The sequence below is a fragment of the Bacillus sp. 179-C3.3 HS genome (assembly GCF_047229225.1).
Taxonomy (GTDB): domain Bacteria; phylum Bacillota; class Bacilli; order Bacillales; family Bacillaceae; genus Bacillus.
Map to the genome: position 1 here is coordinate 1 of NZ_JBFEFT010000028.1, position 46,752 is coordinate 46,752.

Consider the following 46,752-nt stretch of genomic DNA (forward strand, 5'->3'; position numbering starts at 1 on the left):
TTCTCTATTATAAAATGAGGAGATGGGAATTTTAAGGGAAAAAATAAGGCTGTCAAGATTTTCTCGACAGCCTGAAGGTTCCTCCATGGGAGGAACCTTTCAGATTGTTGACAAAGGGCTAAATTGATTTGATTTAGCTCTTTGTCTTCCTTTCAGCGTGAATGAAAACCCTTGAAGTCCAGGAAGGACGAGCACTGGAGCGGAGCGAATTGAACATTCGTGAGCACCAGCGCGCAGGCCTGACACCGAATGCGAGGGTTTGTCTACACGCTGAAGGTTCCTCCAAAGGAGGAACCTTTTAAATTACAGAATAACTGCCGCAAGCCATCCGAACAGGACGAGCGGAATATTATAAAAGATGAATGTCGGAACACAAGTCCCCCAAATATGATGGTGCTGTCCATCCATATTCAGCCCAGCTGTTGGTCCAAGTGTACTATCACTCGCAGGAGAACCAGCATCCCCTACAGCTGCAGCAGAACCAATTAGTGCAATGGTTGCCATCGGACTAAATCCTAAATGTAAGCAAAGTGGAACAAAAATCGTTGTAATAATCGGAATGGTCGCAAACGATGATCCAATCCCCATTGTGACAAGTAAGCCGACCAATAACATTAATAGCGCCGCTAAGCTTTGATTGTTGCCAATCACATGCGAAGAGGCCTTCACAAGGGATTCAATGTCTCCTGTTTTTGTTAAGACATTGGCGAATCCAGCCGCTACCAACATGACAAAACCGATAAATGCCATCATGTTCATCCCAGAGGTAATGAGCTCATCGGCTTCATCACGTTTCATCATTCCCGTGACAAATAAAACAAGAAGTCCTGCTAGTGCACCGAAGATCATCCCTTCCACGCCAAGGCTTTGCGATAAATAAAGCTGGACGATTAATGAGACAAAAATAGCGAGAACGGCATAGAATAAACTTTTCTTCGAATAAGCTGATTTCTCAACATCAGTGATCTCACGATTCTCATATACTTTCGGCTTGCGATACACAAAAAGTGAAATGATGAGCCCGAGAATCATACCGGAGACAGGGATAAGCATCGCAATCGGAATGTTGGCTAATTCAACGGTTAGACCAGCTTCTTTCATGTTATCACGAAGCATCCCGTGGAAAATTTGCCCAAAACCGACTGGTAGCAAGATATATGGTGCAGTAAGTCCGAAAGTCATCACACATGCAATCAGTCTACGGTCAATTTGAAGTTCATTAAACACCTTTAATAATGGTGGAATCAATACCGGAATAAAGGCAATATGAACAGGTACGACGTTTTGTGAAAAACATGAAACGATCAAAATGACTAGGATGATGAGTACTTTTGATAATGTTTTCCTTCTTGAGTCACCTTCTTTGCCTAGAAGCTTCACCGCTCCTTCTACCATGGCATCTGGAAGTCCTGTTTTCGTCAGTGCAACAGCGAAAGCACCTAATAGTGCATAGCTAATTGCAACAGTCGCATTCCCTCCGAGACCGTCAGTAAAGGCTTCAATTGTACCTCCAAGACCCAATCCGCCTACAAGTCCACCTGCTAATGCGCCAAGCGCAAGGGCAATGACGACATTGACCCGTAGCAAGCTTAATATCAACATCAAAACAACCGCTATCACAACTGCGTTCATGGTGAAACCTCCAAAATCCTTTAGTTTACTAATGTAGTAGATAATTAAAGCACCAACGTATGTTACCACAGAAATAAAACATCGTCAAATGCCATATGACAAAATAAAAAAGCCCCGCCTTTGGCAGAGCTTTGGTCTTTATTCTTTTGATTCAAATCGTTCCACAAATGTGGCCAGTGACCTCACCATTACCCCTGTAGCTCCTGTTGGACCGAAACATGAGGGTTTTTCAGTTGTGGCTGTTCCTGCAATGTCTAAATGAACCCAAGGGGTGTCTTCAGCGAATTCACCAATAAACGCACCTGCCATGATCGCATGACCATCTCGACCTGGTGAATTGTTGAGATCAGCCATTTTGCTTTGACGTACTCGTTTTTTATCTTTTTCTGTAATTGGCAACTGCCAGATCATTTCACCACATTCTTCAGATGCTTCTTTAAACTGTTCATATAGTTCTTCGTTATTGGTCATAGCGCCTGTCGTCTCATTTCCAAGTGCCACAACGACGCCACCTGTTAATGTCGCCACATCAACAAGGACAGAGGCACCGTGCTGCTTTGCATACGTCACTCCATCTGCTAACACCAATCTTCCTTCTGCATCTGTGTTGAGTACTTCGATTGTTTTTCCGCTCAGTGACACAATGACATCATCTGGCTTCATCGCATCTGCGGAAATCATGTTGTCGGTTGAAGCAATGACAGCAATCACATTTTGTTCTGGCCGAAGCTCCCCAATAATCTCCATCGCACCTAAAACAGACGCTGAACCACCCATATCTGTCTTCATACCGACCATACTAGCTCTTGGTTTTAAGGAGTAGCCACCTGTATCATACGTGATCCCTTTTCCAACGAGGCCAATGACCTCTGTCCATTCTTCCTTGCCTTGATATTTCAACACAATCAGTTTCGGTGGTTCTGTCGAGCCTCGATTGACGGCTAATATCCCGCCCATCCCGAGCTCTTCCATTTGTTCTTTATCGATAATTTCGATCTCAAATTCATATTTATAAGCAAGCTCTGCCGCATAAGATGCAAGATCTGAGGAGGTAAGCATATTCGGCGGCATATTCACAAGTGTGCGAGCTGAGTTCACTGATTGCCCATAGACCTCGCCAACTTTCAGACTCGCTTGAATTTCAGCGGTATCATAATCTGTCGTTGCATACACAAATTCAATAAAACGATCCGGTTCATTTGTTTTATGTTTAAAATCCTGTAATTCATATGTAGCAAGCAAACAGCTTTCAGAAAGAGCATGGGCTGCATCTTGAACAGGCAGTCCCTTTCCGATAAACGTATCAAGCAAGACAGAAACGGCTTGCTTTTTATCTTGATGGAGCTTTTTAAACAAGTGGGCAAACACTTCTTTTGCCTCTTCAAACGTGTAATCTGATTCTTTCCCAAGCCCGATAAAATAAATCCGTTTGATGCCTGTTTCTGGGGATGGGAAAAATTTTGATAGCTGATTTCGTTTTGAAGAAATATCTCCTTCTTTTAATAAGTCAGTGATTCTTCCTTCAAGTAATTCATCCAATTCTTTTGCTTTTCCTGATAGTTGGCTTTTCTGAAAAAGTCCGATGGCCAGTGTATCTTTATGTTGCAACTCATTTGTCGAGAAAAACATATTTATCACAGCTCCTTCAATGAACTCTATTTTCACATTGTAACGTCCATTATATCAAAATTTGTATCCCTATACGATCATTCCAAGTAGGTCCTCGCTCCATAAATGTTCATATTTTTTCACACGGAAGGGTATGATGAAAAAGCGAAGACGTTCTGTTCTCCTCATTCCACAACTACTTTCTTTAATGTTATAATGAACATGGACTTGGCAATATTTCTTACTGCAATCATTTTTTATCTTACTAGGGTAAAACGTCATTTATTTCGCACGATATTTTTTCTTACAGAGAGGATGTTTCTTGTTCATGAGCGTACTGACGAATTTCCCGCTGCTTGCCAGCCTTGCAGCCATCTTTTTTGCACAATTTGTAAAAGTACCTATTCAATTTATCATTTCTAGACGACTAGATTGGTCGCTCATTACAAGCACAGGCGGAATGCCAAGTTCTCACTCCGCAGCCGTCACAGCACTCTCAACAGCAGTTGCTTTAGAGCACGGGCTAGAAACATCTATTTTTGCCATTTCCGCAATCTTTGCCATTATTACAATGTTTGATGCGACAGGAGTCCGTAGACAGGCAGGAGAACAAGCCACTGTCCTCAACAAATTAGTAACAGATTTTAACCGATTTGTTGCAGAAGCAAAGAATTTTCCAAATGCGGAAGAGAAAGAGAAGCAAAAGAAATTGAAAGAGCTTCTTGGGCATAAGCCAATCGAAGTATTCTTCGGTGGCTTAACAGGGATCTTATTGACACTCATCTTAGACTATTACTTCATGTAAGCATGAAAAAGCTTTGGACCTTAAAGGACCCAAAGCTTTTTCACTCTTTATTCGCTTGGAATTGCTGACGAAATACTTGCATTGATTCTGCTTCATTCAGCTCACTTAGATCTTTTTCCGTTAAACTTCCTTCACCCTTTTTGATCACATAGACATCAAGAACCTTTTTCCCCCATTCTCTGTATACATCATCAACTGTTTCATAATAAAGATCGAGTTTATGACCCTTGATGGCTTTACCCGTATCTGCAACCACACCGTACCCATAATTCGGAATAAACAAGACCGTACCAATTGGAAAAACAGACGGGTCTGCCGCGACGGTTGAATATAGATCGCGCTTCACTTTGACGCCTGAATATGTAATCCCATATGCATGATGTTCCTTTGTTTTACCTGTGGATTCGACACCTGCCGTATAACCCGTTGCCACAACCTTTTGCTTCGGGTACTCATTCCAATTAAAGGCGTCTTCGAGAGAAACAGCTCCCATATCATCATTTTTAATGGCCATCGTTTGTTTTCTTTGCTGATGAATAAAAGGAGATCGTTGCTTTTCAACATCCTTCATCCACGCAGCGAGATCACTTGGTTCTACTCCAGAAATGCCTGTAAAGCTTGTCATCACTGCAAGTAAGAACAAAGCCGTCATGAACAATCGTTTCATCCATGTTTTCATCTTGAATTTGTCACTCCTCTACCCATCTATTTGTTTCCAAATCGAAGGGAAACTATGCGAAGGAGAAACAAAAACTCACTTGCCGGCAAACAAGTGAGTTAAAACATTTGATATCCTCTTTTTCTTAATGCATTAATGACAAAGCCAGATGAAATCGCGCCCACTAGACCACTCAATAAAATGATGATATCAGCTGCCGCAAGTGAAACGATGCGATCGCCGATTCCTGAGAAAGCTACCCCTGGCTCTCTTACATATGTGATCATTTTTTGATTATTGATGATGAAAAGGCATACAATTGGATATAAAATAGCCATAATCCAAGACATTCTAAGCAGCATATTTAATAAAAAGCCAATGCCAAAGAATAAAACAAAAAATAAAATCACTGAAATGATGACAACTGGTAAACTGATCACTTCATCTCCACCCCCAAATATCCCAACACTAGTTTAACTTGGAAATGGAGATGAAGTCAATCAATGGAAAATCTACTAGATCAATGCTTTTTCCCTGTCCCTTTACATTCTTCACATGTTTCCGAACCGCCGAGCAATAGCTGAAAATACCCTTTTCCAGAACAATAAGGACAGGTAAATTTCTTTTCCTTTGTTGCATTCATCTTACCACACCCCCCTTATCTAAATTTTCTGATAATTTACTATAACATACATGAACAAGTGAGAAAACCTTCAATATAAAAAAACGTGCATCACGAGGATACACGTTTCGGTTTCATTTTTAGAAGAATTTGAACTTCCCTTTTTTGAGGACAAGTCCTGGACCGCCAACCATGAATAAAGAACGGTTGTCGATGATTTTCTTCATTGCTGAAGCTTTTGTTCCTTGAAGCTTTTTACCAAACGCAACACCTACAGCGTCATGTTCACCAAGAGAAGCAACTGTTCCTTTGATGTCTGGCTTGAAGCTGACAAGCGTACCATTTTTCACAAGCGCTGCAAGGTTTTTCGCAACTGTTTCACCTTGTTGCATCGCAATTTGCGCTGTTGGTGGGTATGGACGGTTGATTTCTTCATTGATGATCAATGAACAGTCACCAATGATAAATACATCATCATGCTCTGGTACACGAAGATCTGGAGATACTTTTACGCGACCGCGCATGTTTTCAAATCCAGCTTCTTCAACGATTGGGTTCCCGCGAACACCTGCAGCCCAAACAACTGTCTCAGCTTTGATTTCTTCTGTATCATCGTCTTTTCCAACAATGATTCCTTCAGGTGTACATTCTTTGATCGCTGTACCGATTTTGAACTCAATCCCTTTACCTTGAAGGTAGTTCATCGCATAGTCGATCAATTCAGGATCGAATCCTGGTAGAGCTGTTGGTGCAGCTTCTACGCAGATAATGCGAACGTCTTTTTGATCGATATCATACTCTTTACAAAGCTCTGGCACACGGTTTCCAAGCTCACCAAGGAATTCAATTCCTGTGAAACCAGCACCGCCGACAACGATTGTCAAACGCTCTGGACGCTTTTCAGCTTCCGTATTATACGTGGCAAATTGAAGTTCGATGTGCTCACGAAGCTGACGAGCAGAGTTGATGTTAGAGATAGAGAATGCGTATTCTTTTAATCCTGCAATGCCGAATGTTTCAGGAACAGCACCTAACGCCACAACGAGGTAGTCGTAGGAAAGCTCTCCATCTGATGTCACAACTTTCTTCGCTTCCTTATCAATGCTTTCAACTGTAGCTTGTACAAAATTGACACGGGAACTGTTAATGACATCTTTAATTTGGTAACGACAACGATCATGATGAAGAGTACCTGCACTTGCTTCATGTAGCCATGTCGTTTCGTAATGATAATTATGTTTATTCACAAGAGTAATGTCCGCATCATTTGTGCCTAGCTGTTTTGTTAATCTTGTTACAGTCATTAATCCGCCATAACCTGCACCTAATACAACGATTTTCGGTTTATTCACTGGAATCACATCCACCTTTTTTAAATTTGCTGAAATGCGGATAAAGAATGACCTATCGTTATTCTCAACCGCTTTCCGGCATTTTATGAAATTAAAACAAAATAATGATTATGTGAAAATCTGAACTTTCACTTACAGAAAACGAAATCATTTGACCGTTTCCGACAAAAATTCATAAAAAATTAATATTTAGTTCCCTTAACAATAATAGCGAGTTCTGTTCCTTTTTTCAAGGCTTTAAAGTGAAATTCCTAAGGATAAACAGTCTTTCTTATTTTCCTTTTCGTTTCTAAGTCACTACATCAAAAAACGACAAGTTTTTCAAAACAGGTGAAACACTAAAATGTGGTATGATATGATATAGTGATAACAATTTTCATTTGGGAGGATTAAAGGAATGCAAGAAGATTCTAAGGTATATGACATTACCATTATCGGGGGCGGCCCAGTTGGTTTATTTACTGCTTTTTACGGAGGCATGAGACAGGCGAGTGTCAAAATCATCGAGAGCCTTCCTCAACTTGGCGGTCAACTATCCGCTCTTTACCCTGAAAAATATATTTATGATGTGGCAGGTTTCCCAAAAATACGTGCCCAAGAATTAGTTGATAACCTCAAAGAACAAATGGATAAATTTGATCAAACCATTTGCTTAGAACAAGCAGTTGAAACTGTTGAAAAGCAAGCAGACGGTATCTTTAAACTGGTCACAAATAAAGAAGTACATTATTCTAAAACGATCATTATTACAGCCGGAAACGGTGCATTCCAACCGAGAAAGCTAGAGCTCGACTCAGCCGAATCATTTGAAGGAAGCAACCTTCATTACTTCATCAATGACTTGAACCAGTTTGCAGGTAGACGTGTCGCTGTTCTTGGCGGCGGAGACTCTGCGGTAGACTGGGCACTGATGCTTGAGCCAATCGCAAAAGAAGTATCGATTATTCACCGCCGTGATAAATTCCGTGCACATGAGCACAGTGTCGAAAACTTGCACAACTCAAAAGTAAACGTCTTGACACCCTATGTGCCAACTGAGCTGATTGGTGAGGATCGCATTGAACAAATTGTGCTTGAAGAGGTCAAAGGCGACAAAAAGCAAGTGCTTGATGTGGATGATGTGATTGTCAATTTCGGTTTCGTTTCCTCACTAGGACCAATCAAACAATGGGGCCTTGAAATTGAAAAGAACTCCATCGTCGTCAAATCCACAATGGAAACAAATATTGAAGGCTTCTATGCGGCAGGAGACATCTGTACGTATGAAGGAAAAGTCAAATTGATCGCAAGCGGATTTGGTGAAGCACCTACTGCTGTGAACAACGCAAAAGCATACATGGACCCGAAAGCCCGTGTACAGCCTCTGCATTCCACAAGCTTATTTGAAAACAAATAAATCGCGTAATAAAAAAAGGAGTTCCATTCACGGAGCTCCTTTTTTTATTTATTTAAAAATCCCAATATAGGCATTCGCCATTCCAATGATCATCGCAGCAAGTAATACCACAACAATGCCTGCCACAACCAAAATGATCCGATCCTTCACACGTTCCTTCTTCGGAAGCGGCTTGTCTATCCCGCAAGATGGACACGTTTTGGCACGATATGGAATCAGTTCCTGACAGCTCCTGCAATTGATTTGTTCACTCAAAATTCAGCGACCTCTTTTCTGACAACAGTTTATGTTTGGTTCTCATGATACTCTTTTCAGATGGAAATAGCCATATGTGAGGGCAAGCTGTAACAAAATTGAGCGATTTACAAATTCATTCACAGGTAATGGAAACCATCAAGGTCTCATCTGTTCGACCGATATAGAGAAAGTGAAGTAGATCATAATGAAGGTTAGGTGGAAAGATGTTAAAGCGTTTCATCATTAGTTTGAGCTTGTTACTGATGATTGGCGGCTCAGTCGAACTATTTGCAAAAGACTATAACAAACATTATGCACGATTTGCCGCAGGAATGAATATCGATTTTGATCAATTAGAACCTTTTTTACAACATGTTTCTCATTCAATTTTAGATGTTGGTTTAAGTGAACAAGAAATCAACCAGATACTTGCCAAAGTGAGAAAAATGAATAAAAACAATGAAACGAAAAAAATCGGTACGTTTGATGTAATCTATCTTGGAAAACCAGCGAATATTAAAATTGAGATTGAAGTCCATGTGGAAGATGGTAATAAAGAAGTGGTGATTTATATGTTTACCAACCAAGAGTTAGTGGATGTATTGAATGTAGAACTGTTAAAAACAGAAGAAGAAGTTGTGGAGTAAGAGATGCTGATAGAGCGTCTCTTTTTTACTTCCTTCATCACCTTTCAAATATCTTATGGCTTTCTATTGACCCTCACGTTACGTCATCCTTTATAGTGGTCATTGAAGGAGGTGCAAGTGATCACGATGAAAGTAAAAGAAGTTGCACAATTGTTTGGTATTAGTATTCGTACACTTCATCATTACGACCAGATTGGATTGTTGATCCCAACAGAGGTCACGGACGCAGGTTATCGACTCTATTCCGAAGAAAACCTTGAAACGCTACAGCAAATATTATTTTTCAGAGAACTTGGCTTTACTTTAAAGGACATAAAAGAAATAATGAACAATCCTTCTTTTGATAAACAAGAAGCATTTATTTTACAACGAAAAATGTTAATAGAGAAACGAAACAAACTCGATCAAATGATTGAAAATATGGATAGGACATTAAAACATCTCAAGGGAGACATTCACATGACAAACAAAGAGAGGTTTGAGGGAATGAACATCAAATTTAACCAATATGAAGAAGAAGCGCGTCGCCGTTGGGGAAACAAACCGATAGATGACGCAAACACAAAGCTAAATACATTGTCCAAAGAGGAACAAGTTGATTTATCAAATAGATGGGATCAAATTTTTCAGCAACTAGCAACCCTTCGCCATCACTCACCTCAATCCAAAGAAGTACAAGACGCGATCAAAGAATGGTATGACTTTTTGAACGAACACTTTACGCAGTATTCACTTGAAGCATTTCACGGATTAGGTCAACTCTATATTCAAGACGAACGATTTACAAAAAATATTGATCAATATGGCGAGGGCTTGGCGTCATTCATGAGTGATGCGATGAAGGTTTTTGCTGAACAACATTAATGAGGATACAAGAATGGAAATTACAATCTAATTTTCAAAAACCCCATCACTATAGATATCATTGAATTATATAGAGATATTTTGTAGGAATTTGACACTTTTTTAAAGCAATAAAAAAACCTCCACGAATAGATCATTCATGGAGGTTCATTATATTAGACGATCTTTCTTAACACTCTTCCGGCGTACCGGTATTTGAGGCCGTTCTAAAAGAAGAACCACAACCACATGACGCAATCGCATTTGGGTTATCGATCGTAAAACCGCCGCCCATGAGTGATTGTTTGAAATCGATGATGGTTCCGTTCATGATATCAAGGCTTTCGGAGTCGACAAGAACCTTTATGCCGTGCTGTTCAAATTGTTTATCTTTCTCCGCTACTTCATGGTCAAAGCCCATGCCGTATGAAAGACCGCTACAACCGCCGCCTTTTACGCCTACGCGAAGGAACGCATTTTCTTCTTCATGTTCTTTCATCATATCTTTAATCTGCAACGCAGCCGCTTCTGTAATGGTTACTGGTGTACTCATGATCATCCCTCCTTTTGACTGGATGTTTCTTTTTCAATTATAAACGTGATGTTGCCTTTTCTCAAATAAATGGTTTACAAGTAAAATTGGCCGTCACAAATCGTTTCTGCGGGTCCTGTCATTAGCACATGGTCATTGTCTTTCCAGCGAATGATAAGGTCACCACCTGCCAAGTGAACCGTCATGTCCGTCTCTTTTTTCGCGTGCCCATTCACAATTGTTGATACGGCCGCCGCACAAGCACCTGTCCCGCATGCTTGTGTAATCCCTGAACCTCTTTCCCACACACGGAAATGCAGCTCAGTTTCGCTCACAATTTCTACAAATTCCACATTCACACCTTCCGGGAATGTCTCGTGCTTTTCAATGACCGGACCAAGAGAATGAAGGGGTGCTTTTTCAATCTCTTCTATATAGAAAACAATATGGGGATTTCCCATTGAAACAGCTGTACCATTCAAGGTTGCCGCACCAAAATCAAGCGTTTCATTGATGGTCGTGCTGTCTGGATTACCTAGCATCGGCATCGCCCTTTTTTCAAAACGAGGTTTTCCCATATCAACCGTAACTGAGTTTACCTGACCTTGCTCTACGTGAACAGTGGCTTCCACAAGTCCTGATAATGTTTCAATCTGAAATGTTGTGTCTGTGACTATCTTATGCTCATAGACGTATTTGGCAACACAACGAAGGCCGTTGCCACAGTTTTTCCCTTCAGAGCCATCATTGTTGAAGATACGCATTTTAACAGGGGCAACCTCTGATGGACAAATGAGGATCATCCCGTCAGAACCGATTCCTGTATAGACGGAAGACACGCGTATGGCAATCTCGGAAAGCTCCTCTTCTGGTAGTTGTTCCTCGATCTGATTGACGTAAATATAATTATTCCCTAGACCGTGCATTTTCGTGAATTGAAATGATGTCATGAAAGTCCTCCAAAAAAATTGTTTCTTTATAGTATAAAAGGAGTTCATTCAGGAGACAATCTTATCATCCCCCGTTTTTCATACATAGAAGCTCTTTGCTGCCATGGCAAAGGGCTTTTATAACGAATAAACCTCTTTTTCCACTTCGTTATGATCCCTTTTGATAACATTTTATTAGCATAACATATTGAATGCGCTTTCTATTAAATCTCCTTAAAAATGGAAGGTTCAAATATAAAAAAATGCACCTCTTGACCCATGTGGTGCATTTAAAACATGTCATTTTCCTCTATGAAAGCATATATTCTTTCGACTAACTGCTCTGCATTTTCTCCTGAGACAAATTCTCCATTCACCAGTGCAAATGGCGAGTCCATGCATCGACCGCAGTAGCTTAAACAGCCGTATTCCATTACATCTAGGTTTGGATCCTTTTCTAGCTTCTCTTTCGCTTCTTGTGACCCTTGTGCAAGATTACTTACACAAAATTCGATCAGTGGAAACACTGTGCATCACCTCACATTGCCTTTACATCCTACCGAAATTCCTTCCATTAGTCAAAAATTGAGCTCCTCTTAAATCATTACGCCTATTACCCGTAAAATGTTTTACTATTTAGGACGAAATAATGAATGTGTAGGTTATTTTGAAACAATTATTGTGGTTTCACAGTAAATTCGATATAATTTTATTTGGTATTTTAACTTAAAGTTTTTTAGTATAAGTGTTTTTCAATGTCTAGGGGGAAAAGGAGAATCGTCATGAAAAATTTAGTCTTGATCGGCGGAGGTTACGGGAATATGCGGGTTCTCCACCGCTTATTGCCAAATCAATTACCTGATGATGTCACTATCACATTAATTGATCGAAATCCTTACCACTGTTTAAAAACAGAATATTATGCACTTGCTGCTGGAACGATCTCTGATCAACACATTCGAGTATCTTTTCCAGAGCATCCGAAGCTGGATATTCAATACGGGGAAGTAAAAAAAATTGATATTGAAAACAAACAGATCTTATTTAGCGACCGTGAACCCATACCATATGATGATACGGTGATTGGACTCGGCTGTGAGGACAAGTATCACAATGTCCCAGGTGCGAAAGAACATACATACAGTATTCAAACCATTGATCAGTCGAGGCATGCGTATAACAAATTAAACAATTTGAGCGCAGGCGCAACGGTTGGCATTGTCGGTGCTGGACTAAGCGGGGTAGAGCTAGCCAGTGAATTGCGTGAAAGCAGAGCTGATCTCAACATTATTCTTTTCGACCGAGGAGAACTCATCCTATCAAGCTTTCCAAATAGATTGAGCTTATATGTTCAGAAGTGGTTTGAAGAAAATGACGTGCACATTATCAACCGTGCCAATATTACGAAGGTGGAAGAAGGCATGGTTTACAATCACGATGATGGAATTGAAGCAGATGCGATTGTTTGGACGGCTGGCATTCAGCCTAGTCAAGTGGTCCGAGACATGCCGGTTGAAAAAGACGCACACGGTCGCGTCATATTGACGCCTCATCACAATCTTCCTGGGGATGAACATGTGTATGTTGTCGGTGATTGTGCAAGTCTTCCACATGCACCAAGTGCACAGCTTGCTGAAGCACAGGCAGAACAAATTGTTCAATCCTTACAAAAGCGTTGGAAAAACGAGCCCCTCCCTGAAGCTTATCCCCAGTTTAAATTAAAGGGTGTATTAGGTTCTTTAGGGAAAAAAGCTGGGTTTGGCTTAGTGGCTGACCGTCCGCTTGTAGGTCGTGTTCCTAGAATACTAAAGTCTGGACTCCTTTGGATGTACAAGCATCACAATGGCTAACAACATGATATGATTTTTTTCTCAAAGCTCCTTTCATCATAAAGGAGCTATTTTCTATGAAACGGCATGTGTAGGTGAGTTTGCCCATTTGATTGGAGCAAGGGCAAGGATGCAGTCTTTACGAAATGTTCTGATGGTCTTCTTCGATAAGCAATACGCTTGTATGAGCTGTTCAGATTGACGATGCACAATGATTTTCCGCTTCGAACATTCGCCATTTTTCTTCATATAAATCATATCAATCGGTATTTGCTGATCAAGAGATTGTTTCAGTAAATAATTCATGTTGCACACGCTCCTTTTACTCTATTATAAACGAACAAACGTTCCTATTCAAGTTATAAAGGAACGTTTGTTCGTTTTGTTTTCAAAAAAAGAACAGCTTATGCGCCGCTCTCTTTGTAACCGTATTTCTCCATTTCTTGATAAATGTCTTTTAATTTCGGGTTACCTTCTCCTACGATTTGATCCCCCACAAGGACAAGCGGATAAAAGAATTCATCTTCAAGAATTCGTTCAGCCAAATCTTTTTGACGTTCATTTTCCGGCGGATTCTCAATATCAATATATGTGATGCGAAACGGTTGATTCGGATATTTTCGTGTTAACGCAGCTTCAAGCCATTCATAAGTATCTTTTGAAGAAGGCAAATTCACACAACTGGCACACAAAACATTTCTTCCATATACAAAAAGGTCAACGGTTTGATTCATTTGACAAGCCCCCTGTTCTTTCTTTATTTTAGCTGAATTTTCTGTATGAAAAAAGTCAAAATCACTTTTTGTTTCAATATGAGAATGTGCTATAATGAGAAGGAAACTTTGAAACCAATCAATAGATTTTTATCGTCCAGATGAATATAATGGTGATATGTTGTGAAAGGAGCGATTATATCTAATGACTGAAGTCGAAATGAAAGACCAAGTACAAGAAGTGCTGGATAAACTTCGTCCATTTCTATTACGTGATGGTGGAGACTGTGAGCTTGTAGACATTGAAGATGGCATTGTGAAATTACGTCTTCTCGGTGCATGCGGTAGCTGCCCAAGTTCAACCATTACACTAAAAGCCGGTATTGAACGTGCATTATTAGAAGAAGTACCTGGCGTTGTAGAAGTTGAACAGGTTTTCTAATTCATATAGAAACAAAAACGACCCTCAAGTGGTCGTTTTTTATTTGGATAGCTTTTCTTTAAACCAATCATTGATAAAGCCCAACCTTTGAATTCTCTGCGCGGGATGTCCACTTCTGGATAAGTCATGAGATGCTTTCGGGAATTTGACTAGCCTTGTGTCTTTCCCAAGCTCCTTCAACGCCACAAAAAGCTGCTCTCCTTGGTCGACCGGACAGCGGTAATCTTCATCACTGTGCAAGATGAGAAGCGGTGTGTTCACCTGTTTCACATACTTTAACGGCGAACGATCCCATAGCTTATCAACCGAATCATAAATATCTCCATCCATCTGCCATCTTGTGAAGTAATAGCCAATATCACTGATCCCATAAAAGCTGATCCAATTCGAGATGGATCGTTGCGTAACGGCTGCCTGAAAGCGATCGGTTTGGCCGACAATCCAGTTCGTCATAAATCCGCCATAACTTCCGCCTGTCACGCCAAGTCTTGTTTCATCAAGAAAATCATAGGTTGCTAACACATGGTCAACCGCTCCCATGACATCTTCATAATCGACGTCACCATAGCTTCCTCTCACACGATCCGTAAACATTTGTCCATATCCATGACTGCCATGAGGGTTGACGTACACAACTGCGTATCCTTCAGAAGCCAGCATCTGAAATTCATGAAAATATGTATGCCCATACATCACATGCGGTCCGCCATGCACTTCTAGAATAAGGGGATACTTCTTCCCTTCTTCCATTTGCGAGGGTTTCATTAGCCAACCGTGTACACTGTCTCCCTCTTTCGACTGAAAAGAAATGGGCTCTGGTAGCGATAATGCATGTTCGTTTACATAGTCCTCATGTACAAAAGTCAGTTGCTTTAATGTTGATTCTCCTAATGTTAGCTCATACAGCTCACTTGGAGAGACTGGTGACAACCGGCTAATCAAACATTTTGATTCATTTGGGTGAAGGCTAAAGTTCGTGATATGCTCCGCCTCCATACGTACCGGATAGGCTAAACCGTCAATAGAGAAATAATAGATCCCTGTACTTCCTTGATCTGAGACAAGGGCGTAAAATCCCTGACTATCCTTTGTCCACTGTGGCTGCTGAGGTACATCCCCTATCACACTATCCCCTGCCATACAGCTACCAACATACATATCTAGCATTTCAGATAGATGAAAGATCTTTTCTTCCTTGAGATCATAAAGCCATAAAGTTGGCAAAGTGGCATTTTGGAATTCTCGCTCATGCCCAATGTAGACAAGCTTCTCTCCATTCGGAGAAAAAGAAACAGTCGAGTAAGCGCCAGTCGATTGTGTAATGGTGTTCGTTGTACCATCCTCTAATGAAAGAAGACACACGTCACTGATGTAAGGCGTCTGGGTATTTGTTTGAATGTACGCTAGCCATTTCCCGCATGGAGAAATCGTGTGATTCAGATGATTGATCTGGTCTTGTTGGTTTGTGACTAGCTCCACCTCTCCTGAAGACACATTAACCTTTACGATTTGCGTCAACCGTCCTTCTAAAAATCCTTTTCCATCTGCCTTATAGGTCAGTTCATCATAGATTGCCGGTGCAAAATCATCTCGCTCCTGCTTTTTCTCATCATGAATGGACTCTGTTTTTTTCAAAGAAACAGACGCGTAAATAAAATGGCCATCCGGAGAAAATATAGGGCTGGATACCCCATATGGAATGTTCGTTAACGTCTTGAACCCGCCTCCTTGACTCTGAATGATGGCAAGCTGAGGCACTCCCTTTGGTTTTTGTATCACAAATGCAAGCTGCTTGCTATCATTTGACCAAACTGGCTGGTGATGTTTCCCGTCATCAAATGTCCATTGATGGGTTTCCTCTGCTTCTTCATCTCGTACCCATAATTGGATATTGTAATCATCTTGTTGTTCATTCACTTTGACCTTTGTATAGACTGCCTTCTTCCCATCTGGTGAGTATACCGGATGAGTCAATGAGACAAGCTTTGATACATCTTCTGCGACAACAGGCTTCTTCATGAATGTCCCTCCCTTTTATTCATAAAAATTATTTCGATGCTCTAAATAACAATCCCTGCTTCTCTTCTTGAAAAAATCATAAAAAAAGAACGTGCGTTCATGCCACACGTTCTAAGAATGATGTTCAACGACGACACCGTCTTCTGGTACCGTCAATAGGTCTACTTCACAATGCGGGAAATTTTGAGCGAGCTGCTCTTTTAAAGCTTCTCCCTTTCCCTTTTCAATTAACGTAAGAATTGTTGGCCCTGCACCGCTTAAAGCTGTTCCATATGCTCCTTTTAATGAAGCGACATGTTCGACCTTCGACAGCTCTGGTACAAGCATGGTGCGGTAAGGCTGATGAAATAAATCTTTATTCATCATCTCACCTACAAGCGGCCAATTCTGCGTCATGATGGCAGCCACAAGAACATTGCTTACTGCGCTGGCTTTCACTGCGTGTTGGTGAGATACATGTTTCGGCAACACATCACGGGCATCTTTTGTTAATACTTCATAAAAAGGAACCACGACCACAACATCAACGTCCACTTGTTTGACTTTGACAGCATGCGTCTTGTCTTCTTCATGAAGACCGATGAGTAAGCCACCAAATAAAGAGGCACCTGCATTGTCAGGATGTCCCTCTATCTCGCTTGCATAGAACAGTTTTTGTTCGTCTGACATATTCAGACCGAGCAACTGATTGGCAAGCTCTATCGCCGCGACAATAGCAGCAGCACTACTTCCTAATCCTCGTGCTAAAGGAATATCACTCCACACTTTGACATGAACAGGCGGGAGTGTTTTTCCAAAGTCATCAGCGACCTTTTTGGCTGTTTGATAAATCAGATTGTCGGTGCCAGTCGGTGTATCTGACACGACATCTGATTCTGCTTCGAACAGCCAGCTATCATGCTGATAGACTGATAGCTTCAGATAACGGCTAAGTGCCATTCCAACTGAATCAAAGCCTGGTCCTAAGTTGGCAGTGCTTCCCGGTACTGTGATTGAAAAAAGCATGGAGGCTTTGCTCATACGCGTGCAGCCTTTTCTAAATGTGCAAGGATTTGATCTTCATCTGCATCGAGCGTGACCGGTTTGATTTGTGAAATATCGATGGCTGTATTTGGATCCTTCAATCCATTTCCTGTCAAAATCGCCACCACTTTGCTGCCTGGTTTGATTTCTCCCGTTTTCACTTGCTTCAAGACACCCGCAATAGACGCACATGAGCCTGGCTCTGCGAACACGCCTTCTTCACGCGCGATCAATTGATATGCATGAAGAATTTCTTCATCTGTGACTTCATCAATTTTCCCATTTGATTCATCTGCGGCTTGAACTGCCTGCTTCCAGCTTGCTGGATTCCCAATACGAATCGCCGTTGCCACTGTTTCTGGCTGTTCAATGACTTCATTTCGAACGATGGCTGCTGCACCTTCTGCTTCAAAACCACGCACGATAGGGAGGCCCGTTCCTTTTCGCTCATTGTATTCCTTAAAGCCTTTCCAGTATGCAGTAATATTCCCTGCATTTCCAACAGGAATCGCGAGTACATCTGGTGCAGATCCAAGTTGCTCACAAATTTCAAATGCCGCCGTCTTTTGCCCTTCAATGCGATATGGGTTCACTGAGTTTACAAGGGCAATCGGTGCTTTTTCGCAAATGCTGCGAACAATCTTCAAGGCATCATCAAAGTTCCCATCAATGGCAATGATTTCGGCTCCATACATCACTGCCTGCGCCAGCTTACCGAAGGCAATTTTTCCATCAGGAATAATGACGATACACTTCATATCCGCACGAGCCGCATAAGCAGCTGCTGCAGCTGACGTATTTCCCGTAGAAGCACACATGATGGTGTCATTGCCTTCCTCTTTTGCCTTGGCGACTGCCATGACCATGCCTCGATCTTTAAAAGAACCAGTTGGGTTCACACCTTCTGTTTTCACATGAAGCTCAATTCCTAGCTTTTCAGAAAGCTTGGCGAGATGAATAAGAGGTGTATTCCCTTCATTTAATGTTAGTTTTGGTGTATTTTCATTTACTGGTAAAAATTCTTGAAATTCCTCAATGAGTCCATTCCACTTCATCAGCTTAAACCGTTCCCTTCTACTCGATACGTACTTTTCACTTGAACCACGACGTCGAGATCGTTTAATTTTTGCAGGATATTTGAAAAATCTTCTTCAGATGTTTGATGTGTAATAATGACAATCTCCGCAAGCTCATCATGCCCTTTCACTGGAAGCTGAAGAATCTTCTCAAAGCTGATGCCTCGTTCAGAGAATATAGATGTAATGCGGGAGAATGCGCCTACCTGATCTCTCACATGAATTCTCAGGAATTGTTGCGCGAAAACTTCGGACGGTGACTTGATTTTCTTCTCAAATTGCGGTGAGATAAAGCCACTTCCATTCACGCCAAGTCGCATGTTTTTCATAACGGCCACTAAGTCAGACACAACAGCCGTTGCCGTTGGCAGACTTCCTGCTCCAGGTCCGTAAAACATCGTTTCCCCAACAGCACTGCCATAGACATAGACCGCGTTGTATTCATTGCTGACCGAGGATAGCGGGTGTTGATCAGGCAACAAGGTTGGTTGGACACTGACTTCCACTTTCTCCCCGTCTCTTTGGGCGATCCCAATCAGCTTCATTGTATAGCCAAATCGCTTACTGAAGTTGATATCCTCATCAGAAATATCAGAGATTCCCTTGACCTTTACATCTTCTAAATCAACATTCATTGAAAATCCTAGTCTCGCAAGGATCGCCATTTTCCTTGCCGCATCTAGCCCTTCTACATCAGCAGTCGGATCTGCTTCCGCAAAGCCTAGATCTTGCGCTTCCTTTAAAACATCTTCATATGCGCTTTTATCGTCATTCATTTTCGTTAAGATAAAATTGGTTGTGCCGTTTACGATGCCCATCATCTTCGTGATACGATCAGAAGCCAATCCTTCTTCTAATGTACGCAGGATTGGAATCCCCCCAGCGACACTTGCTTCATAATAAAGATCACAACCATTTTCTTTTGCGATATATAAAAGTTCCGTACCATACAGTGCCATTAAATCTTTATTTGCTGTGATGACGTGTTTCTTTTCGTTTAACGCATCAATTAAATATTGTCTTGTCTCCTCAACGCCGCCCATCACTTCAATAATGACGTCGACCTCAGGATCTTTAATCACATCGTATACTTCAGTTGTGAAGACCTCTCTTGCCACATCCACGTCTCTTTTTTTGTCGGGATTGCTCACAAGCACTTTTTGTATTAATACCGGACAGCCGATCTGGTGCATTAATTTATCCTGATGGTCTTGAATAATCTTAACGACACCGCTTCCCACTGTTCCTAATCCTAGTAGTCCAACACGAATTGCCTTCACCTGAAATTCCACCTTTCTCCATAAATGTCCTCTCTAAAAGGACATTTGTTAACCTTACACAGACATTCAATGTACACACATTATAAAGGTGTATCCTCATTTTGACAAGAGAATTAAACATAAGAATATCATCATGAAACCGCTTAACATCTATTTATATCAAGATTCTATATTTTCAAAATATTTTTATCGAGAAAGCTCCCGAATGTCGGAAGCTTTTCTTTAGACGTGAACTGGCGTTTTAGCTTGTTGACCATTTAACACAAGGGCGATATTTTCAGCGCAAAGATGCATCATCGTTTTTCTCGTTTCGACACTTGCGCTTCCGATATGAGGAAGAACAGTCACATTGCTTAATGTCGTTAACGGGTGAGACGGACTGACAGGTTCGTGACGAAAGACATCTAAACCTGCTCCCGCAATTTTCCCTGTTGTGACAGCGGTATATAAGGCATCCTCATCTACGGTTTGTCCTCTTGAGACGTTGATAAAATAAGCTGTATGTTTCATCTGATCAAATGCTTTGTCATTAAACATCTCCTTCGTCTCTTCAGTTAATGGGGTGAGACAGACAACGAAATCAGATGCTGTTAGCAATTCATCAAAGGACGCATAGGTCACACCTAACGCTGCTTCGACCTCCGGTTTTCTTGAACGGTTATGGTAAAGCACGTTCATATCAAAGCCCGTTGCACGCTTGGCAAGGGCTGTTCCAATACTCCCCATTCCAACAATACCAAGCGTTTTGTGATGAACATCAGCTCCAGCAAGAAGGAGCGGTCCCCAGCCTGTCCATTTTCCTTCCTTAATCCAGTCACTCGCTTCAACAATCCTTCTAGCCGATGCCATCAAAAGGGCAAAAGCCAAATCAGCCGTTGAATCTGTCAAAACGTCTGGTGTGTTACATACTTGCACACCGTGTTTATTAGCTGCTTGGAGATCAATATTGTCATAGCCAACTGCAAGGTTCGCCACCACTTTTAAGTTCGGTGCATTTGATAAAAGCGCCTCATCCACTTGATCTGACAACATGGTCAAAAGCCCATCAGCTTTTGCCGCTTGTTTTTCCAACTCTTCTCTTGAACATGGCATCTCTTCGTGCGGCCACATCTCAATATGAGCGACTTCTTTTAATGGTGTAAGTGATGTTTCATCTAGCTTTCGTGTGATGTATACATATGGTTTCGTCAAGAAGAACACTCCTTATATCAATTTATTTAAGCATAACGAAAAACGCCTCAATAGAAAAGAGACGTTTCATCTGATTCACAGAATCTTCAAATCACCCGTTTGTTGAATCCACCCAATGGCAGGAATTAGAGTTCCACCGCTCCGCGTAGCACTCATTTCTTGAAATACCTTCAGGAAAAATTCATAGCGGTTGGCATCATTTAAGACGTAATCTAATCGCTCTTCATAATACGTTTTGTCATTTTCACCTGACATATAGTAACCTTCCACAATTTCGAAATAGTGCAGTGGAAACAAAAGACGGCTATATAAAAGACGCTTTGAAAAGGATGAGAGTGGTGTGACTTGTTCGTATTGTTGTAAAAAAGAAAACCCTTCTTCCATTAAATCTTCTTTATGCTGTACAAAGGTTTCTCTTAAGTATTCCGCCATATCTCTTGTCGGATGGTCGAAGACCCAGTCGATGGGTAAACGAAGGGGCTGCATATGTGGCCATGTCTTTCTTGAAAAGCGTTGATGGCAAACCGTACCTGAGTCACATTCCATCGGTTCATCGTCAAGTTCTGTGTCCACTAAATATTGAATAGCGTTTTCCGTTAGCCCTAGATAATAAGGAAAAGATTCAATAAACTTCTGTTCAAATGGTTCAAGTGGCTTGTGATGCATTTGTTGCATCCAAAAACCTTCAAGCTGATCTAATCGTTTTGCCCATAGTTCCTTCCACACGCCTACCCTCTTTGTTTCAGATACCTCATAAGGAAACCCTCTTCCCCTTTTATGAAAAGCTGCTAGCTCTGACGCATGTTGAAATGATCGGCTTGTGATAGGGGGTGCTGCCTTTAAAAGAGCATATCGCTCCTTTCCATGGGTAAAGATTGGCTTTTCTTCATTCGTTAATTCAAACACTGCGACGTATGGGTCACCGTCATTCAGTAAATACTGACTGATATGATAAAGTTCCGTGATTTCTTCTTCTCGCAAGTGAGACACAGGAACAATAAGGAACAGACCGTTGGCCGTTTGGAAGCTTTGATAGTTGCCATATGACATAAACTGACGAACATCAATACCAAATGTGTGATAAATGGTTTCTTTCATTCTTTTTCACCTGCGTTCATCTAATGCATCTCTTATCATATCGTAGTCGCAGGTTGAACGAATTATGAATACTATTTACTATCCGGTGCTTTTTACACGTTGTGGACAAATTACGAGAATTGGGTGAGGAAAATGCCACATCATCATGAGATGAACGAAGTAGAACAAACAGCAAGACGCCGTTTACAAGAGCGAGGCGTAACCATTCAAGATATAGCAGACCTTGTCTACTTTTTACAGGAGAGGTATCATCCTGGGTTAGACATGACAAAATGCATCCACAATGTGGAGCGTGTTATCGCAAAACGTGAAGTGCAAAATGCAATTTTGACTGGTATTGAATTAGATGTCTTAACCGAACAAAAGAAGCTGACTGAGCCGCTCCAAACCATCCTTGCAACAGACGAAAGCCTTTATGGAGTAGATGAAATCTTATCTTTTGCCATTGTGAATATTTATGGATCGATTGGCTTTACGAATTACGGATATATCGATAAAGAAAAACCAGGAATCCTCGGAAAACTAAACGATAAATCCACAGGCGCATGTCATACCTTTTTAGATGACATTGTCGGTGCAATCGCTGCGGCAGCTTCAAGTAGGCTGGCACACAGTGCGAGAAATGTGGAATAAAACAAAAAGAAGACGTGTGCGTGATGCACGTCTTCTTTTTTTATGATAATCGCTTGGTCCAATCTGATAGCGAGTCAATCACATACGTTGGCTGTCGATCATATTTCTGAAGCAACTCTTTTGTGGTTACACCTGTATGAACAAGCAATGTATCCATTCCTGCATTCATGCCTGCCATGATATCTGTATCGTAGTTGTCACCCACCATGAGCGTTTCAGATACATCTGTCCCAAGCACACGCATCGCTTGTTCCATGATGATAGACTCTGGCTTTCCAATAAAAGTCGGCTGTACTGTCGTCGTCACGGTCAACACTGACGTTAACGAGCCGTTCCCTGGTAACAGCCCTCTTTCTGTCGGAATGGCAATATCGCCATTCGTTGATACAAATTGTGCACCTGAACGTATGGCAATTGCGCCTATCGCCAACTTTTCATATGAAATGTCTCGATCGATTCCAACAACAACGAAATCGGCATCTTCTTGCCCAAACGCGAGTCCTTTTTCTTCAATGGCTTTCTTAATTCCTTCTTCCCCAATGACATAGACAGAGGCATCTTTCTTTTGTTCTGCAATATAGTTCGCCGTTGCCATACTCGTTGTAAAAACTTGTTCCTCTGTCGCTGGAATATCAAAAGAAACAAGCTTCTCCGCTACCTGCTTTGGGGTGCGTGATGAGTTGTTTGTAACAAATAAATATGGAATCTGACGTTCATTTAACGTTTGAACAAACGCTACAGCTTCTTCGATCTTTTCTGTTCCTTTGTACATTGTACCGTCTAAATCAATTAAATAGCCTTTGTATTTCATGATGTCTCACAACTCCATTGTTTATTTAAATGCTGATACGGGCCCTAGCTCCTGCTCCAAATACGTCCGAATTCGCATTGGAAACACTTGAAGCGCTTTTTCTACCTCGCTAATCACCTGCAATAGGTCGCGGTGAGCCACTTCCTGATATTGCTGAACAAGTGTTTTGCGGCATGAGACAAGCTTTTTGAGCTGGCTGCCTTCCTCGGTTGGTACGACCTTTTCGTCAACAAGAATATCCATAATGTCATCATAGCTTCCCGGATCTCGCATAATAAAGCCGTCAATCATGTCATTCCCTGTATCGAGAATACATTCGACAAGCAAGTGAACGATTCGTTCCAATGCTTTTTTTTCGATTGGACTTGTCCAGTTTTGATGTCGACGCATCAATTCAAATTGCTCCTCGAAAAAACGTAATGTTTCTTCTATTTTATTTCTGTCTACGAAATACATCATGACGCTCCCCTTTGCGTTATTTTCTGATTCGTTTTAAGACAAAATAGGCACAGCCAAAATTGCAGTACTCATAAATATATTCGTCGAGTGTGCTAATTTTTGTATCAAATGTGGCCTTTTGGTTTTGGTCATCAAAGAACCCCTTTAACCTTAGCTGATTATAACCCCAATCGCCCACAATATAATCGTACTTATTTAAAATATCGGAGTACCTTGCTTTAAACGCTTCCTCATTAAAACCGTCTTTGATATCTCTTACAAGATCAAAGGTTGCATTCTGAATGACGATCATCTTCTCACCTCTTTTTAAACGATCCACCTTTAATGATAATTCATTGGAAGAACTCCATCAATTGCTAAAGCATGTTTTTTCAATTTTAGCCGAAGCTAAAGAAAAAAGGAGGTCCTATTTAATATGAAACGACTGACGGCCAGCATTCTCCTCTGCATCCTTTTAGGCGGATGCGGATTTCAATCAGGGATGAACCGACAAGTGGATGAAGACTCTTCAAGTAAAACCATCCGGTTGTCTGATCGTCATGAAGGAAATCAATCCAATATGCCAGAAGCAGATACAAATAGAGCAGGATATGTTCGATACCAACGGCAGCAAATAACAGATCAGAAAGAAAAAACACCTACTTTAAATCGTGAGCACCTTGCCCATGTCATTACAAGTTTAGCTGTGCAGCTGCCAAATATAAAAGATGCAGCGACACTGATCACAGATGAGGATGCACTGATTGTGTATCGAACAGGTAACAAAAACCGAGATGAATCAGCCGATCAAGTGAAGAAAACAGCGGTTTCTGTTCTCCCTCGTTATTATCATGTATACGTCTCTGATAACCCAGAACACTTTCAATCCATTGCCAATTTTTCACGTCTTCAAACCAATTCACGTGATTTTGATCAAATTTTAAGCAAAACGATTCAACAAATGAAATATTCACCTCAAGGCGGGGATATTTCTCAACAAGAAAATGAAAACGGAATGACGAATGCTGATCGATCCATGCGATGAATCGCCTCAATATGAATGAGAAAAAACGCCAGAGCACTCTGGCGTTTTCATTGTTATGCTTGCGCCTGATTTTTGCTTCACGAAACAACTTATTAATAATACCCTTTACCTACAACAGATTTGCCATCTTCATCTAAGTAAACAACTAACTCACCATGCTCTTTTGTATTTGTATCGTTAAAAATGACAGAATAAACACTTTCGCCTCGATAAGATGACTCTAACTTCTCTTTCATTTCATTCGTCACTTTCACCTTTTCAACTTTCGAATCTTTTGGAGACACCTCAATTAACTTTTGTTCATCCGTTGTCAAAGATTGATAAGCAATCATTTCTTTAGTACTCTTGTCTTCCCCTTTAAAAGAAGAACAGCCAGAAATACTGAATACAATGGTAATTAAAAATAATACCAATCGTTTTTTCAACATAAAAACTCCTATCGGCTTCATATTTCGCCTTATCCATCTCAAAAATATCCAGAGTCACCTTGACGAATTTTAATCGGTTCAGAATATGAACACGAGAAAAAACGCCAGAGCACTCTGGCGTTTTCATTGTTATGCTTGCGCTTGACGTTTCTTTGACGCTTCATTTACTTGCTCGTCTGCATGGTAGGAAGAACGGACAAGCGGTCCAGCTTCACAGTGGCTAAAGCCTTTTGACATTGCAATTTCCTTTAGCTCTGCGAACTCATCTGGATGGTAGTATTTTTGAACTTTCAAATGCTTCTTCGAAGGCTGTAAATACTGACCAATCGCCATGATATCAACGTTATTGGCGAGTAGATCATCCATGACCTCAATGATTTCTTCTTTCGTTTCACCGAGTCCAATCATAATGCTTGATTTCGTTGGGATATCGGGTTGCATTTCTTTGGCACGTCGTAAGAATTCTAATGAACGATCATATGTCGCACGTGCACGAACTCTTGGTGTTAATCTACGCACTGTTTCAATATTGTGATTTAAAATGTCAGGGCGTGTATCCATTAATGTTTTCAAATTATCGTAATTGCCACCCATGTCTGAAGGGAGAACTTCAATTGTCGTGAATGGACTTTTTCTGCGAATAGCGCGAACGGTTTCAGCAAAAACCCCTGCTCCACCATCCTTTTGATCATCCCTTGCAACCGCTGTGATAACGGCGTGTTTAAGGTTCATCAAAGCAACTGAATCTGCAACTCGTTCTGGTTCTTGCAAATCAAGCTCAGTCGGAAGTCCAGTTTTCACTGCACAGAAACGACATGCGCGCGTACAAACAGATCCAAGAATCATAAATGTAGCAGTTCTTCTGACTGCCCAGCATTCGTGAATATTCGGACACTTCGCTTCCTCACAAACGGTATGCAGGTTGTTTTCCCGCATCATTTTTTTTAGGCCGGTATAGTTTTCATTCGTATTCAGCTTAATTTTAAGCCAGTCCGGTTTTCTAACGTGCTCTTCCTTCTTTGCCAATTCCATCATCTCCATATGAATTCATTAAAGGTGCATATACAAAAAAACTTCCTGCGATATACGATGGATGCAACAGTCGTTGCAAAAAATTGAATTTTCGGCCTAAAGCCTTTTCTTTAGACACTTTAACATAGTACAGATTCAACAACAAGGGAGTGAGTAGGAAAAATACCCAAAATACCATCTAAACGCATAGAGAAAATTACTAACATTTTCATCTTATGAAATGAAGTGTACAACCCACACTAATTGGTAGAGGTTGATGTAGGAAGAAAGGAGATGGATGTTTGTGAAAGTGGTATTAGCCATCATGATTGCACTCTCTATGGTACATATACCTGTTCATGCAAAAACAAACAATCAAACAGATGTATTGAAACAGCGTATGGCATTATATGAAAAAGTCGCGATCACCACACAAATCCCGTGGTACGTCCTTGCAGCTGTTGATCAATATGAACAAAATATACGAAAAAGCAGAAAGGATTTACCAAAACAAAAAGGGGTTATAGGCATCTACATTCCCCGGGAAATGTGGATCGGTCCTGAGAACCCGAATCAGCAGGATACATCTCCCCTAAGCATCAAAGTATTTGACGGTATTGGACTGGATGGAGATGGGGATGGCAAGGCGGAAAGTGATAACGATGAAGATGTTCTTTTCACATTTGCACAATATTTACTTCTCTACGGTAGCGGGATGGATCAATTAAAAATTGCGCTATGGGACTATTATGGACGAGATCAAACCGTTGGGATTATTTCATCCTTTATGAAGTTATTTAAACACTACGGCCATCTTGATCTCGGTCAGCATGCATTCCCTCTACCAGTAGGGACAGATTACAGCTACAGGAATACATGGGGAGATGCAAGAGGATTTGGCGGAAGAAGAATCCATGAAGGGACTGACTTATTTGCCCATTATGGCCTCCCTGTCCGTGCAACATCATATGGCGTCATTGAAATGAAGGGCTGGAACCGCTTCGGCGGCTGGCGGATAGGTATCAGGGATATCCATAATCACTATCATTATTTCGCCCATTTAAACGGCTTTGCCAAAGGGCTAAAAACCGGCCAAATCGTTGAACCTGGACAAGTCATTGGATCTGTCGGAAGCTCTGGTTATGGTCCCCCTGGGACAGCAGGCAAGTTTCCACCACACCTTCACTATGGGATGTATAAAGACAACGGACGAACGGAATGGTCGTTTGATCCATACCCTCACTTAAGGGCATGGGAAAGAGCAGAACGAAAACGTCATTAACATAAAAAGGAGAAGTTTAGCGAATTCGCAACCTTCTCCTTTTTATTTCTACTTCACATTTTTCTCTTTCATTCCTAAAACAAGAAATAGGATACCCATGATTAAAAAAATGAGGTACACAACTGTTATTTCTAGTGGAATCATATCAAACATCCCTCTGTATACATCGACACTCAAACTGTCATTCCTGACCAATAATATCGATGTTGAAATATATTTAGCACTAAACAAAATGGCAAAAACTAAAAAACAACATCCACTTACATACAGTTTCTTCACATTCATCCCCCCTCACACATGCATTCATTACAGACGATCGTCATCATCAAGGGCATTTAAGGCTAACCACGCGATTGGTCTAGTCCAACATCAGCATATAAAATAGATACCAACGCCAACGAAAATCAAACACTGTAATGGTTAAATTTTATCATGACATAGTGACCACTATGGAATCAAGTGGGTTATTAGGTAATAATTAATGATAGAATAGCGATTGCATCAGGTGATATTCCACTCATAAAAACAGCTTTATTTTTCCAAAGCACATCAAAAAACAGCCCAATTCACTCATTAGGCTGTTAGTCTTTTTCATCTTTCTTCTCAGGCAGTACAATCGATGGCGCACTAGAATTCGTTCCACTGCCATTATAATAATCAGGGACATCTCCTTGAACGGCTTGTATGGAGACAGGTACAGTATTTTTCACCACAATCGTGTCCGATGCAAATGGGATGATCACCCTTACCTTCACCTCAATGAGTACACTAATGTCGATCAAGGCATTGTTAATGCCATAAGGCTTGATGTTTTTTTCAACGTCTGTATGCGGATCACCAATGACACTAAACCGCACCGGTACTTTTGGTCCTAGGTTCGCAATGAGGGCATTTCCGGAAACTTGACCGAGCGGAATATTGTATATGATGCCGTCATGGCCATCTGTTTGATCCTTTAGGGTTTCTTTCGCATTCTTTTGAAAGTTCCCCTTCTCGATGTCCTCTAAATTTTTTTGTAGATGGCGTGACAAGTCAGCCATCGCTTTCGACGTTGCTTGGGCATTCAAATCAATTGTCGTGACTTTCCCATTTTCGCTTGTATTCATCACAATCATATCCTTCATATTCTCCTGATCTTCTGCAAAATCCTGAACGGAATATTGAATCAAATGATTCGCAATTCGTTCTGTTTCAAGTTCGGCAATATGGATGAGTGTCGGTTTAATGGAACGGTTTATGAAAAAGAGACTGATCACTGTTGAGAGGACAAAAAATAACACAGCAAGCAGCATGACATAACGAAATGGCAAAGGGCCCTTTTTGTAGGGGCGATAGCGGCGGTTTATTCTCAATAAAAAATCCCCCCTTCTCCATTACAAGTGTATGCAGACAGGCGGGGGGATAGCATGTTATTTCACCATTTTTAACAAGGCATCTCGGCCAATCGTTCCAGCTTTGATTCCTAGTGCTTCGGCAGCGTATGTGACAGATTCTAAAGGCGCGTCCAGCAGCTGGTCAATGGTTCTGACACCGACTGCTCGCCCAGCGATGATTCCTCTATCTGCAAGCTTTTCATTTAAGAGCCCGACATCAAGTGCACCGCACATAATATATCCATGCTCATTTGTCACGGCCATGAAATTCGTCTTCGGCAACTTGACGGTGACGGCGGTAAAGGAATGGCCATCAATTGTCATCGGTGTTAAATTCACCAAATCCCTTCACTCCCTTCACCACAATCTATGTGAAGGGAATGCGAGTGTTGTTAGGCTAAAGCGGAATTCACCTTACGCTTCTGTCAAACGCCAGCTCAGCAAATCACGTAAAAATTCAGGCATAAAATATTCAATTTGTTCTTGGTCACGTATATGAGGAAACAGGGAACCTAATGTATACATATCAACGGTTCCAACAGAATAGGACGCATTCTCTTGAATGAAATCGCCATTCACAAAGACATCCTTCACCTGTTTTATTTCTCCTTCCTCTACTGTATAAGTTAATCCGCTATATAACATTTTTCCCATCAATTCACCTCTAAAGCCGAAGCCCTTGATACGGAGCTGTTCCATTTTCTCCTCGGCTGCACGCTGCACAGTTTCTTTTAACTGTTTGCCGGTAAGCGTCACGCGAATTGGGTTAATCGGGTGTGGACATATGCGATGGATCTCTTCTTTTGTCACCACCCCAGCCTCTAAGGAATCCAGGATCATGCCTGCATTCATCATACTGATATCTGTCCCGCACCAATCTTTTATGGCATCTGTTAATATCTGAGGAAGTGGTGATGAATCAAACCATTTCGTCTCAAGCTTTGTCTCAATCCATGCGACTTGCTCCTGCATCAGTACCCTTGCATTTCTTTCCGCTTCCTTTAAAGTGGTGATGGCTTTTTCAGATTCACTGATCAGCTGATCCACTGATTGGACAGTGGCTTTTTTTTCAACCAATTGGTTGTGCTGTGTATCTATGGTTAGTTCCACGCAGCCAATATAGTGACCATACTTTTCAGCACATGCAAGCAGCACGCCGTTATGCATTTCGCCATGTTCTAAAAGGTGATGTGTGTGGGAGCCTAAGATGATATCGATGTCCGGGTAATCTCTCGCTATTTCTCGGTCATGGTTAATTCCTAAGTGAGAAAGAAGCACAATGACATCAGCCTGTCCTCTTACTTCATGTAGCATATCTCGAATGCTGTCAAACGGATCTGTTATCTCCCAGCCAAGCTTTTCATAAACAGGTGTATAAGCGATTGTCACTCCTAAGATACAGATTATGAGCCCGTTTTCCAACGTCAACAGCTGGTATGGCTTTGCCCAAGATGGCCTCTTTCCATGTTGATATAGATTAGACAAAATCACTGGAAATTGCGCCTCTTTGTACAAGTGATCTAGTTTGTCATGAGGCAACGTAATCCCCTCATTATTTCCAATGGTCACCCCGTCATAGCCGAGCTGATTGAGGAGTTGAACATTTACGTTCCCATAATCCGCTTCTGACATTACATTCACGCGATCCATATGATCGCCAATATCAAATAAGAGCATCTGATCATGCACTTGGCGTTTTTCCTCAATATATGCAGCAATTTTGGGCCAGTTTTCAAAATGGCTATGCAAGTCGTTTGTGTGATATATCCAGATCTTCTGCAGCATCACGATCTCTCCCTCAAGTTGTCACTGAACCGGTGGTGAAAAGCCGTAGCTCCTCTAATGAAATAAATCTAACTGCTTCGGAGATAAGTTCGAATAGGTGATGTCCAGCAAATCAATCATCTGTTGCCCATTTGTCGCTGCATCTCCGCCAGAGTTATTATTAAACACGACATATACATCTTTTGACTGCTGATGCAAAATATCGAGGTTCTTTTTCCACTCTTTTAATTCCGCCTCATTATATAAATAGAGATAACGGACTTCACGCCAGTTTTCATGATTGGCAGGGTGAAGCCATCCCTGTTTATTTCTTCCGTGAAAACGCACTAACGTTTTTTCACGGTGTGTGGCTTGTATGACTGGCGGAATGGATCCTTCTCCGACTTGTGGTTCATCACAGACGGAATGAATCCACCCCTCTTTCTCCATAAAGGACAAGGTCTGCATATAAAAATCGTCTGAAAACCATGTCCGGTTTCGGAATTCGAGTGCACACGGTATGTCGCCCATCTTTTCCTTACACCATCTTAAATATTGAACATGTTCCTTTTTGCAATCAAACCATGGAGGAAATTGAAACAGGACCATGCCCAGTTTCCCTTCACGAATAAGTGGCGTCAGAGAAACAATAAAGGCGTCAAACATGTCTTCCTTCGAAGCAAACGGAATCTCACCTCTTTGGTGTCCGGTCATTCCTTGGTATGCTTTCACGATAAATTGAAAGGCATCCGGTGTATCCTTTATCCATTTCTCATGATTGCGCTCAGGCTGTATCGCGTAAAAACTTGCATCTAATTCCACAATGGGGAACGTCGAAGCATAATGAAATAGCTTTTGTGCGCCACTTATTTTTGGTGGGTATAGTCGATCATGATCTCCCCAGCCTGTTAATCCGATATAAATCATATAGGTCACCTCTTGCCAACAATAGGTATGTATACGTTCGTTTCTATTCTTGGAATACCATGAATCTAAAGAAATTCTCCTGTCTACAAGATAACACATTTCCCCTTTATTCTGCATGAAGATGACTAGTAGGAAGGTCATTCTTAGATTCAAAAAATATCTCAACAATTAGAAGAGATGACATTTTAAAATGAAAAAACCGATCAATCCCTCATACAGGCTGATCGGTTTTCGTCACGAAGACTGAAAAATTATTGATACCAAGCTTTTGATAAGTTGTTCCTAAAGTTACTATCCTTGAACGGTACGTTTGCGCTGCCAAAGTCTGTTGTATTCAAAGCGTGTCTTGCGGCAGGCGTCAGATCATCCCAACCAATTAAAGGCTGCATGCCTTTTCCACTCGCATTGCCACTCACGTTTAACTCATGATTTAATGGCCAAGTGCTATTGTACCCTACCAATGGATTGGTTCCTAATAGACTTGCTGCACTTGGAGCTACTTTCTTATACTTCCCATGACCGGAATATGCAATGGATTGGACACGCGGGTTGTCAACAGCTGGGTTATCGATCCACACAACAATTGATTCCCAATCATGACGGTGACCCATGCCCGGTGATGGACTATCTTTAGGGAAATACCAAGCATACATAATCGCCCATTTGCCATTATACCAATCAGAACGTGTATACACTTGACCAATATTGCTGCTGCAGCCACCATTATGTGAGCCGGTTGTCTTCAATCCCCGGCTTGTGTTTCCATCAGCATCAACAGCTGGAAATGGCACACATCCATGCCATACTTTTAAAAAAGGCTGAAATTTTTTGGCCGCTTTCTGTGTAACTGTTGTTGGCGTCACTTCTCTAAAGCCAACTACCTTGTCATGATCAATCTCAGCGGCATGAACTGTCGGTGGCACCGCTGAACTAAAAACGGTTACAACAAAAAGTATAACTGCAAAAATAAATTTTTTCATTCTCTTCATCTCCCTTTATCATCGTTTTCAAGTTTTTCTAAATACCCTTCATTCCTAAAATAAAAATGACTGTAGGTCCACTATAATCTTTACGATATGGCCCCACTATGCTGTACTTTTTTCATCCAAATCATCGACGCAATAAAACTGATGCCAATCACAATGGTTCCAAACATAAAAGGTAGCTCTATATTCACATCAAACAAAACTCCCGCAAGACTCGGCCCGACGATATTGGCAAGACTCATAAAAGAAGTGTTCAAGCCGCCTGCTACCCCTTGGCGGTTCCCTGCCATTTTGGATAGCAATGTATTGAGAGCTGGACGTACGAAAGAAGTCGCCGCTAAAAAGAGGATTGAACATATAAAAATAGACCAAAAGGAAGGAGCATAGCGACAGGCAATGAGCATAAATGCCGCACTTAACAAAGCAAAGCGAACAACACGCATTTCACCAAATCGTTTCACACAAACCCCGACTAAAGCGCCTTGAACTAACACCCCTGCGAGACCAGCCACAGTAATCACAAATGCAATATCCTTCGGTGTAAATTCATGTTTTTGATCGACGTATAAGCCGAAAATGGACTCAAAATGAATGATCCCAAAATTCAGGACAAAGACCAATATAAACAAGAAGCCATACGATTTTTTTAAAGCCTGAATCATTTGAGTAAAAGGATTGAAATGAAAGGCTTGATTCAACCGAGCTTCGGCCTGCTTTTCCTTTGTTAACGTTTCAGGTAAAAAAATAATCGATAGTAGGGTGGATAACGCTGCAAAGGAACCTGCTATTAGAAATGGAAAGGCTATCCCGAACTCCACCAAATAACCGCCTACGCCTGGTCCAATGACAAACCCTAACGTCATCGCTGCACTAAAAAGCCCCATCCCTTTAGCGCGTTCTTTTTCACTCGTTATATCAGCAATGTATGCAAACATGGCAGGCATTAATAACGCCCCCGCAGCTCCACCTAAAAACCGAGACACAAAAAGCATCCAAAGCTGATCAGCAAAAGCGAAAATAAACTGTGCAATCGTAAAACCAGCAATCCCTGCAATAATCAATTTTCTCCGGCCAAAACGATCGGTGAGTACACCGGCGATTGGAGACAAAATAAACTGCGTAAAGCCTGTCGCAGCAACGAGAAATCCAAGTGTTTTTCCTGTTGCACCAAAGGCTTCGATATAACTTGGCATGACAGGGACAATCAGACCAAAACCGAGCATCGCAATGAAAATATTCAGCATGAGGATATACAATCTGCCCATCTTCTTCATCTGAAAAACCTCTTTCTGCAAAAAAATGAAAATCATAACAAATATAAGATCTTATTCAGTATATCGATTTCGTTCTCTATAAGTCTAGTTTTTCCAAAAAAGTCGCCTATCCAAAAAAAATACCCGCCTATAGCGAGTATTCAGTCATCCTTTATTCAGCTTGATCATAGATCGCAAGTGCCGCTTGAAGCGCTGCTCCACAAGTCACCTTGGCACCATGTTTGATCAGAATGGCTTCTAGGCCTGCTAAAACAAATAGAACGTTTTCCTTCCGGCAGCTGTACCCCATTGTGCCAATTCGCCATATCTGCCCCGCAAGCGGCCCAAATGAACTGGCTATTTCAATTCCAAAGTGTTGAAGCAATTCAGCACGTACAGCTTCACCGTCAATGCCGTTTGGAATGTGAATGCATGTTACCACTGGCATCTTGCAGGTTGGGTCGCCGAACAATTCAAGGCCCATGGCTTGAAGACCGCTCATTAGCGCCTTCTCGTGAAACTGATGTCGCTGAAATCGTTCAGACAACCCTTCTTCCAGTACAAGACGAACCCCTTCTCGCAGTGCATATAGCATGGTTGTTGCTTCTGTATGATGATTTAATCGTCTTGGACTCCAATAATCTTGCAATTGGCTGAGGTCAAAGTAATTGCTTTTAATAGGGGAAATATGAACTTGCTCTTCCAATTCGTCTTGTGTCGCAATGCCCTTTTCCACTTTTTTTCTCGATTCAATGACCGCAGCAACGCGTTCATTGTACGTGATTGGTGACATCCCTGATGGAACAGACAAGCATTTCTGGGTTCCACCGATGGCCGCATCGATGTACCATTCGTCCACCTTCACCTCTACTCCGCCAATGGTCGCTACCGCGTCTACAATCAATAGCGCATCAAGTCTGCGGCATGCCTGTCCAATGTTTTGTAGCGGCTGTATTCTTCCTGTAGACGTTTCTCCATGAACCATCGCTACAATGTGTGGTTTGATTCTCTGTATTTCATCGATAATGGTCTCCTCTTCGAATACCTTTCCCCATTCGCATTCCATTGTACGTACGTCAGCACCGTATCTTTGTCCTATCTCAATTAACAAGTGACCAAAGCGGCCAAATACAGGGACCAGCATGACATCCCCTGGCTCGATGACACTGGCAAGCACAGCTTCAAGTCCCGAACGAGACGTACCATCAATCGGGTAAGCCCATTCATTTTTGGTTTGAAAGAGCGATCGCAACATCGTCATCGTTTCATTCATGATTTGAGTAAATGCAGGGTCAAATTGACCAAGAATCGGTGTACTCATCACCCGCAATACTCTCGGGTCTACTTCTACAGGTCCTGGTGTCATAATGGTTCTAGACGGTGTTTGTAATTCTTTCATGAGCTGATCCATCCTTTCCCTTGCTGTCCATCCTTATATGCCAACTTATACAGGAATACATTAAAAATAGCAATCTCTTTTTATGAACACTTGACAGAATATTTACAATAAACTCATTTATTTCTCCAACACAATATGGTAGAAATAAAGAGATAACATTCCCAATAAGGAGGAAACAGAATGACGAATAGACGACGATTTGGAACGGTGGTTGCCGGTATCATGATTCTCGGCTCATTGATCTCCCCATTCCCCCAGACTGACCAAGCAAATGCACAAAGCTTTACTCTAAAGGAACCAAGGGAAACGATCACCTTTACCCCATTTCAGCTCCAGCATGAAGCATCTACCCAACAAGTAGCCTCTACTAGAAATATCGATTCCTATTATCAATCTGCTAAAGGCAAATCAGGATCTGCGCTCAAGAAAGCCCTACACGATATTATTGATGATCATACACAACTATCTTACAGCGAGGTATGGAATGCGCTAAAAGCAACAGATGAGGATCCAAATAATCGGAACAATGTTCTTTTACTTTATAGTGGCATCTCTCGTTCCAAGCAATCGAATGGCGGAAATGTCGGCCAGTGGAATAGAGAACACGTTTGGGCGAAATCACACGGCAACTTCGGGACAAGTCAAGGGCCAGGAACAGACCTTCATCACCTTCGTGCGACAGATGTTCAAACGAATAGCACACGAGGTAATTTGGACTTTGACCTTGGAGGAAATGAATACAAAGGGGCGCCGGGGAATTTTTATGATGGAGATTCATTCGAACCACACAACCGAGTAAAAGGAGATGTGGCGAGAATGCTCTTTTATATGGCTGTTCGCTACGAAGGAGATGACCGCTTTCCAGATTTAGAATTGAACAACAAAGTGAATAACGGTAGCGCTCCTCTTCACGGCAAAATGTCAGTGCTTCTCAAATGGCATCAGCAAGATCCTGTTGACCAAATGGAGCGCAATCGAAACAATATCATTGATCAAAGCTATCAGCACAACCGAAATCCATTCATAGATCATCCAGAATGGGTGAGTGCGATTTGGAACTAACGCAAAAAGGCACTGCTACTGACAGGCAGTGCCTTTCTTTTTTTCTAACGGACAGACGAGACAATAATCAAGACTTTCAGACTTCTTCTCAAGCTTGTAATACATACAGCAAGTCTTTCGATTGGATGTTTCAAGCAAACCATCATGTAAATTTAAACTTTGCTGAAACGGATGTTGTTTCGTCCCAAATACATCACCATCTGCCTGCTTTAGAAAAAGATAGTCCTCCTTTATCCGCTCCTTCACCGCAAGGTCTTCCGCTTCTTGCATCATATGGCGATAAAGCGAGTTCACCCGTACGGCTACATTTTCCCATAGGATGGAGAAAGGGAGTCTTGATACGCGATGTAAGACGTCTAAAAGAGGTGTGACGCACTGTGTAAAGAGCGAATGCACGACCTTCTTTCTCCACGCTTCACGGTTTCCATCTACTTGTACGAATGTACAGAATGATTCATCGAGCTCTATTTTCCGATCCTCTCGAAATACACAAGCCGCAGGTGAAAATTGATACATGCCATCATACAAGGTCATCAAGGATAAAGAGGAACTGACAACTAAGTACGCATAACGCTTTGAAAACATGGAAGCTGCTACAGCAAGATTCGGCGCATGCATCTTCATCTTTTCATCTTCCAAAAGGCGCGTGAGAGATTCTTCTGAATACAGTGTAGCAAGCGTGCGTCCTGTTACCTTTGGTTTATTTGTGATCGACACCCCAAAATCAAGTAATTCTCTCTCCACCCACACCGGCTTCATATCAATACCCCCATTTTTCTTATCGATTCCGTTGTTGATATAACAAATAAATAAAGAATGGTGCACCAATTGCTGCGGTAAATACACCTGCTGGCACATCTAACGGTAGAAAAGCAGTTCTTGCAACGAGGTCTGCCAACATGACGAGAATACTTCCGACGAGCGCTGATGCTGGAACGAGGGCAACAAACGAACGACCGACCATCATCCTCGCCACATGCGGTGCCATCAGTCCAACAAATTCAATACCACCCGCAAATGCGACCGCAACACCAGCTAATATGACACTCATAAGTAGAAAGAATAATCGCTTTGCCTGCACACTGACCCCAAGCCCTGTCGCAAGGTCATCCCCAAGCTCTTTTACATTCATCGTTCTTGCTAAGATGAGCACGATTGGAAAAATGATGAGCACCCAAGGGAGCATGGCGACAACATCTTTCATCGTCGAACCATATAAACTTCCTGTCAACCAAATATAAGACTTCGTGGTGGTCATCGTATCACTTAAAACAAGAGTAAATGTCACACATGCTTTCATAATGGCGGAAATCCCTATCCCCATCAAAACAAGCGTAATCGGCTTCACACCTTTTTTCCAAGACAGCACATAAATGAGACAGGACACAGCAATCGCACCTGCGATCGCCCATAATGACTGATACGCAATCGGCACAGTCCCCATCCAAAAGACGATAAACATAATGGCCCCAAACGAAGCACCACTTGTTATGCCAATAATGTCAGGCGATGCGAGTGGATTTCGAATTAACCCTTGTAAAATGAGCCCTGATACCGCAAGTGCAGCCCCCACTAGGACAGCAAGCAAGGTTCTAGGAATTCTTAACGTATTTAACACAAAGCGATTCCCTTCTCCTTGACCGGTTAAGTGAAGGAGTACATCCACCGGATGAATAAACCGGCTCCCCATACTTAGACTCAAGATAAATAAACCAAAGGCAACCACCGTCAATACGAGTAATATGAAAAAGGTTCGCCGTGAAAATTGAAAGGAAATGCGTCCACCCATAGAGCGGACTGTATATGTTTTAGCCACTCGTCTTCAACCCCCTGCGAACGAGATAAACAAATAAAGGAGCGCCTGCTACTGCGGTCATCACGCCTATCGGCACTTCTTGAGGCATAATGAGAAATCGAGCTGCAAGATCTGCGACTAGTAAAAGCGAGGCCCCAACTACAGCACAATACGGCAACACCCAGCGGTGGTCCGGTCCGACAAGCTTTTTCACCATATGCGGCACAAGAAAACCAACAAAGCCAATCGAGCCAGCCACAGCGACAGAACCGCCTGCTAATAGGACAACGAGCACCCCCATCGTGATTTTCAACGTGAGTGTTCGCTGACCGAGCCCCTTTGCTATATCATCTCCTGATAAAAGAACATTGATTGAACGCCCAAGTAGCAACGCCACAACCGTAGCTCCTAACATATAAGGAAGAACAGGGAGAAGCATATCGATACTTCGACCCGACACAGATCCAGCCATCCAAAATAAAATACTTTGAATCGACTGTTCATTCACAATTAACAGCCCTTGAGTGAAGGACGCAAACAAAGCCGAAATCGCGGCACCAGCAAGCACAATTTTGACAGGTGTGAGTCCATCCCTTCCAATAGAGCCTAATAGGAACACAAGCACCCCCGCAATGGCAGCACCTAAAAAGGCTGTCCACATATAGCTCGTTAATGACTCTGATGAAAAGAAAATGATCGAAATGACAATCAAAAATAAACCGCCTGCATTTATGCCTAATAGATCAGGCGCAGCAAGTGGATTTCTCGTTAATGCCTGCATCAATGCACCTGAAATCGCTAAACTCGATCCCACCACGGTGGCAATTAACGCTCTCGATAATCTGGATGTCATGACAATGACACTGTTAGGATCTGATTCATCAAAATGAAGAAATGCATGGATGGTCGCTTTGAGGGAAATAGAGGTTTGCCCAAGGGAAATACTGAGCATAAAAAAGACCAACATCAACAAGATGAATCCAACAAATAGCAGCGCCTTGCTCGAATCTTTTTTCAATAAACTTCTCATACGATTCCCGCTTTCAATCTGTGATGGAAAAAAGGAGAAAATGGTTTTATCACATTTTCTCCTCTGCTATGTTTTATTTTTCAATATTTAGACGATCATAAATGTCATCAAGCATCATGTTCGCCGCAATGATACCTCCAGCCATGTTCCAAGTAATTTCATCTACTTGATGCACTTGTTTCGCTTTGACGGCGTCAAGCTGCTTCCATAAAGGATGATTTGTCCATTCTTGATACGCTTTTTTAACCGCCTGATCTTGATCATCCATAAAGTAATAGATCACATCAGCATTCATCTGCGGAATGCTCTCTTTATCTGTGAGTGTGACAATGTCTAGCTTTTTATCTTTGATATTCTTCGGACCTTCAAAGCCTAACTCTGTTAAAATCGATCCTGCGAATCCAGTCTGATAGATTCTTGCATGATCTGCACGGAAGTTGACCACTGCCACATTCATTGGCCAGCCTTTGATGTTCTTCTCTGCCTTTTCTTTGAAGTCAGCGACACGATCATCCCACTTCGTTAACAGCTCTTTCGATTTGTCCTCTTGATTTAACGCTTCACCCATTAATGTTACTGTCTCTTTAAAAGTGAACACTGTTTCTGTGGCAACAGTTGGCGCGATTTCTTTCAACTGATCAAAAATTTGCTCATGGCGCACTTTTGATGCAATGATCACATCTGGATTGAGCTTTTCAATCTCCTCTAAGTTTGGCTGCGTTTCCTGCCCAACAATTGTAACATCCTTTAGATCATCTCTTAAATATTGATATGTAGGTGCTTCAAGCCACGACTCTACAACACCAACTGGTTTGATGCCCATAGCAACTGCTGCATCTGTTGCTCCTTGGTATAACGTCACCACACGTTTAGGCGAACCTTTTATTTCAGTTGAGCCGATAGCGCTTTCAACAGTTCTTGCTTTCTCTTGACTATCAGACTTGCCTTCACTGCTATTGTTGCCGCAAGCTGCAAGTAAAACGATGGAGAGCACAACTAACAACGACCAAAAAGATTTTTTGAACATGTATCTCACCTATCCATTCTCTATATCATCACAGTATTTGATAACGATTCTCATTATCACAATTTGATTTTATCATAGAAAAGAATGGTGTCAATGTCATTTTTTAATGAAATAGTAGAAAAGCCCCTCAAACCGCTAATCAAAAAAGACGAACTTTTTTTCAGTTCGTCTTCTTCCTCACTTCACTTCCTCATGCACATGTGCAGAATGTCTTTTATTCGCGATAAAGAGTGCACATGTCATCGCAAGAATGGCCAGTGCCCACCAAAACGTCGATACGGCCTGTTCATGATCAATGATAATTAAACGGATGACAGCTGTGATGCCAATATAAATGAAATAGCGAAGCGGGAAATGAAAGTTTGATTTAAAGTATTTAATAATTAAGGCAATAAACTCAAAATACATAAAGAAGATCAACAGCTCGCCAAGCATCCCATAATAGCTTTCTCCTTTGTTAAACAATGTTTTGTAGACGAATTGCACGATGTACCATGTTTCACTAATTAAGAGTACGCTTAGCGCAATCGCTAGAAAAAACAAGCAGATATTCAGAAGGGCTTGCAAAAGATCAGGTACCTTTTGGATATTGATGAATTTCATCAGATTGTTTCTCCATTCCATGATTATTTCCCTCTACATTTTTGTATTCCAAAATCGTAGCACGCTGTAGTAGGCATTATTCTTTTCTGTACTTTCAAATTGTCCGTGCATTCGGGACATCATTCGCTTGATGCTTCGTTCCCCAAGTCCATTGCTTTCCGGTACGATATTTGTCTTTTTTATCGCATTGCACACATGGATCTCAAAGAGATCTTGATCAGATAAGAATGTGATGTGAATGTCCTTGTCTGGATCTGCATATTTACGTAAGTTTGACATCACATTGTCAAACACTCTTCCAAGCTCTTCAACATTCACATTGATATAACTATCTGGCATTTCGCCTAATATATGGACCGTAAAATTCTCCTGATGCAGCAAAGCGATCTGGTCTGACAGTAGGTCATACATCACTTCTTTGACTGCAACGCTCTCAAGCTCAGACTCGTGCTCTTTATCAAGCAGAAAATAAGCAAACAGATGATCAGACAGGTTCTTTAATTGCAAGGCCTTTCCATAGGCATTGGCTATATATTGCTCCTTGCGGGTACCCGCTAGAGCCTCCTCTTTTTTCGCAAATTCCAGATTCATGATCAGTGATGTTAGTGGTGTCCTCATATCATGCGACATTTCGGTCACCAAGCTGCGGCTCTCTTCCTGCAGATCGTCAATGGCTTGAAGCTTGTCTAAAAAGGCTGTTCTTAAATCCTCAATGCTCTTGGCAATCATGGCCAATTCATCATGCCCCTTCACTGTCATCTCATAATCTAGCTCTCCGCCTTCAAGAATATGAATCTCTTCGCGGATCGTTTGTAAATAACGCAGGCTTCGACGAATGCCCAAAAGCACTATGATAAGAAAGATAAGGGTCGCACCTAGCAGCTCTAGTGTAAAAGCAAGATCGTAATATCGAGATGAGTAAAACCCGTCCACCATGACGCGGCCTTCTCCGTCACTGAATTTAACCGGGTATGAATGACGCTGTGCGTACTCGGTCATCTTTTCTTCCCCATAGGCGGATTCGTCAGTGGCAGCGTAAATCGAGTCATATTGCAGCACTTCATCCTTGAAAATGGTGAGATTAATATAATTCTCTTTTTTCACCCATTCGTCGAACGCTCTTCGATCCGTTGACGTCAGCTCATGCTCTGAAACGAAGCGGCTGAATGTTTGAATGTACCTGGCTGACTCTTCTTGATCATACTCATCCGAACTCAAATATCCTTCGATCAAATCATCGGTGATCTTTTGCAGTGTCAAAAAAACAACACCACTCACGATGGCAGCCACCAAAATCAAGAGGGACAGTTTTTTGGTTAACGAATATTTACGATGTGCCAAATCGGTATCCTCTCCCCCATTCCGTTTTGATATACACGGGACGAGCTGGGTCATCTTCAATTTTGGCACGCAGCTTTCGGATATGCACCATCACCGTATTGTTTGAACAATAAAAATAAGGCTGGCCCCACACACTTTCATAAATATTTTGAGCAGAAAATATTTTATTTCGCTTGTTCATGAGCAGCTTCAATATCCGATATTCTAAATCAGACAACTTGATTTGCTGTCCATCTTTCCACACTTCATTAAATTCTTCACTCACCCTCAGCTTGCCGCCAACTAAATAGGTCTCCCCCTGTTCCTTCTTCTCCTGATAGATGGTATATCTACGCAATTGTGCAATGACTCTAGCGTGAAGCTCCTCTTCTGAAAAGGGTTTTGTCATATAATCATCTCCACCAGCAAGTAATCCTTCAGTTTTATCGAATATACTTGATTTGGCTGTCAGAAATAGAATCGGTACATTTGAGGTTTTTCTCATTTCCTGACATGTTTCAATTCCTGAAAGGCCTGGCATCATCACATCTAACAGTACTAAATCTATCGCACTGTGTACAAGCCTCAATGCACTCTCTCCATCCATGGCTCTTAGCACTTCATATCCTGCGCGCGTAAGGGATTCCTCTAAAAGATCACCAATATCTTGATCATCCTCTACAACTAATATTCGATGGGTCAAGTCTCTCACCTCATCCTTCATGATGTTCAATCTTTTATGTGTTTACTATATATCATCTAGCTATGTGAAAAGATACACCATAAATCTTAAGTGTTTATGAATATGATCATTTGCCATCAATTCGTCACATTTATTTTCAAAAAATTGGATCTTCATAAATGGTTAAGAATTGGGCTGTATATTGAGTCATTGAAGGATCAATCTTTAATGAAAAGGAGCATTGATATGAATGTAAGCAAAGTAGAACACGGACAACCCATGAGTCTCAAAGAACGGGTTCATTTCTTGGACATCGTACGCGGATTCGCTTTATTAGGGATTATGTTGGTCAATTATTTTTTGATTGTAGATTCGGCGAAGGGGTTCGATATGGGGTCAAATGACGTCTTTCATAACTTCGTGAATTGGTTTGCCTCAGGGAAATTCATTACATTATTTTCTTTCCTATTTGGGGTTGGTTTTATGATTTTTATGGATCGAGCTTCTCAAAAAGTGGACAATCCAAACAAACTATTTGCCCGCAGATTAACCATTCTCTTAGGATTTGGTCTTCTGCATTTAACCTTTGTTTGGATTGGTGACATTTTGGCCTATTATGCTGTCGCTGGCTTTTTACTGCTTTTCTTTTACAAACGCAAAGCCAAAACCATCCTATACTGGCTCATCACACTCTTTGTGATTCAATTGCTCACACCCTTTTTCACCATGCTGCTCAATACCCTCAGTACAGGATCATCAGGCAAGCCGAAGTTTGCTGATTTCGAGCTGACCAGCCACAACAGTCTGACTTATTTAGCATCCATCAGTGACCGGTGGACAGATATGGTCACAATGGCTTCCAGTTCTTTTTCCACCGTCTATTCCATGTTCTTCATGTTTTTACTTGGCGTTTATTTCGTGAAAATGGCGTTTTTCAAGAACATGGAGACGAAAAAAGCGATTTGGAATCGTATTTGGATCATTTGTACAATCGCTTTTCTCATCACACAAGGCAGTACGATCATGACCGCGGTCAATCCTTTTGACAATACGCTCTGGATGGACACGATCTCTGCTCTTGAACAAAACGGGGGACTAACCGGGAGTATGTTCTACATGAGTTCACTTGCAATGCTGTTTCTGCATGTTCCTCAGTTGCGAGGTGCTTTGATGGTCTTTACCAAAGTCGGACGGATGTCACTCACCTGTTATTTGCTTCACTCGATCATTGGAACATGGCTCTTTTTGAAATATGGAGCCGGGCTTGCCGAACATCTTCAGCCGGCTGGTACGTTCTTCATGGCTATTGGCGTGTATGTCTTCCTTATGCTCTTCAGTACGTTATGGTTAAAACGATTTAAGTATGGACCGATGGAGTTTATTTGGAGGCAGCTGACGTATGGGAAGGTACATGATCAACCGAAAACAAATACATTTCATGCGGCGAAGTAAAAGAAAAAAGGCGAATTGCTACAGTTCGCCTTTTTTTAATATGTGATTTTTTTTATGCTTCAGATACAATCCGTCCACTTTCAATACTGATCAATCATTTCTTGCAATTGAGTCAAATAACTCTCTTTTAATTCATCTGGGTATTCAATTTTCACATGTTTCCCAAATGAGATCAAATAATGGGTCATATACGCTAATTCTTCTTGGTTGTACCCACCCATAATATATGGAGTATCTTCAATGATCTCCAATCTCATATTCGGATAATGATTCTTCAAAAACTTTTCTTTTCCTTGTTCCGTTAATCGACATTTAAATGAGATATCATGATAAGTTTTTTCGTACTCGAGCTGCAGTGCTTTTAATTCTTCCTTCGTAAAGGTGTCTCTTACTTCTTCTTCAATTATCAAGTCCTTCATAAAGTCACATCTATAGATGTTCCACTTGTATAACACTGTGTTTTATTGAGTTGAAAGGATGTTCTTTTTGTTGTTCGCAATATAGGCATTGTGCCTAATACTTTTTCTTTGGCAATGCATATGGTGGTAAAGAGTCTAACATTCAAGGAGGAATAAACATGACAATGCAACAACATCCTGGACACCACCATGGCTACCCATCTTATCCATACTACCCTTATTATCCTTACCATCATTACCCTTATGGTCATCACCACCATCATCACGGGCATCATCATCATGGGCATCACCACCACCATGGACATTATCCTCAGTACAGCCCTTATCAAAGCGGCGGCCACTATCAAGGATGATCCTTAGTGGCAACAGAAAATAAAAAACTGCGTCAAATTTCATGTAAATGATTTGACGCAGTTTTTGTGTCTTTACTCTGGAAAAACTCATTTCCCAACTTCATTTGGACATGACCCTCAGAACGGTTTCCAGTTCGGGTCTTTAATGTCTCGCTGATTTGGCTTTCTGACAAGCACAATACTGTATTCATCACTAGCCCCAAATGCCATAAAATTTCGCTGTGCTTGTTTTAATGAAACCACATTTGCGCCCCCTACATAATCAGGGTCTTCATATTGAGTTCCATCATCTTCCCAAAAACAAATATCACAAATATCATATGTACCTGGTGGTTCTTCATCTAATGTTTTGTATCCACAACAAGGACAAGTATATGTCACGAAGCTCCCCTCTCATTCCTTTCATTTCACTATTATCGTTTAAATGATAAACCTTCTTCTTCTAATGAAGTCCTCATACTTGGTAAAGAGGCTGGTCCAATCCCATGGAGTTTCAAAATTTCCTTTTCGGTGTACTGTGATAGTTTTTGCAAAGTATCAATTCCTTCGTGCACTAAGGCATTTCTGGCAGGTGAACTTAATTTCGACAGAAAGCCACTTGCAGGTTTATTTTCTTTATTGCAAGTAGGGCAGCTTGTACAAGCACTACTTTTGTAATACTCATGTCCTTTTTCACAAACCCTTAAACTTTTTTCAGCTCTCAATTTAACGCCTCCCAATACATTTTGGTTCAGTTTTACTTTATAAAAGCCCTGTATGTTTTTATTGCACAATCCTGCTTCGTTCAACATATCAATTCTTTTAAAGCTTTTTCTCCTTTACCTTCATAATTGTCATGACTAACACCTATCATATTAATTGAATTTTGGTTTGTAGTTTGTATAAGAATAAGAAAACTCCTTTTAATTATCATCTTCTCCTACCATGAAAGTACGATACTTCGCTTTAAATTCTTCATATTTTCTTTCATCCTTAAAGATTAAAAATGCCCCTCTGTCGTCATAAATATGATAAATAACACCTTTATCTTTATTGATAAAGAATACTTCAGGATACTGACTAGATTTATCATTGAACCTCGGAGTCATCCCTTTAAAATCTTGATGACATATTGCCTTTATGATTTTCTTGTACTCTATATGCTGTTTTTGTGTTTCTAAAGAATACTGAAATACGTTCCCATTCTCATCTTTAATACTTTTTGCATTGAGTCTATATTGATTCGTTTTTGTTGAATACTTACGATATACACCGATCGGCCTTCGTAATGAATGCTCGCTTCGAACAATGGTGACGAAGAACAATGAATCGTTTTCCCCAAAAAGTTCATCAAATATATTTATTGCAACATGATAAACCTTCGTAAAGTAACATGAATTTAAATCGCCTTGATCATCAAACTGATACATTTCTTTTTCTAGTTCAATATGAAGGCTTAGCGGTACCTCGTTAAAGGAATCATTCATTAGGTCAATATTGAATTTACTTTGTACATAATCTAGATGAATCATATCCTATTTCCTTTCCCTTTTTAATTTTCTTCATATATTTTTTCGGATTTATTCATTAACTTGTAGTAACTACCTCCATGAGGATCCCCTTATCCAACATCTCTTAAAAATAGAAGAAGACGAACTTAAAAAGTTCGTCTCAGATTGTAGAGAAACTCATGTTTTTCTACAATCTTTTTTATTTTAAAGGTATATATGTTGAATGAAATGTATCGA

At 41.2% G+C, this 46,752-nt stretch carries 52 protein-coding genes and 1 pseudogene; 12 read left to right on the top strand and 41 right to left on the bottom strand.

Features of this window, described 5'->3' with window-relative positions:
* Positions 1–303: 303 nt before the first annotated feature.
* Entirely contained in the window at positions 304–1,632 is a 1,329-nt protein-coding gene (locus AB1K80_RS15110) for a Na+/H+ antiporter family protein (protein ID WP_412857613.1), read from the bottom strand.
* Positions 1,633–1,770: 138 nt separating this feature from the next.
* On the bottom strand, positions 1,771–3,261 hold the full coding sequence (locus AB1K80_RS15115) for a leucyl aminopeptidase (protein ID WP_412857674.1): 1,491 nt from the start codon (positions 3,259–3,261) through the stop codon (positions 1,771–1,773).
* 307 nt (positions 3,262–3,568) lie between these two features.
* Here AB1K80_RS15115 and AB1K80_RS15120 point away from each other — a divergent pair, with 307 nt between their 5' ends.
* Positions 3,569–4,045 (top strand): divergent PAP2 family protein, encoded by a 477-nt coding sequence (locus AB1K80_RS15120; protein ID WP_412857615.1) that lies wholly within the window; start codon positions 3,569–3,571, stop codon positions 4,043–4,045.
* A gap of 40 nt (positions 4,046–4,085) precedes the next feature.
* On the opposite strand, the gene AB1K80_RS15125 is transcribed toward AB1K80_RS15120, so the two are convergent.
* The 4 genes from AB1K80_RS15125 to AB1K80_RS15140 all read right to left on the bottom strand — a co-directional run bounded on the left by AB1K80_RS15125 (position 4,086) and on the right by AB1K80_RS15140 (position 6,683).
* Positions 4,086–4,724, bottom strand: a complete 639-nt coding sequence (locus tag AB1K80_RS15125) for a 3D domain-containing protein (RefSeq protein ID WP_412857616.1) — start codon at positions 4,722–4,724, stop codon at positions 4,086–4,088.
* A 98-nt stretch (positions 4,725–4,822) separates the two neighbouring features.
* Positions 4,823–5,143 (bottom strand): YuiB family protein, encoded by a 321-nt coding sequence (locus tag AB1K80_RS15130; protein ID WP_412857617.1) that lies wholly within the window; start codon positions 5,141–5,143, stop codon positions 4,823–4,825.
* Between the two features lie 80 nt (positions 5,144–5,223).
* A complete protein-coding gene (locus tag AB1K80_RS15135) occupies positions 5,224–5,346 on the bottom strand; it encodes a YuiA family protein (RefSeq protein WP_412857618.1) in 123 nt (40 codons plus the stop codon).
* Positions 5,347–5,465: 119 nt separating this feature from the next.
* Entirely contained in the window at positions 5,466–6,683 is a 1,218-nt protein-coding gene (locus AB1K80_RS15140) for an NAD(P)/FAD-dependent oxidoreductase (RefSeq protein ID WP_412857675.1), read from the bottom strand.
* A 391-nt stretch (positions 6,684–7,074) separates the two neighbouring features.
* On the opposite strand from AB1K80_RS15140, the gene yumC reads away from it, so the two are divergent.
* Positions 7,075–8,073, top strand: coding sequence for a ferredoxin--NADP reductase 2 (gene yumC / locus AB1K80_RS15145; protein WP_412857619.1), 999 nt, complete (start codon positions 7,075–7,077; stop codon positions 8,071–8,073).
* A 48-nt stretch (positions 8,074–8,121) separates the two neighbouring features.
* On the opposite strand, the gene AB1K80_RS15150 is transcribed toward yumC, so the two are convergent.
* Positions 8,122–8,328: a hypothetical protein gene (locus AB1K80_RS15150; protein WP_412857620.1), complete on the bottom strand. Its 207-nt coding sequence runs from the start codon at positions 8,326–8,328 to the stop codon at positions 8,122–8,124.
* A 206-nt stretch (positions 8,329–8,534) separates the two neighbouring features.
* On the opposite strand from AB1K80_RS15150, the gene AB1K80_RS15155 reads away from it, so the two are divergent.
* On the top strand, positions 8,535–8,957 hold the full coding sequence (locus AB1K80_RS15155; protein ID WP_412857621.1) for a hypothetical protein: 423 nt from the start codon (positions 8,535–8,537) through the stop codon (positions 8,955–8,957).
* Between the two features lie 126 nt (positions 8,958–9,083).
* Positions 9,084–9,821, top strand: a complete 738-nt coding sequence (locus AB1K80_RS15160; protein ID WP_412857676.1) for a MerR family transcriptional regulator — start codon at positions 9,084–9,086, stop codon at positions 9,819–9,821.
* Positions 9,822–9,990: 169 nt separating this feature from the next.
* On the opposite strand, the gene AB1K80_RS15165 is transcribed toward AB1K80_RS15160, so the two are convergent.
* From AB1K80_RS15165 to AB1K80_RS15175, 3 genes are all read right to left on the bottom strand, one after another.
* Positions 9,991–10,353, bottom strand: coding sequence for a HesB/IscA family protein (locus AB1K80_RS15165; protein ID WP_412857622.1), 363 nt, complete (start codon positions 10,351–10,353; stop codon positions 9,991–9,993).
* 74 nt (positions 10,354–10,427) lie between these two features.
* Complete coding sequence (dapF, locus tag AB1K80_RS15170; protein ID WP_412857623.1) at positions 10,428–11,282, bottom strand: diaminopimelate epimerase; 855 nt, start codon at positions 11,280–11,282, stop codon at positions 10,428–10,430.
* A 269-nt stretch (positions 11,283–11,551) separates the two neighbouring features.
* Positions 11,552–11,788: a YuzB family protein gene (locus tag AB1K80_RS15175; RefSeq protein ID WP_412857624.1), complete on the bottom strand. Its 237-nt coding sequence runs from the start codon at positions 11,786–11,788 to the stop codon at positions 11,552–11,554.
* Between the two features lie 255 nt (positions 11,789–12,043).
* On the opposite strand from AB1K80_RS15175, the gene AB1K80_RS15180 reads away from it, so the two are divergent.
* Positions 12,044–13,111: an NAD(P)/FAD-dependent oxidoreductase gene (locus tag AB1K80_RS15180; protein ID WP_412857625.1), complete on the top strand. Its 1,068-nt coding sequence runs from the start codon at positions 12,044–12,046 to the stop codon at positions 13,109–13,111.
* 54 nt (positions 13,112–13,165) lie between these two features.
* On the opposite strand, the gene AB1K80_RS15185 is transcribed toward AB1K80_RS15180, so the two are convergent.
* The gene (locus AB1K80_RS15185; RefSeq protein WP_412857626.1) at positions 13,166–13,396 is read right to left on the bottom strand and encodes a hypothetical protein; all 231 of its coding nucleotides are present in this window, start codon (positions 13,394–13,396) and stop codon (positions 13,166–13,168) included.
* A gap of 98 nt (positions 13,397–13,494) precedes the next feature.
* A complete protein-coding gene (locus AB1K80_RS15190; protein WP_412857627.1) occupies positions 13,495–13,824 on the bottom strand; it encodes a YuzD family protein in 330 nt (109 codons plus the stop codon).
* Positions 13,825–13,908: 84 nt separating this feature from the next.
* On the opposite strand from AB1K80_RS15190, the pseudogene AB1K80_RS15195 reads away from it, so the two are divergent.
* A pseudogene (locus AB1K80_RS15195) lies at positions 13,909–14,245 on the top strand (NifU family protein).
* A 39-nt stretch (positions 14,246–14,284) separates the two neighbouring features.
* Here the strand turns inward: AB1K80_RS15195 and AB1K80_RS15200 are convergent.
* From AB1K80_RS15200 to yutH, 6 genes are all read right to left on the bottom strand, one after another.
* Positions 14,285–16,264 carry a S9 family peptidase gene (locus tag AB1K80_RS15200; protein WP_412857629.1) on the bottom strand — a complete coding sequence of 660 codons (1,980 nt, stop codon included), beginning with the start codon at positions 16,262–16,264 and terminating at the stop codon, positions 14,285–14,287.
* A gap of 111 nt (positions 16,265–16,375) precedes the next feature.
* A complete protein-coding gene (thrB, locus tag AB1K80_RS15205; protein WP_412857630.1) occupies positions 16,376–17,284 on the bottom strand; it encodes a homoserine kinase in 909 nt (302 codons plus the stop codon).
* A complete protein-coding gene (gene thrC, locus AB1K80_RS15210; RefSeq protein ID WP_412857632.1) occupies positions 17,281–18,342 on the bottom strand; it encodes a threonine synthase in 1,062 nt (353 codons plus the stop codon). Before thrC ends, thrB begins: the two co-directional genes overlap by 4 nt.
* Complete coding sequence (locus AB1K80_RS15215) at positions 18,342–19,643, bottom strand: homoserine dehydrogenase (protein WP_412857633.1); 1,302 nt, start codon at positions 19,641–19,643, stop codon at positions 18,342–18,344. The genes thrC and AB1K80_RS15215 overlap by 1 nt, the downstream gene beginning before the upstream one ends.
* Before the next feature lie 222 nt (positions 19,644–19,865).
* Positions 19,866–20,834, bottom strand: a complete 969-nt coding sequence (locus AB1K80_RS15220) for a 2-hydroxyacid dehydrogenase (protein WP_412857634.1) — start codon at positions 20,832–20,834, stop codon at positions 19,866–19,868.
* Between the two features lie 75 nt (positions 20,835–20,909).
* The gene (yutH, locus tag AB1K80_RS15225) at positions 20,910–21,932 is read right to left on the bottom strand and encodes a spore coat putative kinase YutH (protein ID WP_412857636.1); all 1,023 of its coding nucleotides are present in this window, start codon (positions 21,930–21,932) and stop codon (positions 20,910–20,912) included.
* 132 nt (positions 21,933–22,064) lie between these two features.
* Between yutH and AB1K80_RS15230 the strand changes: the two genes are divergently transcribed.
* The gene (locus AB1K80_RS15230) at positions 22,065–22,565 is read left to right on the top strand and encodes a phosphatidylglycerophosphatase A (RefSeq protein ID WP_412857638.1); all 501 of its coding nucleotides are present in this window, start codon (positions 22,065–22,067) and stop codon (positions 22,563–22,565) included.
* Between the two features lie 40 nt (positions 22,566–22,605).
* Here the strand turns inward: AB1K80_RS15230 and AB1K80_RS15235 are convergent, their stop codons facing one another.
* The 3 genes from AB1K80_RS15235 to AB1K80_RS15245 are packed head-to-tail and all read right to left on the bottom strand — an operon-like array spanning position 22,606 to position 24,127.
* Positions 22,606–23,379, bottom strand: a complete 774-nt coding sequence (locus AB1K80_RS15235; RefSeq protein WP_412857677.1) for a TIGR01457 family HAD-type hydrolase — start codon at positions 23,377–23,379, stop codon at positions 22,606–22,608.
* 18 nt (positions 23,380–23,397) lie between these two features.
* On the bottom strand, positions 23,398–23,832 hold the full coding sequence (locus AB1K80_RS15240; RefSeq protein ID WP_412857679.1) for a DUF86 domain-containing protein: 435 nt from the start codon (positions 23,830–23,832) through the stop codon (positions 23,398–23,400).
* A gap of 19 nt (positions 23,833–23,851) precedes the next feature.
* Positions 23,852–24,127: a YutD family protein gene (locus tag AB1K80_RS15245; RefSeq protein ID WP_039181199.1), complete on the bottom strand. Its 276-nt coding sequence runs from the start codon at positions 24,125–24,127 to the stop codon at positions 23,852–23,854.
* Positions 24,128–24,250: 123 nt separating this feature from the next.
* Between AB1K80_RS15245 and AB1K80_RS15250 the strand changes: the two genes are divergently transcribed.
* On the top strand, positions 24,251–24,859 hold the full coding sequence (locus AB1K80_RS15250) for a YhcN/YlaJ family sporulation lipoprotein (RefSeq protein ID WP_412857640.1): 609 nt from the start codon (positions 24,251–24,253) through the stop codon (positions 24,857–24,859).
* A 92-nt stretch (positions 24,860–24,951) separates the two neighbouring features.
* On the opposite strand, the gene AB1K80_RS15255 is transcribed toward AB1K80_RS15250, so the two are convergent.
* Positions 24,952–25,284: a hypothetical protein gene (locus tag AB1K80_RS15255; RefSeq protein WP_412857642.1), complete on the bottom strand. Its 333-nt coding sequence runs from the start codon at positions 25,282–25,284 to the stop codon at positions 24,952–24,954.
* Between the two features lie 132 nt (positions 25,285–25,416).
* Entirely contained in the window at positions 25,417–26,313 is an 897-nt protein-coding gene (gene lipA / locus AB1K80_RS15260; protein ID WP_008360456.1) for a lipoyl synthase, read from the bottom strand.
* Positions 26,314–26,623: 310 nt separating this feature from the next.
* Between lipA and AB1K80_RS15265 the strand changes: the two genes are divergently transcribed.
* On the top strand, positions 26,624–27,580 hold the full coding sequence (locus AB1K80_RS15265; protein ID WP_412857680.1) for a M23 family metallopeptidase: 957 nt from the start codon (positions 26,624–26,626) through the stop codon (positions 27,578–27,580).
* A 581-nt stretch (positions 27,581–28,161) separates the two neighbouring features.
* Here the strand turns inward: AB1K80_RS15265 and yunB are convergent.
* The 7 genes from yunB to AB1K80_RS15300 form a co-directional block, all read right to left on the bottom strand.
* Complete coding sequence (yunB, locus tag AB1K80_RS15270; protein WP_412857644.1) at positions 28,162–28,932, bottom strand: sporulation protein YunB; 771 nt, start codon at positions 28,930–28,932, stop codon at positions 28,162–28,164.
* 57 nt (positions 28,933–28,989) lie between these two features.
* Positions 28,990–29,295, bottom strand: a complete 306-nt coding sequence (locus AB1K80_RS15275) for a YunC family protein (protein ID WP_412857645.1) — start codon at positions 29,293–29,295, stop codon at positions 28,990–28,992.
* A 72-nt stretch (positions 29,296–29,367) separates the two neighbouring features.
* Positions 29,368–30,738: a bifunctional metallophosphatase/5'-nucleotidase gene (locus tag AB1K80_RS15280; RefSeq protein WP_412857647.1), complete on the bottom strand. Its 1,371-nt coding sequence runs from the start codon at positions 30,736–30,738 to the stop codon at positions 29,368–29,370.
* Positions 30,739–30,792: 54 nt separating this feature from the next.
* A complete protein-coding gene (locus tag AB1K80_RS15285) occupies positions 30,793–31,644 on the bottom strand; it encodes a DUF72 domain-containing protein (protein WP_412857648.1) in 852 nt (283 codons plus the stop codon).
* Positions 31,645–31,895: 251 nt separating this feature from the next.
* Positions 31,896–32,624: an NPP1 family protein gene (locus AB1K80_RS15290; protein WP_412857681.1), complete on the bottom strand. Its 729-nt coding sequence runs from the start codon at positions 32,622–32,624 to the stop codon at positions 31,896–31,898.
* An 89-nt stretch (positions 32,625–32,713) separates the two neighbouring features.
* On the bottom strand, positions 32,714–33,904 hold the full coding sequence (locus AB1K80_RS15295) for an MFS transporter (RefSeq protein WP_412857649.1): 1,191 nt from the start codon (positions 33,902–33,904) through the stop codon (positions 32,714–32,716).
* Between the two features lie 151 nt (positions 33,905–34,055).
* Positions 34,056–35,282, bottom strand: a complete 1,227-nt coding sequence (locus AB1K80_RS15300) for a pyridoxal-phosphate-dependent aminotransferase family protein (RefSeq protein WP_412857651.1) — start codon at positions 35,280–35,282, stop codon at positions 34,056–34,058.
* 180 nt (positions 35,283–35,462) lie between these two features.
* Here AB1K80_RS15300 and AB1K80_RS15305 point away from each other — a divergent pair, with 180 nt between their 5' ends.
* Positions 35,463–36,344 carry an endonuclease I family protein gene (locus tag AB1K80_RS15305; RefSeq protein ID WP_412857653.1) on the top strand — a complete coding sequence of 294 codons (882 nt, stop codon included), beginning with the start codon at positions 35,463–35,465 and terminating at the stop codon, positions 36,342–36,344.
* 15 nt (positions 36,345–36,359) lie between these two features.
* Here the strand turns inward: AB1K80_RS15305 and AB1K80_RS15310 are convergent, their stop codons facing one another.
* From AB1K80_RS15310 to AB1K80_RS15340, 7 genes are all read right to left on the bottom strand, one after another.
* Positions 36,360–37,103 (bottom strand): IucA/IucC family C-terminal-domain containing protein, encoded by a 744-nt coding sequence (locus AB1K80_RS15310; protein WP_412857655.1) that lies wholly within the window; start codon positions 37,101–37,103, stop codon positions 36,360–36,362.
* Between the two features lie 19 nt (positions 37,104–37,122).
* The gene (locus AB1K80_RS15315) at positions 37,123–38,160 is read right to left on the bottom strand and encodes a FecCD family ABC transporter permease (RefSeq protein WP_412857657.1); all 1,038 of its coding nucleotides are present in this window, start codon (positions 38,158–38,160) and stop codon (positions 37,123–37,125) included.
* Positions 38,153–39,169, bottom strand: coding sequence for a FecCD family ABC transporter permease (locus tag AB1K80_RS15320; protein WP_412857659.1), 1,017 nt, complete (start codon positions 39,167–39,169; stop codon positions 38,153–38,155). The genes AB1K80_RS15315 and AB1K80_RS15320 overlap by 8 nt, the downstream gene beginning before the upstream one ends.
* A gap of 73 nt (positions 39,170–39,242) precedes the next feature.
* Positions 39,243–40,196, bottom strand: a complete 954-nt coding sequence (locus tag AB1K80_RS15325; protein WP_412857661.1) for an ABC transporter substrate-binding protein — start codon at positions 40,194–40,196, stop codon at positions 39,243–39,245.
* A gap of 177 nt (positions 40,197–40,373) precedes the next feature.
* Positions 40,374–40,799 carry a phosphate-starvation-inducible protein PsiE gene (gene psiE / locus AB1K80_RS15330; RefSeq protein ID WP_412857663.1) on the bottom strand — a complete coding sequence of 142 codons (426 nt, stop codon included), beginning with the start codon at positions 40,797–40,799 and terminating at the stop codon, positions 40,374–40,376.
* A gap of 33 nt (positions 40,800–40,832) precedes the next feature.
* Positions 40,833–42,140: a histidine kinase dimerization/phospho-acceptor domain-containing protein gene (locus tag AB1K80_RS15335; RefSeq protein ID WP_412857665.1), complete on the bottom strand. Its 1,308-nt coding sequence runs from the start codon at positions 42,138–42,140 to the stop codon at positions 40,833–40,835.
* Entirely contained in the window at positions 42,127–42,822 is a 696-nt protein-coding gene (locus AB1K80_RS15340; RefSeq protein WP_412857667.1) for a response regulator transcription factor, read from the bottom strand. Before AB1K80_RS15340 ends, AB1K80_RS15335 begins: the two co-directional genes overlap by 14 nt.
* A 225-nt stretch (positions 42,823–43,047) precedes the next feature.
* Here AB1K80_RS15340 and AB1K80_RS15345 point away from each other — a divergent pair, with 225 nt between their 5' ends.
* A complete protein-coding gene (locus AB1K80_RS15345; protein WP_412857668.1) occupies positions 43,048–44,253 on the top strand; it encodes a DUF418 domain-containing protein in 1,206 nt (401 codons plus the stop codon).
* Between the two features lie 80 nt (positions 44,254–44,333).
* On the opposite strand, the gene AB1K80_RS15350 is transcribed toward AB1K80_RS15345, so the two are convergent.
* A complete protein-coding gene (locus AB1K80_RS15350) occupies positions 44,334–44,708 on the bottom strand; it encodes a WYL domain-containing protein (protein ID WP_412857669.1) in 375 nt (124 codons plus the stop codon).
* Between the two features lie 122 nt (positions 44,709–44,830).
* On the opposite strand from AB1K80_RS15350, the gene AB1K80_RS15355 reads away from it, so the two are divergent.
* Positions 44,831–45,025 (top strand): hypothetical protein, encoded by a 195-nt coding sequence (locus tag AB1K80_RS15355; RefSeq protein ID WP_412857670.1) that lies wholly within the window; start codon positions 44,831–44,833, stop codon positions 45,023–45,025.
* Positions 45,026–45,142: 117 nt separating this feature from the next.
* Here the strand turns inward: AB1K80_RS15355 and AB1K80_RS15360 are convergent, their stop codons facing one another.
* The 3 genes from AB1K80_RS15360 to AB1K80_RS15370 all read right to left on the bottom strand — a co-directional run bounded on the left by AB1K80_RS15360 (position 45,143) and on the right by AB1K80_RS15370 (position 46,536).
* The gene (locus AB1K80_RS15360; RefSeq protein ID WP_412857671.1) at positions 45,143–45,406 is read right to left on the bottom strand and encodes a CPCC family cysteine-rich protein; all 264 of its coding nucleotides are present in this window, start codon (positions 45,404–45,406) and stop codon (positions 45,143–45,145) included.
* 32 nt (positions 45,407–45,438) lie between these two features.
* Positions 45,439–45,729, bottom strand: coding sequence for an RNA polymerase alpha subunit C-terminal domain-containing protein (locus AB1K80_RS15365; RefSeq protein WP_412857672.1), 291 nt, complete (start codon positions 45,727–45,729; stop codon positions 45,439–45,441).
* Between the two features lie 198 nt (positions 45,730–45,927).
* On the bottom strand, positions 45,928–46,536 hold the full coding sequence (locus AB1K80_RS15370) for a hypothetical protein (protein ID WP_412857673.1): 609 nt from the start codon (positions 46,534–46,536) through the stop codon (positions 45,928–45,930).
* Between the last annotated feature and the right edge of the window lie 216 nt (positions 46,537–46,752).

Coding starts and splice junctions, on each gene's coding strand:
- AB1K80_RS15110 (WP_412857613.1), bottom strand. CDS start 1,632: ATGAACGCAGTTGTGATAGCGGTTGTTTTGATGTTGATATTAAGCTTG.
- AB1K80_RS15115 (WP_412857674.1), bottom strand. CDS start 3,261: ATGTTTTTCTCGACAAATGAGTTGCAACATAAAGATACACTGGCCATC.
- AB1K80_RS15120 (WP_412857615.1), top strand. CDS start 3,569: ATGAGCGTACTGACGAATTTCCCGCTGCTTGCCAGCCTTGCAGCCATC.
- AB1K80_RS15125 (WP_412857616.1), bottom strand. CDS start 4,724: ATGAAAACATGGATGAAACGATTGTTCATGACGGCTTTGTTCTTACTT.
- AB1K80_RS15135 (WP_412857618.1), bottom strand. CDS start 5,346: ATGAATGCAACAAAGGAAAAGAAATTTACCTGTCCTTATTGTTCTGGA.
- yumC (WP_412857619.1), top strand. CDS start 7,075: ATGCAAGAAGATTCTAAGGTATATGACATTACCATTATCGGGGGCGGC.
- AB1K80_RS15155 (WP_412857621.1), top strand. CDS start 8,535: ATGTTAAAGCGTTTCATCATTAGTTTGAGCTTGTTACTGATGATTGGC.
- AB1K80_RS15160 (WP_412857676.1), top strand. CDS start 9,084: ATGAAAGTAAAAGAAGTTGCACAATTGTTTGGTATTAGTATTCGTACA.
- AB1K80_RS15165 (WP_412857622.1), bottom strand. CDS start 10,353: ATGAGTACACCAGTAACCATTACAGAAGCGGCTGCGTTGCAGATTAAA.
- dapF (WP_412857623.1), bottom strand. CDS start 11,282: ATGACATCATTTCAATTCACGAAAATGCACGGTCTAGGGAATAATTAT.
- AB1K80_RS15180 (WP_412857625.1), top strand. CDS start 12,044: ATGAAAAATTTAGTCTTGATCGGCGGAGGTTACGGGAATATGCGGGTT.
- AB1K80_RS15185 (WP_412857626.1), bottom strand. CDS start 13,396: ATGAATTATTTACTGAAACAATCTCTTGATCAGCAAATACCGATTGAT.
- AB1K80_RS15190 (WP_412857627.1), bottom strand. CDS start 13,824: ATGAATCAAACCGTTGACCTTTTTGTATATGGAAGAAATGTTTTGTGT.
- AB1K80_RS15200 (WP_412857629.1), bottom strand. CDS start 16,264: ATGAAGAAGCCTGTTGTCGCAGAAGATGTATCAAAGCTTGTCTCATTG.
- thrB (WP_412857630.1), bottom strand. CDS start 17,284: ATGAGCAAAGCCTCCATGCTTTTTTCAATCACAGTACCGGGAAGCACT.
- thrC (WP_412857632.1), bottom strand. CDS start 18,342: ATGAAGTGGAATGGACTCATTGAGGAATTTCAAGAATTTTTACCAGTA.
- yutH (WP_412857636.1), bottom strand. CDS start 21,932: ATGAAAGAAACCATTTATCACACATTTGGTATTGATGTTCGTCAGTTT.
- AB1K80_RS15230 (WP_412857638.1), top strand. CDS start 22,065: ATGCCACATCATCATGAGATGAACGAAGTAGAACAAACAGCAAGACGC.
- AB1K80_RS15240 (WP_412857679.1), bottom strand. CDS start 23,832: ATGTATTTCGTAGACAGAAATAAAATAGAAGAAACATTACGTTTTTTC.
- AB1K80_RS15245 (WP_039181199.1), bottom strand. CDS start 24,127: ATGATCGTCATTCAGAATGCAACCTTTGATCTTGTAAGAGATATCAAA.
- AB1K80_RS15250 (WP_412857640.1), top strand. CDS start 24,251: ATGAAACGACTGACGGCCAGCATTCTCCTCTGCATCCTTTTAGGCGGA.
- AB1K80_RS15265 (WP_412857680.1), top strand. CDS start 26,624: ATGATTGCACTCTCTATGGTACATATACCTGTTCATGCAAAAACAAAC.
- AB1K80_RS15280 (WP_412857647.1), bottom strand. CDS start 30,738: ATGCTGCAGAAGATCTGGATATATCACACAAACGACTTGCATAGCCAT.
- AB1K80_RS15285 (WP_412857648.1), bottom strand. CDS start 31,644: ATGATTTATATCGGATTAACAGGCTGGGGAGATCATGATCGACTATAC.
- AB1K80_RS15290 (WP_412857681.1), bottom strand. CDS start 32,624: ATGAAAAAATTTATTTTTGCAGTTATACTTTTTGTTGTAACCGTTTTT.
- AB1K80_RS15295 (WP_412857649.1), bottom strand. CDS start 33,904: ATGAAGAAGATGGGCAGATTGTATATCCTCATGCTGAATATTTTCATT.
- AB1K80_RS15300 (WP_412857651.1), bottom strand. CDS start 35,282: ATGAAAGAATTACAAACACCGTCTAGAACCATTATGACACCAGGACCT.
- AB1K80_RS15305 (WP_412857653.1), top strand. CDS start 35,463: ATGACGAATAGACGACGATTTGGAACGGTGGTTGCCGGTATCATGATT.
- AB1K80_RS15310 (WP_412857655.1), bottom strand. CDS start 37,103: ATGAAGCCGGTGTGGGTGGAGAGAGAATTACTTGATTTTGGGGTGTCG.
- AB1K80_RS15320 (WP_412857659.1), bottom strand. CDS start 39,169: ATGAGAAGTTTATTGAAAAAAGATTCGAGCAAGGCGCTGCTATTTGTT.
- AB1K80_RS15325 (WP_412857661.1), bottom strand. CDS start 40,196: ATGTTCAAAAAATCTTTTTGGTCGTTGTTAGTTGTGCTCTCCATCGTT.
- psiE (WP_412857663.1), bottom strand. CDS start 40,799: ATGAAATTCATCAATATCCAAAAGGTACCTGATCTTTTGCAAGCCCTT.
- AB1K80_RS15345 (WP_412857668.1), top strand. CDS start 43,048: ATGAATGTAAGCAAAGTAGAACACGGACAACCCATGAGTCTCAAAGAA.
- AB1K80_RS15355 (WP_412857670.1), top strand. CDS start 44,831: ATGACAATGCAACAACATCCTGGACACCACCATGGCTACCCATCTTAT.
- AB1K80_RS15370 (WP_412857673.1), bottom strand. CDS start 46,536: ATGATTCATCTAGATTATGTACAAAGTAAATTCAATATTGACCTAATG.